Genomic DNA, 56,859 nt, shown 5'->3' with positions numbered 1-56,859 from the left:
GCCGTGGTCGAAGACGAAGACCGGGTGCAGGTTCCCGTCTCCGGCGTGGGCGACCGTACAGATCTTGACGCCGTGCTTGGCCGCGGCCCGCTCGATCGCCTCGATCATGTCGGGCAGCAGCGAGCGCGGCACGCACACGTCCTCGACCAGGCAGGCGCCCAGGCGCTCCTTGGCCTGGTAGGCCATGCGGCGCACGCCGATGAGCTCCTCGGTCTCGGCCGGAGACGACGACACGGCCACGAACGAGGCGCCGTGCTCCTCGCACAGCTCCTGCATGCGGGCGACCACCGCCGCGGAGTCCGAGGCGTCGGACTGGCCGATGAGCATCGCCATCGTCGCATCCTCCAGGCCGATGTTGCGCATGGCGTCGATGGCCTGGAGCGTGGCGCGGTCCAGCAGTTCCATCAGGGACGGCTGGCAGCCCGCCGCCATGATGGCCGACACCGCCGCCCCGGCGTCCCGCAGCGAGCCGAACTCGGCCGCGAACGTGGCCGGCGGCGCCTTGGGCGCCTGGCGCAGGCGGACCGTCGCCGCGGTGATCACCCCGAGCGTCCCCTCGGAGCCGACGAACAGGCCGGTGAGGTCGTAGCCGGTGACGCCCTTCATCGTGCGCCGGCCGGTGTTCAGCACCCGGCCGTCGGCCAGCACCACCTCGAGCCCGAGGGCCGAGTCGCGGGTCACGCCGTACTTCACGCAGCGCAGCCCGCCGGCGTTGGTGGCGAGGTTGCCGCCGATCGTGGAGATCTCGTACGAGGACGGGTCGGGCGCGTACATGAGCCCGTGCTCGCGCGCGGCCTTGTCCAGGTCCGCGGTGATCACGCCTGGTTCGACCACGGCGATCTCGTCGGCGGGGGAGAGCTCGCGGATGGCCGTCATCTTGGCCAGTGACAACACGATCGAGCCGTCCATCGCCGTGGCGGCGCCGGCCAGGCCCGTCCCGCCGCCGCGCGGGACGACGGGCACCCGGTTCTCGGTGGCCCACTTCAGGGTCGTCACCACGTCCTCGCGCGAGGTGGCCAGGACCGCTCCAAGCGGCTTGCCGGGCTCCAGGAACGTGCGGTCGCGGGCATAGGAGTCGAGGACGTCGGGGTCGGTGATGACGCGTCCGGTGGGCAGGCGGCCGATCAAGGTATCAATCACGCTCACAGGAGAACCATACGGTTTGCACTGTCTGTGGCTTCAGACCAGACTGCACCAGGTGGATGTGACGTGCCCGGTGTGTTCCCAGGCCGATCAAGTGGCCTCGGTGCCGGGGGTCGTCGCCTCTGGCACCACGTACCGAATCGGCAGGGTCCGCCTGCCCGGTGACAAGCAGGTGCCCGACCTGCCCACGGCCCCCGCGCTAGGCGTCTCGAAGAAGGTCATGAGCCGGAGCCAGCTGGCCGTCTGGCTGTCCTTCCCCAGCCGCCACTACACCCCGTGGGCCCGCAACCAGGGCTACATCATGCTGTTCGGCGCCGCCCTGGTGCACCTGGTGGTGGCCCTGGTGATCGCGATGGGCGGCAACGCGGGCTGGGGCGAGGTCCTTCTGGCGCCGTTCTGCCTGACCGGCCTGTTCTGGATCTTCGGCTCGTTCTTCGTCATCGGCTCGTACGGCGCGCGCAAACGTGACGACGCCGAAGCCCCGGCCAGGGCCCGGGCGATCGAGGTCTGGCAGGGGCTGTTCTACTGCGTCAGGGACAACGCCGTCTTCGAGCCCGGCGTCGGGGTCTCGTTCCATCCGAGCGAGACCCGCGAGTACATCTTCGGCTTCCGCCGCTAGCCGCGGCGGCTCAGGAGGCGGCCAGGCGGGCGCACACGACGAGCCCCCGCATCGCCTGCTCCAAATCCTCCAGCCCGGGGAAGGTGGGCGCGATCCGGATGAACCGGTCGTCCGGGTCCTCGCGGTAGGGGTGGGTGGCCCCGGCCGGGGTGAGGGCGATGCCGGCGGCCTTGGCCAGCTCGACCACCCGGCGCGCGTGGGGGACCTCCAGGGCGATGAAGTACCCGCCCCGGGGGCTGGTCCAGGTCGCCACGTCGGCGAGTTCCTTGGCCAGGATCCGGTCCACGACCTCGAACTTGGGCCGCACGATCGCCGCGTGGGCGCGCATGTGGGCGGCCACGCCGTCGGCGTCGCGCAGGAACTCCACGTGCCGCAGCTGGTTGACCTTGTCCGGGCCGATGGACTGCTTGGACGTCTGGTGCAGGTACCACTCGACGTTGGCCGGCGAGCCGCCGAAGAAGGAGACGCCGCTGCCCGCCCAGGTCACCTTGGAGGTGGAGCCGAAGACGAAGGCGCGGTCCGGGTTGCCGTGCTCGGCGCACAGGGCCAGGATGTCGCCGATCTCGTCGTGGGCGCCGGTCAGGTGGTGCACCGCATAGGCGTTATCCCAAAATATCCGGAAATCGGGGGCGGCCGTCCGCATCGACGCCAGGCGGCGCACGGTCTCCGCGCTGTAGCTGATCCCCGACGGGTTGCTGTACTTGGGCACGCACCACATGCCCTTCACGCCGGGGTCGGCGGCGGCCAGCCGCTCGACGACGTCCATGTCCGGCCCGCCGGCGGTCATGGGCACGGCCACCATCTTGATCCCGAACCGCTCGCAGATCGTGAAATGCCGGTCATACCCGGGAACCGGGCACAGGAAGGTGATCTCGCCGGCCTCGACCCACCGCCCCGCTCCGCCCGGCACCCCGCCCAGCAGCGCGTGCACCACCGTGTCGTGCATGATCGCCAGGCTGGAGTTGCCCCCCACGACCAGCTGCTCCGCGGGCACCTGCAGCAGGGGCCCGAACAGCTCGCGCAGCTCGGCCAGCCCCTGCAGGTCGCCGTAGTTGCGGCCGTCCATCCCGTTCCTGGCCACATACGAGCCGGGCAGCGTGAGCATCGCGTCGGAGAGCGCGAGCTGCTGTGACGACGGCTTGCCCCGGGTGAGGTCGAGCTTGAGCCCCTGGCTGACCAGGGCGTCGTAGTCGCGCTGTGCGTTCACGTGGTCTCCTCCGATCGAATCCGCTACGAAGGATAGAAGACCCGGCGCCGTCCGGCAGCACCGATCCCGCCCCTACAGCGGGCACGGGGAGTAGGGAGAAATTCGGGATTGCGGGTTTCGGTTCTGCGATCGTTGGCGTGAAATGGGGGCATCGGGGGCACCGCGTCGGAGGGAGCTGCCGTGACGACTGTCCGCGAGACCTCGATCGAGCGAGTACGGCGTCGCCGTACCGGCACCGTGATCGTCTCCTGGCTGTCGACCACCGATCACAAGGTCATCGGGTACCTCTACCTGATCACCTCGTTCGCCTTCTTCCTCGTGGCCGGGGTGATGGCCATGGTGATGCGGGCCGAACTGGCCGCGCCCGGGATGCAGGTGGTCAGCCAGCAGCAGTACAACCAGCTGTTCACCATCCACGGCACGGTCATGCTGCTGCTGTTCGCCACGCCGTTGTTCGCCGGGTTCGCCAACGTGGTGATGCCGCTGCAGATCGGGGCGCCGGACGTGGCCTTCCCGCGGCTGAACGCGGTCGCGTACTGGTTGTTCCTGTTCGGCGGCCTGATGGTGCTGGCCGGGTTCCTCGCGCCGGGCGGGGCGGCCGACTTCGGGTGGTTCGCCTACACGCCGCTGGCCACCGAGATCTACTCGCCGGGGCTCGGCGGCGATCTGTGGATCATGGGGCTGGCGTTGTCGGGGCTCGGCACCATTCTCGGCTCGGTCAACTTCATCACCACGATCATCGGCATGCGGGCGCCGGGGATGACGATGTTCCGGATGCCGTTGTTCACCTGGAACACGCTGCTGACCAGCATGCTCGTGCTGATGGCCTTCCCCGTGCTGGCCGCGGCGCTGCTGGTGCTGGAGTCGGATCGCGAGCTGGGCACGCAGGTGTTCGCCGCCGAGAACGGCGGCGCGATCCTGTGGCAGCACCTGTTCTGGTTCTTCGGCCACCCCGAGGTGTACATCATCGCGCTGCCGTTCTTCGGGATCATCACCGAGGTCATCCCCGTCTTCAGCCGCAAGCCGCTCTTCGGCTACATCGGGCTGGTCGGCGCCACGATCGCGATCGCGGGCCTGTCGATGACCGTGTGGGCGCACCACATGTTCCCGACCGGGCAGGTGCTGCTGCCGTTCTTCTCGTTCATGACCTTCCTCATCGCGGTGCCGACCGGCGTGAAGTTCTTCAACTGGATCGGCACGATGTGGCGCGGCCATCTCAGCTTCGAGACGCCGATGTTGTTCGCGGTCGGCTTCCTGGTGACGTTCCTGCTCGGCGGGCTGACCGGGATCATCCTGGCCTCGCCGCCGCTGGACTTCCATATCTCCGACACCTACTTCGTGGTCGCCCATTTCCACTACGTGGTTTTCGGCACCGTGGTGTTCGCGATGTTCTCCGGCTTCTATTTCTGGTGGCCGAAGATGACCGGGCGCATGCTCGACGACCGCCTCGGCAAGGTGCACTTCTGGACGTTGTTCGTCGGCTTCCACACCACGTTCCTGGTGCAGCACTGGCTGGGGGCGATCGGCATGCCGCGCCGGTACGCCGACTACGGCCCGGCCGACGGCTTCACGATGCTGAACGAGATCTCCTCGGCGGGCGCGTTCCTGCTCGGGGTCTCGACGCTGCCCTTCCTCTACAACGTCTGGAAGACCGCCCGGCACGCGCCCAAGGTCACGCTGGATGACCCTTGGGGGTATTGCAACTCGCTGGAATGGGCGACATCGTGTCCACCGCCACGCCACAACTTCCTGCGAATCCCCACCATCCGCTCCGAGCGCCCGGCATTCGACCTGCACTATCCGCGTGAATCAAAGGGCACGGGAGACTGACCTTTTCAGCAGGTTCGCGTGGTGCTTGTGTGGAAATGACATTTCGCCTTTCTAGGGAGATGGGCGATGACAGGGACACGAACCCCCTTCGCCCCGGAAACCGCCCCCTGCGGGAAGCAGTTCGGTGGTGAACGCCTGGTCGACGACGACGGATACGGCCTGGTGATCCGCGACCTGTTCTACTCCTGCGGCTGTCGCAGAATCCGGCACGAGTACCACGACGGCAGCATCCACCTGTCGGCCATCCGCCACGACGGCAAACGGGTGAAGAACCCCATCGAACCCGACCACGGGAAGTGACGCCCATGATCGATGTGCTCATCGTCGGAGGGGGCGGCGCAGGGCTGCGGGCGGCCATCGCGGTCGCCGAGACGGCCCCGGAGCTGAGCGTGGCCGTCGTGTCGAAGGTCTACCCGATGCGCAGTCACACCGTCTCCGCCGAGGGCGGCGCCGCAGGGGTGATCGGCGCCGGGGACACGCTGGACGAACACTGCTACGACACCATCTCGGGCGGCGACTGGCTCTGCGACCAGGACGCCGTGGAAGCCTTCGTGGCCGAGGCGCCCAAGGAGCTGATCCAGCTCGAACACTGGGGCTGCCCGTGGAGCAGGGAGCGTGACGGCCGGGTCGCGGTGCGCCCCTTCGGCGGCATGAAGCGCGAGCGCACCTGGTACGCCGCCGACAAGACCGGCTTCCACCTGCTGCACACCCTCTTCCAGACCACGCTGAAGTACGGCGAGATCCAGCGCTACGACGAGTGGTTCGTCACGCGGCTGATCGTGGACGACGGCCGGGTGCACGGCGTCGTGGCCGTCGACATCAGGACCGGCGCCATCGAGACCATCGCCGCCCGCACGGTCATCCTCGCCACGGGCGGCTGCGGCCGCGTCTTCCCCTTCACCACCAACGCGGCCATCAAGACCGGCGACGGCATGGCCCTGGCCTACCGCGCCGGGGCGGCGCTGAAGGACATGGAGTTCGTCCAGTACCACCCGACCGGCCTGCCGTTCACCGGCATCCTCATCACCGAGGCGGCCCGCGCGGAGGGCGGCTGGCTGATCAACAAGGACGGCTACCGCTACCTCCAGGACTACGACCTGGGCAAACCCACGCCCACCCCCAAGCTGCGCAGCATGGAACTGGGCCCGCGCGACCGCCTCTCGCAGGCGTTCGTGCACGAGCAGCAGCGCGGCCGCACCGTCGAGACCCCCTACGGCCCCGTCGTCTACCTGGACCTGCGGCACCTGGGCGAGAACAAGATCGACGCACGGATCCCGTTCGTCCGCGAGCTGTGCCGCAGCTACCAGAACCTCGACCCGGCCACCGACCTCATCCCGGTCCGCCCGGTCGTGCACTACATGATGGGCGGCGTCCACACCGACCTGGACGGCGCCACTCCGATCGCCGGCCTGTACGCCGCGGGGGAGACGGCCTGCGTCAGCATCAACGGCGCCAACCGGCTCGGCTCCAACTCGCTGCCCGAGATCCTCGTCTTCGGCAGGCGCGCCGGTACGGCTGCCGCCGCCTTCGCCCGCGAGCACCGGGAGGCCGAGCCGCCTGCCGTACGGTCGCAGGGGGAGGACGAGCGGCGGCTGCTGGAGCGCGCCCGCGAGGGCAACCCGGACGGCGAGCGCATCGCCGACCTGCGCGAGGAGATGCAGCACACGCTGGAGGGCGCGGCGGGCATCTACCGCACCGGCGCCGAACTGGCCAAGGCCGCCGCCACGCTGGCGGAACTGCGAGAACGGGCGGACGCGGCGCGCGTGGACGACACCAGCGCCACGTTCAACACCGACCTGATCAACCTGCTGGAACTGCACACGATGCTGGACGTGGCGCGCACGATCGTGGCCTGCGCGCTCAACCGCCGCGAGTCGCGCGGCGCCCACCAGCGCACCGACTTCGCCACCCGCGACGACGCGGAGTTCCTGGCGCACTCGCTGGTCCACCGCGCGCCCGACGGCGCGCCGTCCGTCGGGCTCATGCCCGTGACGATCACCCGCTGGCCTCCCGGCGAAAGGGTTTACGGCCGTGACTGAGGCGAAATCCCAACAAGCACGTCAGGCCACCCCACCGCGCACCATCACTCTGGAAGTGTCCCGGTATCGCCCCGGGCAGGACGAGGAACCGGTCTTCGAGCGCTTCGAGGTGCCGCTCATGGACGACTGGGCGGTGCTCGACGGGCTCAACTACATCAAGGACCGGCTCGACGGCACGCTGTCGTTCCGCTGGTCGTGCCGGATGGGCATCTGCGGCTCGTGCGGCATGAACGTCAACGGCCGCCCCAGGCTGACCTGCGGCACGTTCTTCACCGAGTTCGGGGCCGGGCCGATCAGGATCGAGCCGCTCAAGGGCTTCCCGGTCATCCGCGACCTCGTGGTGGAGATCGACGACTTCCTGGCCAAGCTCCGGCACGTGCAGCCGTGGCTGGTCAGGGAGGGGGAGGAACTGCCGCTGACCAGCGAGCACGCGCAGACGCCGGCCCAGCTCGAGGCGTACAAGCAGTACTCGATGTGCATCAACTGCATGCTCTGCTACTCGGCCTGCCCGGTCTACGTGCTCGACCCCGACTTCCTGGGCCCCGCCGCGATCGCGCTGGCCCAGCGGTACGAGCTGGACTCGCGGGACATGGGCGACCGCTTCGACCTGCTCAACCTGGACGAGGCGGTGTGGGGCTGCACGTTCGTGGGCGAGTGCACCCGCGTCTGCCCCAAGCACGTGGACCCGGCCGAGGCGATCCAGCGTTACAAGGTCACGGCCGCGATGCGGTCCGTCCTTCCGTGGAGCAGGAGCAGGAGCAGGCGATGACGACGGCCTACCGGCCCCGCCGGGACTACGGGTGGTTCTTGCGCAACCGCAACTACGCGGTGTTCGTGGCGCGCGAGCTGACCAGCGTCTTCGTGGCGTGGGCGATCGTCTTCCTGATGCTCGTCGTGGACGCCGTGCTGAACGGCGGCGACCCGGCCGCCTTCGCCGGGCGGCCGTGGGTGATCGCGCTCAACGTGCTCACGCTGGCCGCCACCGCCTTCCACGCGGTGACGTTCCTCAACCTGGCCCCCAAGGCCACGGTGATCAGGCTGGACGGCTACCGCATCCCCGCCTGGATGATCCAGGGCGGCAACCACTCCGCCTGGCTGCTGGTCTCGGCGGTCGTCGCGTACTTCGTGCTGAGGTCGCCATGAGACGCCGGACGCCGGAGCCGTACCTGTGGCTGCTGTTCAGCGGCGGGGGAGTGGTGGCCGCGCTGCTGCTGCCCGTGCTGGTGCTGTTGTTCGGGGTGCTCATGCCGCTGGGCGTGCTCGACTGGCCGTCCGCCGCCCAGCTGGCCGCGCTGCTGGACCCGGTCGTGGTACGGCTGGCCGTCGTGGCCGTTGTCGTGCTGTGCCTGTTTCACGCTGCGCACCGGATCCGATTCACCAGCGAGGAACTGCTCGGCGTGGCCAGGTTCGACCTGATCATCGCGCTGCTGTGCTACGGCGGCGCGGTTGCGGGCGGCGTTATAGCCGTCGTTCTCCTGTTCTGAAATCCCTGGAAATACATCACATTTCAACAAAGGGCTTTACGGTCACTTTCCTTGGGGCTTACCGTCCGCTTTGTGCCAAGACGACGCTACTTAGCCGCAGTCCCCGCGCTCACCCTCATCGCCACGGGACTTGCCGTCGCGCCGGCCGACGCCTCTATCGCGAGGTATGAGCCCAGCGCGGCTGACTACTACATCAACTACGCTCCGCCGCAGGTCGAAAACCCCCAGGAAGACCCGCCCGCCCCCGGCCAGCGCGCCGCGCGCACCGCGTCGCCGGCGGAGAAGTTCGACCAGAAGTTCACCAGCGGCAACCCCGTCGCGGGCCGGGTCCTCACGGCCCGCGAGAACGAGGCCATCCGGACCGGCCGTAACCCCGCCGACTGGATCTTCAAGAAGTCCAAGCAGACCAAGACGGCCAAACTGCTGACCCTGCTCGTGGAGTTCAACGAGAACGCCAACGACGACTTCTCCGGCTACAACCGTCTGCGCACACCCGACAGCGAGCCGGAGGACTGCGTCGTAGAGCCTCCGGGCACCAAGAAGAACGGACCGCTCCACAACAAGATCCCGAACCCGGCCACGCTGCCGGCCAAGGACAACAACTCCTTCTGGGTCGACGACTTCAGCCCGGCGCACTTCAACAAGATGCTCTACTCCGACAAGGGCATCACCGAGCGCGTCCGCACCGACCTCAAGGACCCTCGTGACGGCAAGGCCGGCATCGACATCTCCGGCCACACGCTGAAGAAGATGTACGAGGAGATGTCCAAGGGCGCCTACTCCGTCACCGGCTCGGCCGTCGGCTGGATCAAGGCCCCGCACTCGGAGGCATGGTACGGCGCGGCCGCCTGCGGTGGCGCTCCCCAGGACATGTCCGGCCACCCGGACAACCCGCTCGGCGCCGGCCAGCTGGCGATCGACGCGGTCAACGTCCTCGCCCAGACGCAGCCGAACTTCAACTGGGCCGAGTACGACCAGGAGGACACCTCCGACGCCGACGGCGACGGCAACTTCGCCGAGCCCGACGGCGTGATCGACCACCTGGTGCTGGTCCACGCCGGCAAGGACAAGTCCGCGGACGGCGGCGCCGAGGGCACCTACGCCATCTGGGCGCACTCCAGCGCGGTCGCCGGCGGCTACACCGTCCCCGGCACCGACAAGAAGATCTCCAACTACATCGTGCAGCCCGAGGACTCCGGCGTCGGCGTCTTCGCCCACGAGTACGGCCACGACCTGGGCCTGCCCGACCTGTACGACACCAGCGGCGCCGGCAGCTCGGCGGTCGACTTCTGGGACCTGATGTCCAGCGGCTCCCACTCCGGCCCGATCTTCCAGTCGATGCCGACGCACATGGGCCTGTGGGACAAGTGGATCCTGGGCTGGGCCAACCCCAAGACGCTCAACCCCGGTGACCGCAGCAAGATCGTCACCGTCGGCCAGTCCTCGCGCACGCCCAAGTTCACCGAGGACGGCGTCCGCGTCAACCTCGCCAGCCAGCCGCTGAAGATGCTCGACGCGCACAGCGGCACCAACGCCTGGTGGTCCGGCATGGACCAGGAGTGGGCCAACGTCAAGGTCACCCGCGACGTGCAGGTGCCCGCGGGAGGCGACGTCCGCTTCTGGATGTGGAACAACTACGAGATCGAGGCCGACTGGGACTACGGCTTCGTCGAGACCTCCACCGACGGCGGCGCCACCTGGACCCAGCAGAAGGTCTACAACGAGGCCGGCCAGGAAGTGTCCACCCCGGACGACTACCCGGACCCGAACAAGAACCTCAAGACCTTCGGCAACAAGAAGTACGGCCTCACCGGCAACACCGACGGTTGGCGGCGCGACTACGTCAACCTGACCCCGTTCGCCGGGCAGACCATCAAGCTGCGCCTGGCCTACAACACCGACGCGGCCTCCACCCCGCGCGGCTGGCACGCCGACGACTTCCAGCTCACCAACGGCGGCACCGCCGTATGGAGCGACGACGTCGAGAGCGGCGAGAACGGCTGGAAGGCCCAGGGCGGCACTTTCACCAACACCAGCGGCCAGGGCTGGACGGTCAACAACGGCTCGCGCGAGATCTCCCGCTTCTACCTCGCCGAGTGGCGTAACTTCGACGGCTTCGACAAGGGCCTGCAGTACGCCTACGACTCGACCTACCAGCGCGACGGCGCCTGGAAGGTGCAGAAGGTCAAGTACAACGCGCCCGGCCTGCTGGTCTGGCTGCGTGACTCGACCTACACCAACAACGTGATCATCCCGGGTCTGGAGAACCTGCCCAGCATCGGCGCCAAGGGCAGCCTGCTGGTCGTGGACTCGCACTACGAGCCGCTGCGCCGTACCGGCACCGCGGCCACGAAGGACCCGTCGCGGAACAAGAACATGGAGGGCCGCTCGCAGACCTCCAACGCCGCGTTCTCCTTCGGGAAGACCTACCCGTTCAAGGAGTGCCTGGAGGCTCCTAACGAGCCGTTCAGCGAGTACTGCACAGACGTCCCCGCGCAGAAGGGCGTGCCGAGCTTCACCGACGCGAAGACGTGGTACCCGGGCTTCGAGCTGCAGAACGGCTCGCTGTTCTACCGCGACTTCGACGCCTCCGCGGTCGTGCCCGCCAAGGGTGACCAGCAGTACAGCACGCGCGTGGTGAACTTCGACGGCACTCCCGCCCCCGAGCTGTACGGCACCGACATGGGCCACGGCCACAAGCTCGGCACCGGCAACCCCGGTGACGAGGCCAAGGCGCTGGGTGTGCAGTTCAAGCTGGTCAGCCCGCTGCCCGGCAATCTGGGCGCCATCGTCCAGGTGGTTGCGCCGAAGAAGTGATCGTGTGGGTCGTTCCGCGGCGGCCCTACGATGAGGGACCATGACGGACCTTAGGACCAAGGCGGAGCACACTGCGGCCATCCGGCGCGAGCGCCGGGTGGCCGTGGTGATCAACACACGCTCGCGCCGCGGCCGTCGCCACTACTTCGAGGCGCTCGACCTCATCCACGAGCTGGGTTTCGAGCCGCTGGCCGAGTTCTCGGTGCTCAAGCCCAAACGGCTGCGCGACCACCTCGACAAGGCCCTGGCCACCAAGCCCGACCTGCTGATCGTGGGCGGCGGCGACGGCACCCTGTCGTCGGCCGTCCGCCACATCGCGCACCGCGACGTCGCCCTCGGCGTGCTGCCCCTCGGCACCACCAACAACTTCGCGCGCAGCCTCGGCCTCCCCCTGGACCTGGCCGGCGCGATCAACGTCTTCGCCACCGGCAAGGTGGCCGACATCGACCTCGGCATGGCCGACGACCGCCCCTTCGCCAACCTGGCCAGCTTCGGCGTCTCGGTCGAGGTGGCCGGCACGGTCAAGCCCTGGCTCAAGCGCATCATCGGCCGCCCCGCCTACCCGCTGACCGCGCTGACGATCCTGCCCGGGCACCGGCCCTTCCGCGCCTTCATCACCGTCGACGGCAAGCGCCACGAGCTGCTCACCCACCAGCTCAACATCGCCAACGGGCGCTTCCACGGCGGCTGGCAGGTGGCCAAGGACATCAGCATCGACAACGGCCTGCTGGTGGCCTACCAGCTCGGCTCGGGCAAGAAGCTGCGCCTGCTCGGCGAGACGCTGGCGCGGGCCACGACCGGGCGCTGGCGCAGCCTGGCGGGCGGGCCGTTCGTGACCGGGCGCGAGATGCTGCTGGAGACCGACCCGCCGATGGCCGCCGACGTGGACGGCGAGGTACGGCTACGCACCCCGATCCGGCTGCGGGTGGTGCCCAACGGGGTGCGCGTGATGGTCCCGGAGACCTTCGAGGATCGCTGAGATCCGCTCCTTCGTGAGCGGCTCGGCCAGCATCTCGCGCAGGCGGGCGCGGGCGCGCGAGCGGTTCTCCTCGCTCTCCTGCCCGCCGGTCGCCCTGCGCGCGTAGAACTCGAGCAGATGCGCCTGCGCGGCCACGCGCATCGAGAAGTCCTCGGGCCGGGTCACCCGGGCCGGGCCGCCCGCCGCCACGTAGGCGCGGTAGACCTCCCCGTCGCGGGCCACGAGCGCGGCCAGCTCCCAGGCGGGCACCGCCGGGCCGCAGTTCTCCCAGTCGAGCACGGTGAGCACGCCGCCGGTGGACAGGCGCAGGTTCTCCTCGTTGAGGTCGCGGTGGCAGGTCGTGACCTCGGCCGGGTCGGGCGGGCGCACGACGTCCTCGACCGCGATCAGGTCCGCGAGGCGGGCGTCCAGCGCGTCGGCCCACTCCCGGCCGCGCGAGATCCGGGCCACCTCGTGCCAGGCCGCCCGGCCCAGCGGGGCGGCGAACCACGGGCCCACCGGGCCGCGGGCGGCGTGCCGTACCCGATGGATGCGCGCCGCCGCCTCGCCGAGCTGCGCCGCGGTGATCTCGCCGGCCGCCAGGTCCGCCCACGCGTACACCCGCAGGTCGTGCGGCCGGGCCCGGAGGATGACCCGCCCGTGGCGATCGCGGACCGGGGCCGGGAGCACGACGCCCGCCGCGGCGGCGGCGCCCTGGAAGCGCACGTCGGCGTCGGCGTCCTCCTCGGCCACCTCGATGAGCGACTCCTTGACCGCCCACGACCCGCGCTCGGTGTCCAGGCGCCAGATCAGGCCCAGCTCGCCCCGCGCCGCGTAGACCGGGGCGGCCACGACCGCGCCCAGCTCGTACTCCCGTGCCACCCGTTCGGCGGTCTCCCTCAGCATGGGTTCGATCCTGCCCCAGCGCGCTCAGGGGACGTCACGGATTTTCCACACCAGAAGCGCCCCGGCGATCCCGACCGCCGCCGTCGCCGCGTACAGCGAGGCGTAGCCGCCCAGCTGCGTGACCAGCGGCGCCGCCAGGATCGGCGCGAGCATCTGCGGCCCGGCCGCGGCCAGGTTGAGCACGCCGAGGTCCTTGCCCCGGTCGAGGTCGGCGGGGAGCACCTGGGTCAGCAGCGCCTGGTCCACCGCCAGGAACGCCCCGCTGCCCGCGCCCAGGACCACCGCCGCCACGATCACCATCGGCCAGGCCGAGCCGAACGCCAGGAGCAGCCCGGCCGAGGCGGTCAGCAGCCCCGCCACGCTCACGACCGGGCGGCGCCGGCCGAGTTTGTCCGACAGCCAGCCGGACAGCAGCGTCGGCCCGATCCCGGCCACCGTCGAGACCGCCAGCAGGATCAGCACGCCCTCGTCCGCGCCGTGCCCGGGGAAGAGCCGCTCGTAGCCGACCTGGTCGCGGAGGTAGTACAGCAGGTAGCCGGTGCCCATCGAGATCGACAGGTTCATCAGGAACCTGGTCACCCAGGCCCACGCGAAGTCCGGATGGCGGCGCGGGCTCACCCACAAGGTCCGCCAGTCGAAAGGCCCGGGAGCCGGCCCGGTCACCGGCCCCTCACCGGTGGCCAGCGCGAACGGCAGCACCGTCACCAGCAGCAACGCCGCCATCGCCAGGTAGGAGGGCAGGATCCCGGTCACCACCAGCGCCACCACCAGCCCGCCCAGCAGCGGCCCGGCCGCCTGCGCCGCGCCCGCCACCGCCAGCACCCGGCCGCGCTGCCACTCCGGCACCCGATCGGGCACGACCGCGACCGTCGCCGCGAACGCCGCGTTGAACGTCAGCTGCACCAGGCTCCAGCCGATCGCCATGCCCAGCACGCTCCGCTGCGTCCCCAGCACCACCAGCGCCGCCGCCCCGGCCACCCCGCCCGCCAGGATCCACGGCCGCCGCCGTCCGTAGCGGCCGCGCGTGCGGTCCGACCAGGCGCCGAACGCCACGTTCGACACCATCGACACCGCCGCGCCCACGGCGAACACCACCGCCAGCGACGCCTCCTTGCCGGCGGCGTCCACCTCGACCATGTGCTGGGGCAGCACGATCTGGATCAGCGTGAACCAGCCCATCATCAGCCCGAGCTGGGCCAGGGACAGCCGCGCGGTCCAGCCGCCGGGGACCGTGGCCGATAACGCAGGTGAGCTCACGGAGACGTCCCCTCCCCTCGGGGATGAGAGGGCCTCATATTAGGACGCGTCCGGCGCTCCCTCAAGATCTGCCGCCAGGCGTGAATACGCCGGCCCGAGCTGACGCGCCAGCCCCTCCGGCGGCGGGAACAACCGCAGCAGCAGATCCGGCGCCGCCGAAGGCCGCCGGACCGGCCGCCGCACGCTCGCCCCCGGCGCGTAGAAGTCGGCCAGCCGTTCGGCGAACGGCACGTCCGCCACCGCCAGCGGGTCCGCCCCCTTCTCGCCGTCGTCGGCCAGCGAGCCCAGCAACTGCTCTTGGGTACGGCCCCGCCACGCCAGCACCAGGAACGGGTCGTCGTCGAACGACTCGGCCAGCAGATACAGCACCGCCGACAGGTGCTTGCACGGCAAGCCCCAGTCGGGACACGAGCACTCCATGTCCAGATCGCGCGGGAACAGGTCCACGCCCATCGCCGCGAAGACCTCCTCGATCTCCGGCGGCATCTCCCCGGCCAGCAGCCTGGCCCGGTGCACCGCCTGATCGTCGATCGCCGCCGCCAGCTCGGCCCACAACGCCTCGCCGTACGCCTCGACGCGGACCTCCACCGTGTAGGGCCGCGGCCGCGAGCCCTGCACCTCGGCCTTGACCAGCCCCGCGCTCAGCTCGAGCGCGAGCACCTGGCCCTTGCGCGCGTACGCCCGCCCGCGCGACAGGCGGCCCTTGTCGCAGATGCGCTCCAGAATGTCGATGAAGCGGCGCGACCACCACGAGGCGCCGATCGTGCCCCGCTGCGTGCGGGCCCGGAGCCCGCCCTCGACCGCGATCGGGGCGCCGCCGTCGTACCAACCCTCCCTGCCGACCGGCATGCTCAGCTCACCGCCTCCGCGCTCAGCCGGAACGCCTCGCGCAGCTCCTGCGACGACAGATCGGTCAGCCAGTCCTCGCCGGTGCCGACGACCCGCTCGGCCAGCGCCTTCTTGCGCTCGATCATCTCATCGACCCGCTCCTCCAGCGTGCCCGCGCAGATCAGCTTGCGCACCTGGACGTTCTTCGTCTGCCCGATGCGGAAGGCCCGGTCGGTGGCCTGGTCCTCCACGGCCGGGTTCCACCAGCGGTCCACGTGGATCACGTGGCCGGCCGCGGTCAGGTTGAGGCCGGTGCCTGCCGCCTTCAGCGACAGCAGGAACACCATCGGCTCCGCGTCGCCCTGGAAGCGCTCCACCAGCCGGTCACGCGCCTTCTTCTGCAGCCCGCCGTGCAGCCACAGCACCGGGCAGTCCAGGCGCTCGGCGAGATAGGGCTGCAGCATCGTGCCGAACTCGGCGTACTGGGTGAACACCAGCGCCTTCTCGCCCTCGGCCACGATCTCCTCGGCCAGTTCCTCCAGCCGGGCCAGCTTGCCCGAGCGGCCGGGCAGCCGGGAGCCGTCCTTGAGCAGGTGCGCGGGGTGGTTGCAGACCTGCTTCAGCTTCGCCATCGCCGCCAGCACCAGCCCGCGCCGCTCGATGCCCTCGCTGTCGTCGATCCTGCCCATCATGTCGTCCACGACCGCCTGGTAGAGCGTGGCCTGCTCGGGGGTGAGCGAGCACCACTCCTTCACCTCGAGCTTGTCGGGAAGGTCGGTGATGATGGACCTGTCGGTCTTCAGCCGGCGCAGCACGAACGGCCCGGTCGCCCGTTTGAGGGCCAGCGTCGCCTGCTCGTCCTGACGCGCCTCGATCGGCTCCTGGTATCGGGTCCTGAACCGGGAACGCGAACCCAGCAGCCCCGGGTTGCAGAACTCCATGATCGACCACAGCTCCGCCAGGTGGTTCTCCACCGGGGTGCCGGTCAGCGCCAGCCGGGAGGGCGCCGGGATCGTCCGGACCGCCCGCGCCTGGAGGGTGCCGCTGTTCTTGATCGCCTGGGCCTCGTCGCAGACCACCCGCCGCCAGGTCACCTCCTTCAGCGCCTCCAGGTCGCGCTGGGCCGTGCCGTACGTCGTGATGACCAGATCGGCGCCCTCGGCCAGCGCCGCGTCACGGCCGCCGCCGTGGTGCACGTAGACCTCGAGCCCCGGGGCGAACCTGGCCGCCTCCCGCTGCCAGTTGCCCACCAGCGACATCGGGCAGACCAGCAACGTCGGCGGCACCGGGCCGCCGTCCTCGCGTTCGTGGGCCAGCAGCGCCAGCGTGGTGATCGTCTTGCCCAGGCCCATGTCGTCGGCGAGCACCCCGCCCAGGCCCAGCTCCGACAGGAAGTTCAGCCAGGCAAGGCCGCGCTCCTGGTAGGGCCGCAGGGTGGCGTCGATGCCCGTCGGCGTGGCCAGCGGCGTCAGCCGCCGCTCCGCCTGCCCCGACAGCAGATCGCCCAGCACCCCGTCGGCGTCGACCTCGAGCAGCGGCAGCTCGTCGTCCTCGCCCTGCACCACGCCGCGCAGGATCTCCGCCGCGGGCAGCTCGCCGGCACGCCGGCCCTCCACCGCCCGCAGAGCCGCCTGGAGCTGGCGCTCGTCCAGCTCCACCCACTGGCCGCGCACCCGCACCAGCGGCACCTTCATGCGGGCCAGCTCCGCCAGCTCGGCCTCGCTGATCGTCGTCTCGCCCACGGCCAGGTCGATCCGGAAGTCCACCAGCTGCGCCAGCCCGAAGCCCTGGGCCGTGGCGGCCTGCTGGCGCCGGGTGCGCGTGGTCAGCTTGAGCCCCAGCTTGGTACGGCCGGCCCAGCGGGGCAGCTGCACCCCGAATCCGGCCGCCTGGAGCAGCGGGGCCGCCTGGCGCAGGAAGGCGAAGGCGCCCGGGGTGTCCAGGCGCAGTTCGTGCGGCTGGGCGACGCGCAGGGCGGGATCGAGCTCCGGATACAGGCGGACCGCCCGGCCCAGCCCGGTGAGGAAGTGCCGCTCGGGGCGCCGGGGGAAGCCGGGCAGGTGCTCGCCCTGCCAGATCCGGCCGGCCGGGACGTAGAGGCTGGGGTCCTCGACCGCCTGAAGCGCCAGCTCCACCCGCCAGGGCCGCTCACCATGCGGGCCCGCGGCGGCCGGCTCGGCCGGGTCCTCCGGCTCGTCCACCTCGTCCCGCTCGTCCCGCTCGTCCCGCTCGCCGGGCTCGCCGGGCTCGACCAGGCGGAAGCTGACGCGGACCGCGCTGTCGGCCGCGGCCACCGCGTCGTACCAGGCGGTCAGCTCCGCGCGCAGCTCCGGGACGTCGGGGCAGGCCGCGACCGGCCCGGTGAGGGCGGCCAGCCAGCGGTCCCCGACCGTGCGCGGGCGGGCCTGCAGCGGTTCGGTGAGCACGGCCCGGACGCAGGCGTCGGCGAAGTGGTCGAGCGCCTCGCGGAGCACGGCCGCCGCCGGCCGCTCCACCGCGGCGGTACGGCAGGCGGGCGGCATCGCCCATGCCAGCTCCCGGAAGGCGGCCGCGTCCTGCCCGGTCAGCACCACCCGCCAGCGGGCCTCGGCGGTGTCCCGGGGAACGGCCCACATGGCCATGGCGTCATCGGGCGCGTCCTGGGGAGCCGCGCCGCCCAGGAGCTGGGGCAGGATGCGGCCGCGCCGTACCAGGTCACGGGCCAGGGCGGCGACGGCGGACCAGTAGCGGACGGTCGCCCCCTGGGCGGCCGAGGGGCCGGAGAGGATGTCCAGGCAGGCGGCGGCGCCGGGCAGGACCGCGGGCACCAGCCAGGGACGCACCCGCGGCCGGGCGGCCTCGCCGAGCAGGCCGGTCTCCGGCGACGGGGTCGGGGCCGCGGCCGAGCCGGGGAGGAGGAGCTCCAGCACGGCGCCCGGAGCATCGGGCAGGCTCAGATGGCCGGTCAGGCGCTCGACGGCGGCGGCGAAGGGATGGGCGCGGGGCGCCGGGCCGGATGCGGGGCTGCCGACCGCCTCGGTGTCCTCCGCCCAGAAGGCGAGCCCGCCCGCCCAGACTCCCTGCACCACCAGCACCCCGGCAGGCTACCCCCAGCGGCCGACAGGATGGGCCGCCATCGGGATGCGCCGGGAGAACCTCGCCGCGGATCCACCGCGCCGGAGGATCGCGGCGTACCCTGAGGACATGAGCGGATCCTGGTGCGAACGCCCCAAACCGCCGGTGCCGCCGTGCGAGCTGCCGTCGCCGTTCGCCGCGCCCGAGAAGCCGGACGCCTGGTGCCAGACGTCCGGGTCGTCCGACGCGGCGAAGGTCGTCGGCTTCCTCCTGCGGCTGGCCCGGCGCTGACCACTCCCGGCCGGGAGAATCCTGGCCGGGGCTTTGCCGTTGATCTCGCCGTGCGCGGTTACAAATGCGGGTGAGAGCACCACGGGGAGGCAAAGCCCATGGATGAGCACGCGGAGCAGCAGGAACAGTACGGCGAGTACGGACAGCACGCGGAGTACGTCGAGGGAGTCACCGCGGGGTACGTCGGCGCGCACGAGGCGGTCGTCGGCACCGAGGTCGACCCTCTCTCGATCAACATTCCGCAGGTCCGGGCGGGCGCGACGGAGAACGCGCTGGCCGAGGAGGACCGGCGCCGGCCGAAGGGCGTGTTCGTCCCGGCCAGGAAGACGCGCGACGACGTGCTGGACACCGACCCCGAGGAAGAGCTGGCCGCGCAGCGTGCCCGGGCCGAGCGGGAGGATCCGATGCTGGCCGCGCGGGACGCCATGGAAGAGGACCTGCGCGGGGGTTCGTGATAGTCAGCCCCTCCGCTGGGTAGTCGCGGTGGAGGCCAGGACGACGACGGCGGTTCGCGCCGCCCGGACATTTGCGGGAGAAACAATGGGAACGGCCAGGGACAAGGCGGAGGAGACGGCCGGCCAGGTGAGCGAGGCCGCCTCCGTGGCCAAGGAGAAGGCGGGCGAGGTGGCCGGCGAGGCCAAGGACAAGGCGGGCGAGGTCGCCGCCATGGCCAAGGAGAAGGCCGGTGAGGTCGCGGGCACGGCCAAGGACAAGGCCGGCGAGGTCGCCGACGCCGCCAAGGACGCGGCGGGCGTGGCCAAGGAGCGCGCCGGCGAGCTGGCCGACGTGGCCGCCACCGAGGCGAAGAAGCGGCCGCTCCTGGTCGTCGCCGCGGTCGGCACCGTCGTCGCGCTGGTCGTGCGCCGCCTGATGAAGCGCAGGCGCTGAGCGCACCGCCGTACCCGCGGACCCGACCCGATACGCTGCGGCGGGTGAAGAGGACATGGGCCGCGGCGGCCTTGCTGGCCGTGACGGCGGCGGGCTGCGGCGCGGGGTCGGCGGTCAGCGACTACGGCACGGTGATCAAGGGCGGCAAAGGGCAGAGCGTCCCGGTCGAGGTGGGCCAGGGGCAGCGGTTCTCCCTGACGGTGCCGGACAACCCGTCGGTCGGCGACCAGTGGTCGCTGGTGGAGGTGCCGGACGCGAAGGTGGCCTCGTTCATCAGCGAGGAGCACGAGAGCGAGGGCGGCGCCCCCGGCAGCAACGGCACCGGCTACTTCGTGTTCAACGCCAAACGGCAGGGCACGACGGTGGTGAAGCTGTACAACTGCTGGCGCTGCGGCACGGAGAAGACGCCGTCGGCGCCGGACAGCATCCGGGAGTCGGGGACGGCGACCTTTACCGTCACAGTCAAGTGATCACGACACTGTGTCTTGAAACGTGAGGCGCGGTCGGAGAAGCTTCAGCTCATGGATTTCATTCGGGTGCGCGCCTCCGCCGACGGCGCTGAGACGATCTCGTGGTGGACCGGCGACGTGTACGGCTGGCAGGACGACGACGGTCCCCACCACCTGTTCGGGTTCGAGGGCGTCAACGTGGCCCGCGCGATCGCGGACGAGAGCGGCTGGCAGCTGCTGACCCGCGAGGCCGCCGCCTACCTCGACCCGAAGACCCGCGAGATCCTCGGCACCTGGGACAACCCGTTCACCGGCGCCGAGGTCGAGGTCCAGCACGTCTTCAACGACCCGGTCAACCAGCGCCTGGGCGCCTACCCGGTGCCGACCACGCGGGTGGGCGGGCAGGTCGTCTACAACGTGGACATCCGCCTGGCCTACCCGTCGCCGCTCAAGGTCTCGGAGTTCCCCGACAACTCCGCCAGCGACACCTACCGGGCGATGGAGCTGTTCCAGTTCTTCGCCAGGGAGGAGGACGTCGACTCGGCGGCGGCCAACGTGCCGAGCCACTTCTCCTGGTGCCGCGTCTCGCCGTGGCTGCCGTGGATGGCGATGGCCCAGCGCCCGGGCGGGCTGGTCTACCACGTCAGGGGCGCGAAGGTGGAGCGGGTGCCGGAGCGGCTGGCCGAGCACGTCGGCGAGCACTTCCTGCGCGCCCCCTCCCAGTGGACCAGCCCGAACATGAGCAGCTGGTCGGCGTTCGCGGCTAAAGTCACCATGTGAGCACCGACCTGTTCTGCGAGATCGTCGCGGGGGAGCGGCCTGCCTTCATGGTCTTCTCCGACGACGTCGCCGCCGGATTCCTCGACACCCGGCCGGTCTTCAAGGGACATGTCCTGGTGGTGCCGCGCGTGCACGTCGAGACGCTGGCCGACCTGCCCGCGGCCGGGGTCGGCCCGTTCTTCGCGCGGGTGCAGGCCACGGCCCGCGCGGTCGAGGAGGGCCTGGCGGCCGGCGGCACGTTCGTGGCGATGAACAACCGGATCAGCCAGAGCGTCGCCCACCTGCACGTGCACGTGGTGCCCCGGCAGCGGAAGGACGGGCTGCGCGGCTTCTTCTGGCCGCGCACGAAGTACGCCGGCGACGCGGAGGCCGAATCCTTCGCCGAGCGCATCAGGAAGTCATGGAACTCGCCGTCGGACTGAGCCTGGCGGTGGTGCTGGTCGGCGTGCCGGCCGTGGTGCTGTGGCGGGTGCTGCGCGGCCGCCGTGAGCTGGGCAGCGGCCCGGCCGAGCGGGCGACGTTCGAGACGCTGCACACGGCCTCGCTGGCCGCGCCGCCGCTGCGGGCCGGGCTGACGGCGGAGGGCGTGCTGAAAGCCTCCCGGCACCTGCGGGAACTGCTCGGCTCGCCCGCGGTCGCGGTCACGGACGGCGAGCGGCTGCTGGTCTACGACGGCGCGGGCGAGCACCACGCCCCCGAAGCCCTGGCGCACGCGGCGCCGACCCTGCGCGACGGCCGTGCCCAGGTGCTGACCATCGACTGCGAGCTGCTGGAATGCCCGATCCGGCACGTGGTCGTGGTGCCGCTGACCACCGACGACCGCATCGTCGGCACGCTGGCCGCCTACGGCCCGCACGCCTCGGCCGGGCTGGTGCGCGCCGCGCAGGAGGTGGCCGGCTGGGTCGACTCCCAGCTCGAGCTGGCCGAGCTGGACCGCTCGCGCACCCGGCTGATGGAGGCCGAGGTGCGGGCGCTGCGCGCGCAGATCTCGCCGCACTTCATCTACAACTCGCTGACCACGATCGCCTCGTTCGTCCGCACCGACCCCGAGCGCGCCCGGGAGCTGCTGCTGGAGTTCGCCGACTTCACCCGCTACTCCTTCCGCCGGCACGGCGACTTCACCACGCTGGCCGAGGAACTGCGCTCCATCGACCGCTACCTCATCCTGGAGCGGGCCCGCTTCGGCGACCAGCTGCAGGTCACGCTGCGCATCGCGCCCGAGGTGCTGCCGGTGGCGGTGCCGTTCCTGTGCCTGCAGCCGCTGGTCGAGAACGCGGTACGGCACGGCCTGGAGAGCAAGTCCGGCGTCGGCCGGATCACGATCGTGGCCGAGGACGCCGGGGCCGAGTGCCGCATCAGCGTAGAGGACGACGGCCTCGGCATGGACCCCGGCAGGCTCCGGCTCATCCTGGCCGGGCAGGTGGTCAGCGAGGGCGGCGTGGGCCTGGCCAACGTGGACGAGCGCCTGCGCCAGGTCTACGGCGACGAGTACGGCCTGGTGGTGGAGACCGCCGAGGGCGCCGGAACCAAGGTGAACGTCCGGGTCCCGAAGTACCGCCCGGGGGTCTCGGCCCGCTAGGGAGCTGTGACCTCAGCGTGACTGGCTTGACGCATCCTGTCGCTTTTATCACTGTCAAAGGATCGGAAGGAGTAAGGTGGCTGGCTTGCGTGTCCTGGCGGTCGACGACGAACTCCCCGCCCTGGAAGACCTGTCGTACCTCCTGCGCGCCGACCCGCGCATCGAGGAGGTGCTGACCGCCCGCGACGGGGCCGCCGCCCTGCGCCTGCTCGACCGCGGCATCGCCGACGGCAGGCCGGTCGACGCCGTCTTCCTCGACATCCGCATGCGCGGCCTGGACGGCGTGGTGCTGGGCCGGTTGCTGGCGCAGTTCGCCAACCCGCCGCGGGTGGTGTTCGTGACCGCCTACGAGGAGCACGCCGTCGACGCCTTCGAGATCAAGGCCGAGGACTACCTGCTCAAGCCGGTCCGCCCGGAGCGCCTGGCCGAGGCGATCCGCCGGGTGGCGCTCTCCTCCGACGTGAGCGCGGACGCCGGAGACTCCGACACGATCCCGGTCGAGCTGGGCGGGGTGACCCGTTTCGTCTCCTCCGCCGACGTCGTGTACGTGGAGGCGCACGGCGACTACGCCCGCCTGCACACCCAGGCGGGCACGCACCTGGTCCGCATCCCGCTCAACACGCTGGAGGAACGCTGGTCCTCCGCCGGGTTCGTCCGGGTGCACCGCAGCCACCTGGTCGCGGTCAAGCACATCGAGGAACTGCACATCGACTCCGGCCGCTGCACGGTCAGGGTCGGCCAGACCGAGATCCCGGTCAGCCGCCGCCACACCCGCGAACTGCGCGACCTGCTGGTGCGCCGGGCCAAACGATGACCGGCGCCCGGCGGGTGGCCGTCACCAGCCCGCGCACCGCCGCCGCGCGCCGGCGCCGCTACCCGGCCACGCGCGAGATCGACGAGCAGACCGTGGTCGGCGAGGTCTACATGCGCTCGCTGCTGCGCACCCAGTTCCGCCTGGCGTTGTTCGTCTGCACCGTGCTGGCCTGCGTGGTCGGCGGCCTGCCGCTGTTGTTCCTGCTGCTGCCGGACCTGCGCGGCCTGCACCTGCTCGGGGTGCCGCTGCCCTGGGCGGTGCTCGCCGGCCTCATCTACCCCGCCTTCGTCGCGGGGGCCTGGCTCTACGTACGGCAGGCGGAACGCAACGAGCGGCACTTCGCCGACCTGGTCGAGCGTAAATGAGCTTGACCGCGGTCGTCGTCGTGGTGCTGGCCGCGGTGCTCATCGGCGCGTTCGGCATCCGGTTCTCCCGCACGACCTCCGACTTCTACGTCGCCTCGCGCACGGTCAGCCCGCTGTGGAACGCCTCGGCGATCGGCGGGGAGTACCTGTCGGCCGCCTCCTTCCTGGGCATCGCCGGGCTCATCCTCACCTTCGGCATCGACATGCTGTGGCTGCCGGTCGGCTGGACCGGCGGCTACCTGGTGCTGCTGGTCCTGGTGAGCGCGCCGCTGCGCCGCTCGGGCGCCTACACGCTGCCGGACTTCGCCGAGGCCAGGCTGGAGTCGATGACCGTGCGCCGCACGGCCAGCGTGCTCGTGGTGCTGATCGGCTGGCTGTACCTCATGCCGCAGTTCCAGAGCGCCGGGCTGGTGCTGCGCACGATCACCGGGGCGCCCATCTGGGCGGGCGGGCTGCTGGTGGCGGTGGTCGTCGCGGTCAACGTGCTCTCGGGCGGGATGCGCTCGATCACGTTCGTGCAGGCGTTCCAGTACTGGCTGAAGCTGACGGCGCTGGCCGTCCCCCTCATCTTCCTGCTGCTGGCCTGGCAACGGGACGGCTCGCCCGGCCTGAACCCGGCCGACACGGTGACCTGGCAGGCGCCGCTGGGCAGCGGCAAGGAGTACGGGCTGTACTCCACCTACTCGCTGATCCTGGCGACGTTCCTGGGCACGATGGGGCTGCCGCACGTGCTGGTGCGCTTCTACACCAATCCGGACGGGCGGGCGGCCCGCCGTACCACGCTCGTGGTGCTGACGCTGCTCGGCGCGTTCTACCTGCTGCCCGCGGCGTACGGCTGGCTGGGGCGGCTGTACGCGCCCGATCTGGCGCGCACCGACGCGGTGGTGCTCACGCTGCCCGGCATCATGGTCGGCGGCACGCTCGGCGACCTGCTGACCGCCCTGGTGACGGCGGGGGCGTTCGCGGCGTTCCTGTCCACCTCGTCGGGGCTGACCGTGTCGGTGGCCGGGGTGATCGCGCAGGACCTGCTGGGCGGCGGGGTGCGCTCGTTCCGCATCGCGACGCTGATGGCCGTGGCGGTGCCGCTGGGGCTGGCGTTGCAGGCGCGGTCGCTGCCGGTGGCCGACGTGGTGGGGCTGGCCTTCGCGGTGGCGGCCTCGTCGTTCTGCCCGCTGCTGGTGCTGGGCATCTGGTGGCGGCGGCTGACGACCACGGGCGCGCTGGCCGGTCTGTACGCCGGGGGCGGGCTGGCCTGCTGCGCGGTGCTGGCCACGATCATCGGCGGGCCGTACGACGGGCTGATCAACGCGCTGCTGGCGCAGCCGGCGGCCATCACGGTGCCGATCGCGTTCACGGTCATGGTGGCGGTGTCGTTCCTGACCCCGCACCGGGTGCCGCCGGGCGTGGCCAGGACGATGGTCCGGCTGCACACGCCCGAGAACCTCGACCTGGACCGCGGCGACTGGCGGCCTAGGGGCTGAGCTCACCTGATCCGCGGACGACCAGCTCCACGGGCACCGTCACCCGGCGGGGCCGGCCGGCCGGGTCGAGCAGGAGGCCGACGGCGCTGCGGGCGATGCGGTCGATGTCGTAGCGGACCACGCTCACGCCCGGGTTGAAGATCTCGGCCAGCGCGAAGTCGTCGAAGCCCACGAAGGCCGGGCGTTCCGGGCGTTCGCGCAGGGCCAGCAGGATGCCGATCGCGGCGCGGTTGTTCGTGGCGAAGAACGCGGTGGGCGGGTCGGGCAGGTCCAGCAGCCGCGACACCTCCTGCGAGACCCGCCACGGGTCGAAGACGCCGTGCACGACCAGGCGCTCGTCGGGCTCGGCGAGGGCCTGGCGGTATCCGGTGGCGCGGTCGTGCACGGAGCTCAGCCGTACGTCGTCGGAGATCAGCGCGATCCTGCGGTGGCCGTGCGCGCGCAGGTGGCGGGTGGCCATGCCGCCGCCCCTCAGATCGTCGAGCAGCACCACGTCGGCGTCCTGACCGGCCGGCAGCCGGTCCACGAAGACCGTGGTGAGCCCGGTGTGGCGGCCCATCCAGGCGTGGTCGCCGGAGGAGGGCACGACGATGAGCGAGTCGACGCCCCGCGCGAACATCGACTCCACCAGCATGCGCTCGCGCTCGGGCTGCTCCTCGTAGGAGCCGAAGACCACCAGCGCCTCGTGCTCGGCGGCGGCCGCCTCGACCGCCTTGGCCAGGCGCGAGTAGAACTCGTTGGAGATGTTCTCCATGACCAGGCCGATGGTGAGCATCGTGGCGCCCCTGGCCAGGCGGGCCGCGGCCTCGTTGCGGCGGAAGCCGAGCGCGCCGATGGCCGACTCCACCTTGACCCTGACCTCGGCGCTGACGTGGGGTTCCCGGTTCACCACGCGGGAGACGGTCTTCAGGCTGACTCCGGCGTACCTGGCCACGTCGGCCATGGTCGGCTTGCGCACTGTCATACTCTGCCCCCATGGATGACGAATGGATCTGCGGCCGCCTCGGCGAGGACGAGCCCTGGATGCTCGGCGCGGTCAACCCGCCGGTGTTCGAGAACTCGCTGTTCACCTTCGCCACCGCCGGCGAACTGGGTGCGGCGATCAAGGATGAGGACGAGCGCTACGTCTACTGGCGCGGCACCAACCCCACGGTGGACCTGCTCCAGCGCAAGCTCGCCGCGCTGGAGCGGGGGGAGCGGGCCAAGTGTTTCGGCTCCGGGATGGGCGCGATCTCGGCCACGATCTCGTCGCTGGTGTCGGCGGGCGATCACGTGCTGGTGCTGGGCGCGATCTATGGGCCGACCACCCAGTTCCTGCGTTACCTGGAGAAGTTCGGCGTCACGCATACGCATGCCGGCGATCTCGACGAATGTGACAGCGCTATCAGGTCGAGCACGCGCCTACTCTACTTCGAGTCACCGTCGTACATGCGCTACGAGGTCTTCGACATCGCGGCGGTGACGTCCTGGGCCGCCGGGCGCGGCCTGGTCACGGTCATGGACAACACGTGGTCCACGCCGATCTTCCAGAAGCCGCTGACGCTCGGGGTGGACCTGGTGGTGCACTCGCTGTCGAAGTACATCGGCGGCCACAGCGACCTGGTCGGCGGCGCCGTGACCGGCGCCTCCCGGCTGATCAGGCCGCTGGCGCTGACGGAGTACCAGTTGTACGGCGCGGCCATGTCGCCCCACGACGGCGCCAAGGCGATCAAGGGGCTGCGGACGCTGCCGGTGCGGATGGCGGCGCACCAGGAGCGCGGCCTGGCCGTGGCGGCCTTCCTGGAGTCGCACCCGGCCGTCGGCGTGGTCAACCATCCCGGCCTCCCCTCCCATCTCGGACATTCACTGGCAAAGCAGCAAATGTCGGGCTTTTCCAGTCTTTTTAGCTTTGAACTGGACACCGAGTCGCGGGAGGAGGTGGCCGCGTTCCTCAACGGGCTGCGGCACTTCCGTATCGGCGTCTCATGGGGCGGCTTCGAATCCCTGGTCAACGCGCCGGCCCTGACCGTGGAGGAGAGCGTCAGGGCGACCATGGGCATCCCGGTCGGCCTGGTCCGCCTCTCGGTGGGCCTGGAGGCCGCCGAGACGTTGATCAAGGATCTGGGGCTGGCGCTGGAGGGGGTCGGTCGCCTAGCGTGACTGACAGCGCTGTCACACCTCACGGAGGCGTCATGAAATCCATCCTGGCCTTGGCCGCTCTCACGCTGGCGCTCGCGGGTTGCGGCTCGTCCTCCGGCTCCGCGCCCGGCGAGGTACGGCTCCGCATGATCGAGAGCCTGACCAGCCCGGAGCGGACCAAGCTGATCAAGTCGCTGATCGCCGACTTCGAGAAGGCCAACCCGGGCGTCAAGGTCGAGCTCATCTCGCCTCCGCTGGACAGCGCCGACCAGAAGATCACCCAGATCCTGCAGACGAAGAAGGACCTGGACGTGCTGGAGGTGCGCGACCACACGGCCAAGTCCTTCTCCAACAACGGCTGGCTCGGCGAACTGCCCACCACCGAGTGGAAGGGCTGGGCCGACCTCACCGAACTGACCCAGAAGAAGGCGGTCGAGGTCGGCGGCAAGCCGTACCTCATCCCGTACGGCTTCTACCAGCGCACGCTCTTCTACCGCACCGACTGGGGCATGAGCGCGCCGCCGAAGACCTGGCAGGAGCTCTACGAGGCGGGCAAGAAGATGACCGGCGGCGAGCGCTTCGGTTACTCCTTCCGCGGCGGCAAGGGCGGCGCCGACTACGCGGTCATGATGATCAGCGCCTACAACGGCGAGGCGCTCAACCCCGGCAAGTCCTTCTTCCTGACGGACAAGCGGACTATCTTCTCGACCCCGGAGGCCGCCCAGGCCCTCGACCTCTTCGTCAAGATCTTCAAGGAGGCATCGCCGCCGGACTCGGTCTCCTGGGCCTACCCGGAGATGGTCCAGGGCTTCACCTCGGGCGTCACCGGCATGCTCATCCAGGACCCCGAGGTGATCAAGACCGTGCAGGAGAGCGCGGTCAAGGCGTGGTCCACGGCGCCGATCCCGAAGGGCCCGACCGGCTACGCCTACCAGCCCGTCGGCTATGCCGGCTGGGGCGTCACCTCCTTCACCAAGCACCGCGAGCAGGCGGTCAAGCTGGTGCAGTTCCTGTCCGAATCGGGGCAGAGCATCCGCTTCGCCAAGGGCAACTCGCTGATTCCCATCTCCAAGCAGGCGCAGAGCGACCCGCAGTTCTCCCAGGGCGCCTGGAAGGCATACCTGGAGGCGCAGCAGGACCCCAAGCAGGTGATCACCATCCGGCCGGTGGACTACCCGGGGTGGAGCCAGTTCCTCGTCGACTCCGACCGGGACGTGCAGGCGTTGCTCACCGGTAAGAAGAGCGCCGCCGACGTGCTGAAGGGCTGGGACGCCTTCTGGTCGGACCAGGCGAAGAAGGTCTCGTGACCACACGCACGTTCACCGGGCGCAGGGCGGGGTTCATCGCGCTGTGCCTGCTGCCAGGGGTGCTCTTCGTGGCCGTGTTCACCTACTGGCCGATGGTGCGCGGCAGCGTCATGGCCTTCCAGCGGTACAACCTGTTCGACCTGACCAGCACGCCGTTCGCCGGCCTGGCCAACTTCGCCGCCGTGCTGGCCGAGGACCGGTTCTGGACCTCGCTCCGCAACACCGGCACCTGGGTGGTGGTGTCGCTGTTCTTCCAGTTCGTGCTGGGGTTCGGGCTGGCGTTGCTGCTGCGCAGGCACTTTCGCGGGCGCGGGCTCTACCAGGCGTGGGTGTTCTTCCCGTGGGCCATGTCCGGCTTCCTCATCGGGCTGCTGTGGCGGTGGATGTTCAACGGCCAGTTCGGCGTGATCAACGACCTGCTGCTCAAGACCGGGATCATCGACCAGCGCATCGGCTTCCTGTCCTCGCCGGGCTGGGCGATGACCTCGGTCATCGTGGCCAACGTCTGGTACGGCACGACGTTCTTCGCCATCATGATCATGGCGGCGCTGCAGTCGGTGCCCAAGGAGCTCTACGAGGCGGCCGGCGTGGACGGCGCCTCCAGGCTGCGCCAGTTCTGGCACGTCACGCTGCCGCACATCCGGCCCACGCTGGCGCTGATCGTGCTGCTGCGGATCATCTGGATCCTCAACTTCCCCGACCTGATCTACGCGATGACCGGCGGCGGCCCGGCGGGCAGCACCGACATCGTCACCACCTTCCTCATCCAGCAGGTCATGGGCGGCGACTACGGCCGGGCGGGCGCCGTCGGGCTGCTGGTCCTGGCGCTGCTGCTGTCCTTCAGCATCTTCTACCTGAACGTGACGAGGTCCGCCGATGGCGAAAAAGCTCGTTAAAGGCGTGGTGCTGGGCGGCTGGCTGCTCATCACCGTCTTCCCGCTCTACTGGATCCTCGTCACCTCGCTCAAGCCCAAGGCAGAGATCTTCTCGATGCCGCTGCGCTACTGGCCGGCCACCCTCACCTTCGAGCACTACACCGAGTTGTTCGCGTTCGCCGACTTCGGGCGCTACCTGCTCAACAGCCTGCTGGTCTCGCTGGTGGCGGCCGCGGCGGTCACCGTGATCGGGGTGCTCGGCGGCTACACGCTGGCCCGCTTCGACTTCCCCGGCCGGGGCGCGCTGATGCTGGCGTTCCTGGTCACTCAGATGATCCCGTTGTTCATCGCGCTCGGCCCGCTCTACCTGCTGATGTCCGACCTCGAACTGCTCAACCGGCTGGCCGGGCTCATGCTCGTCTACGTCGCGATGCTGGTGCCGTTCGCCACGATCATCATGCGCGGCTTCTACGAGCGGGTGCCGGTCGCGCTGGAGGAGGCGGCCCAGGTGGACGGCGCCTCGCGGCTGTCGGCGATGGTGCGCGTGGTCATCCCGGTGATGCTGCCGGGCATCGCGGCCACCTTCATCTTCGCCTTCGTGCAGTGCTGGAACGAGTTGTTCCTGGCGATCACCTTCATCGACAGCGAGGACGCCAAGACCGTCCCGGTCGCGATGAACTCCTTCATCACCCAGTACGACATCGACTGGGGCTCGATGGCCGCCGCGACCGTCGTGTCGGTGGTGCCCACGCTCATCCTGTTCGCCGCGATCCGCCGCTACATCGTCGAAGGCTTGACCGCCGGAGCTGTCAAGGGTTGACAACCTCGCATGACCCTCCCAATCATCAGATGAATTCTGGTGATTCGGAGGACTCATGCCCGACTTATCGACTTCTAGGCGTACATTCCTCGGAGGTATTGCTTTAGGTGGTCCGGTGGCCGCCCTCGCCGGCCGTACCGGCTCGGCGGTGGCCTGGGCCGAGCCCGGGCACCTTCCCCGCGACACGCACAGTGAGATCCTGCGTGGCGCCGCCCTGGTGTGGAAGCGGCTGCCGAGCGGCTGGACCGAGGGCCCCTTCCTCGGCAACGGCTTCCTGGCGGCCCACGTCTACCACGTCGGCGGCCAGGGCAACCAGCTCCGCTTCATGATCAACCACAACCACGTCCAGGACCAGCGCGGCCAGTGGGAGGCGGCGATCGGCTACTCGCGCCTCGGCGTCGGGTACTTCACGCTGACCTTCGCCGGGACGATCACCGGCGTCGACTGGCGGCTCGACATCGAGAACGCGGAACTGTCCGGCACCGTCACCACCACGCAGGGCAGTGTCCGCTTCGCCGCGCTCATCCTCAACCACCGCGACGTCATGCTCGTCTCCACCGAGCCGAGCCCCGGCGAGGACGGCGTGGCCTGGGCGTTCGTGCCGCTGCCCTCCTCGACCACCCGCCAGCAGCGCCGCCCGCCCGACTACACCGCCAACCCCGACCCGGCGGTCGCGCCCGGCCACGTCGAGCAGCCCATGCACGCCGGCGGCGGCTACACCACCGCCTGGAAAGAGGTACGGCACGGCGGCAGACGCCTGCTGGCGGCCACGATCGCCTACGGCTATCCGGACTCCACCGGCCGCGAACGCGCGATCGAGACCGTGGACAAGGCGCTGCGCCACTCGCCGGATGTGCACGTGGCCCTGCACCGGGCGTGGTGGCAGCGCTTCTACCGGCGCAGCCTGGTCTCCGTCCCGGACAAGCGGCTGCAGAGCTTCTACTGGATCCAGCTCTACAAGCTCGCCTGCTGCACCCGCGACAACGCGCCCGTGGCGCCGGTGTTCGGCCCGTGGTTCCCCGAGCGGGGCAACAACTGGACCCAGATCTGGTGGAACACCAACGTCCAGGTCACCTATCCGGTCGCCAACGGCGCCAACCACCCCGAGCTGGACGCCATCACGCCCGCCTTCCGGCGCTACCACCACAACCTCGAGGGCAACATCTGGCCGGAGTTGCGCGACGGCCAGACCTACGCCCTGTGCCACCCGGGCGACTGGCAACTCCGGTCCGGCCCCCGCTACGTCGGCAAACCCGGGATCAACCCCAACGACCACACCGGCAACCTCATCTGGGCCCTGCACAACACGTGGGTCACCTACCGCCACCACATGGCCGACGAGGTGCTGCGCGAGGTCATCCACCCCGTGCTCGCCAAGGCGGTCACCTACTACGCCCGCTTCCTCACCGAAGGGGCCGACGGCAAGCTGCACCTGCCCGAGACCCGCTCGCCGGAACTGGCCAACGCCGCCGACTGCACCTACGACCTGTCGCTGCTGCGCTGGGGCGCGGCCACGCTGCTGCAATCCGCCGGACGCCTCAGGCTGGCGGACCCGAGGGCCCGGCAGTGGGCCGACATCGTCGCGCGACTGGTCCCGTACCACGAGAACGAGAACGGCGTGATGATCGGCGCCGGCGTGCCGTTCGCCGAGTCGCACCGGCACTTCTCCCACCTGCTGTGGCTCTACCCGCTGCAGGAGAAGCTGGAGCGGCGCACGTTCGAGCACTGGGCGAGCATGCAGAGCCGCTGGCACGGCTACAGCTACGCGGCCGCCGCCTCCATGGAGACGTTGTTCGGCAACGCCGAGCAGGCGCTGTGGCACCTGAAGTTCTTCGTGGACGGCAACATCCAGGACAACTGCCAGCTGACGCCCAACACCATGTACCGCGAGGGCACCGGGTTCGCCATCGAGAGCCCGATCTCGGCCGCCCAGTCGCTGCTGGACATGCTCACCCAGAGTCACGGGGGCGTGGTCAAGGTGTTCCCCGCGGTCTCCGCCGGGTGGGCGGAGGCGTCCGTCGAGCGGGTCAGGACGCAGGGGGCGTTCGTGTTCGACGCCTCGCGGCGGGCCGGCCGTACCGACTGGATCAGGATCCGCAGCGAGGCGGGGGAGCCGCTGGCGCTCCGGCACGGGATCGAGGGCGAGATCGAGGTGACCGACGAGCGCGGGCGGCGCCTGCCGTACCGGGGAGAGGGGACGATCACCATCCCGCTGCGCAAGGGGCAGAGCGCGGTCGTCAGCCGCAAGGGCGTGCGGCCGGACCGGCCGCGGGACGTCCCGGCTCAGGGGACGGCGCAGCCGTGGGGACTGCCATGACCTGCCTTTATAGCGTTATTTGCTGATCAATCACTCGTTTATCGCATAACGCCAGCCTTATCCCACTGAAGCATGGGGAAAACCGCTTATCGCGCCAAACAGACCTTTCATCGCATGTGGCGGCCAATTGAACGCCACGCCGTGGCGGCTCGCCGAAGGACGGGACTCTTGACCTCCACGGAGGGTAGTTTGCGCTCTTACCTTGTGCGTGATCCCCATCACACTAAGCGGGAGGCATGGTGACAACACAAGAACACGACGCATCGGTCTACGAGCGGGTGCAGGCGAGCAGTGAGTTCCAGGAGTTGAAGCGGCGCTTCCGCTCGTGGACCTTCCCGATGACGGTCGCGTTCCTCGTCTGGTACCTCCTCTATGTCGTGCTGTCCGGCTGGGCGCGGGACTTCATGGCCATCAAGGTGCTCGGCAACGTCAACGTCGGATTGATTCTCGGCCTGCTGCAGTTCGTCTCCACCTTCCTCATCGCCTGGGCCTACTCCAGGCACGCCGAGAAGAAGCTGGACCCGCTGGCCGACAAGCTGCGCCACGAAGTCGAGGAGCAGAGCAAGTGAGCTCACACACGCTAGCCATCGTCCTGTTCCTGACCTTCGTCGCGGCCACGCTGGTCATCACGTTCTGGGCCAGCCGCAACACCAAGACCGCCGCCGACTACTACGCCGGCGGACGCTCCTTCAGCGGACTCCAGAACGGCCTGGCCATCGGCGGCGACTACATGTCGGCCGCCTCCTTCCTGGGCATCGCCGGCATGATCGCGCTGTCCGGATACGACGGCTTCCTCTATTCCATCGGCTTCCTCGTGGCCTGGCTCGTCGCCCTGCTCCTGGTCGCCGAGCTCATGCGCAACTCCGGCAAGTTCACCATGGCCGACGTGCTGGCCTTCCGGATGAGCCCGCGCCCGGTCCGCACCGCCGCCGGCGTCTCCACGATCACGGTCTCGATCTTCTACCTGATCGCCCAGATGGTCGGCGCGGGCGCCCTGGTCGGCCTGCTGCTCGGCATCACCGACACCGCGGGCAAGAACTGGGTCATCGTCGGCGTCGGCGCCCTCATGATCGTCTACGTGGTCTTCGGCGGGATGAAGGGCACCACCTGGGTCCAGATCGTCAAGGCCGTGCTGCTCATGGGCGGCGCCGCGCTGATCACCGTGCTGGTGCTGGCCAAGTACAACTTCAACCTCTCGACCCTGCTCGCGGAGGCGTCGGCGGCCAGCGGCAAGGGCGACGCCTTCATCGTGCCAGGGGGCAAGTACGGCGCCGAATCGGCCGGGTTGTGGGCCACCAACGGCAAGATGGACCTCATCAGCCTCGGCCTGGCCCTGGTCCTGGGTACGGCCGGCCTGCCGCACATCCTCATCCGCTTCTACACCGTGCCCACCGCCAAGGACGCCAGGAAGTCGGTCCTGTGGGGCATCGGCATCATCGGCGTCTTCTACCTGTTCACCCTGGTTCTCGGCTTCGGCGCCGCGGCCCTGGTGAAGATCCCGCCCACCGACACCTCGGGCAATACGGCGGCGCCACAGCTGGCCGAGGCGATCGGCGTCAACTTCATGGGCGAGGTCGGCGGCACCATCCTGCTGGCCCTGATCGGCGCGGTCGCCTTCGCCACCATCCTCGCGGTCGTGGCCGGTCTCACCCTCGCCTCGTCCTCCAGCTTCGCCCACGACCTGTACGCGCACGTCTTCAAGCGCGGCAACGTGACCGAGCGTGAGGAGGTCGTCGTCGCCCGGGTCTCGGCCTTCGTGATCGGCGCGGTGGCCATCGCCCTGGGCATCCTGGCGCAGGGCCAGAACGTCGCCTTCCTGGTGGCCCTGGCCTTCGCCGTGGCCGCCTCGGGCAACCTGCCGGCCATCCTCTACAGCCTGTTCTGGAAGAGGTTCAACACCGCCGGCGCGGTGTCGGCCATCTACGGCGGCCTGATCTCCTGCGTGATCATGGTGGTCTTCTCGCCGGTCGTGTCAGGAGGCAAGGGCGCGCTGCTGAAGGGCGTCGACTTCCACATCTGGGAACTGTCCAACCCGGGCATCGTCTCGATCCCGCTCGGCTTCTTCTTCGGCTGGCTCGGCACCGTGCTCAGCAAGGAGTACAACGCGGCCAAGTGGGCCGAGATCGAGGTCCGCTCGCTGACCGGTGTAGGCGCGGAGAAGTCGTCCTCGCACTGACGCCAGGCTTCGTCATTCCCGGCGGCCTGGTCTTCCATATGGGTACATTCCCCTTATGGAAGACCAGGCCGCCGTACTGATCGCCACCTGCTCGCCCGAGATCCGCGCCCTCGCCGGCGCCGCGCGCGACCGGCTGCGCGAACTGCTCCCGGACGCCAGCGAAGAGGTCGACACCTCCGCCCGCCTGATCGCCTTCACCTATCGGCCCGGCACCTACAAGGGCCTGATCGTCGCGATCGCCTTGCACCAGGCGCACGTCAACCTGATGTTCGCCCGTGGCGCCGACCTGCTGACCCAGGACCCCACCGCACTGCTCGAAGGGACGGGAAAGAAGGCCCGCCACGTCAAACTCACCGACCCCCACCGCCTCACCGACCCCGACCTCGCCACCCTGATCCGCGCCGCCGCCGCCCTGACCAAGTGACCGCGGGGTCGCTCTCTGCGCCGGCCTTCTCCGCGTGGGCCCTTTGCGGGCGATCTTTTACGGCGGGGCCGAGGGGGCGCCTCCCGCCGCCGTGCGCTCGCACCCGTGCAAGGTCGGCCGGCAGCCGGACGGGGTGCTCGCCGTCACGGCGCATGTGTGCCCGGCCGCCGTGCCCGGGCCCGGCGCCGTAGCAGCGCGCCGATGGCCACCGACCACCGTCCCGCCGTCCCGGCGCGCGCGGCCTGGCCTGCGGCCTCACCCGGACACCCCGGACGCGACCCCGGCTTCCTTCCGCCCTTGCCCACGCCTCCCCTCATGCCCGCAGCCTCTGCCCCCTTCGCCCCGCCTCCCGGGCCCTCTTCACCCTCTCTTGCCCGCGGCCTCCATCTGGTTGCCGACGCCTCCTCCCTCCGGGCCTGTGGCCTCCGCCCTTGCCCGCGGGCCTGCGACCGTGTGGCCACACCACCTGGGCAAACCTTCCCCGGAACCGGAGCCCCGAGGGAGGTGGCCAGGCCGTACCCCTTGGGCCGGCGTGGGGTGCGGGCGAGGGTGGCGAGGAGGCCGCCGGCGCCGGCCAGGTTGGCGGCCTAGCCGGAGGCTTCGTCCAGGGTGGTGAGCTCCTCACTGCTCAGCCGCAGCGCCACCCCGGCCATGAGGGGCCGGAGCTGCTCCGGCGTGCGGGCGCTGGCGATCGGCGTGGTGACGGTGGGCTGGGCGGCCAGCCAGGCGATCGCGACCGAGGCGGGCTCGGCGGCCCGCTCGGCGGCGATCTTGGCCAGCGAGTCCAGCACGCGCAGCCCGCGCTCGCTCTTCAGGTACGCCCCGGCCCGCTCGGCCCTGGGGCTGTCCACGCTCACGCCGGGCGCGTACTTGCCGGTCAGGAAGCCGCGGGCCAGCGCGCCGTACGGAGTGCTGGACAGGCCCTCGCGCTCGACGACGGCACGCAGCGGCCCCTCGTATTCACGCTCGACGAGGTTGTACTGCGGCTGCAACGCCACATACCGGGCAAGGCCCTCGTCGTCGGAGACCCGCAGCGCCTCGGCCAGGCGGGGCGCGGTGTGGTTGGAGGCGCCGATGTAGCGGATCTTGCCTTCCCGCACCAGGGCGTCGAAGGCGGCCAGCGTGTCGGCCAGCGGGGTGCCGGGGTCGTCCACGTGCGCCCAGTACAGGTCGATGTGGTCGGTACGCAGGCGGCGCAGGGAGTTCTCGACGGCGGTCCTGATCGTCCTGGGGGACAGGCCGGTGAGCCCGTCCAGCATGCCGACCTTGGTGGCCAGCACGATCGCGTCGCGGTTGCCTCGTTCGACCATCCAGTCGCCGATGAACGTCTCGGAGGTCGACTCGCCGGTCACCCAGGCGGGGTAGACGTCGGCGGTGTCGATGAAGTTGCCGCCGCCATCGACGTAGGCGTCGAGTACCGCGTAGGCGGCCTTCCGGTCGGCGGTCCAGCCGAACACGTTGGTGCCGAGGCAGAGGGGGAACACGGACAGAGCCGTGGTGCCGATCGATCTCACCTCGCTATTATCCGCGCATCCAACAGCGGTCCGTCGTCCAGGGCGGCAGATCGCGGGAGGAGGGCCGATGCGAGCCCGGATGCGGGGCTGCCTGATCGGGGCGATCGTCGCGGGCGGGCTGTTCGTGCTGGTCGTGGCGGTGCTGATGCGGGTTTCCGGTACGGCGCCGCCGTACCGGAAACCCGCGGAGACCCCAGCGGCACCTCGCGCCGAGGTGATCGAGGAGAAGCGGCTCGACGCCCGGCGCCTCGAGCTGACCTTGCGCTCCCCGGCGCTGGAGGGCACCACCAAGGTCCGGCTGCTGCTGCCCGAGCGCTGGGACTCGCGGACCGGCTGGCCGGTGCTGTGGCTGCTGCACGGCGGCCTCGACGACCACACCTCCTGGACCGCCAGGACCGATGTCGGCGCTCTCACCAGGGGCGACGGGCTCATGGTGGTGATGCCCGACGGCGGCGGATGCGGCAGCTACTCCGACTGGTGGAACGGCGGCGCGGGCGGGCCGCCCCGTTGGGAGACCTACCATCTCAGGGAACTGCTGCCGCTCCTGGAGTCCCGCTACCGCGCGGGGAAGGAGCGGGTGATCGCCGGGTACTCCATGGGCGGGCAGGGCGCCATGCTGTATGCGGCCAAGGGCGGCTTCAAGGCCGCGGCCTCCTTCAGCGGCGCCGTGCACATCCTCGGCCCGGGCGTCCCCCAGGCGGTCATGGCCGGGACCACCATCGGCTGCCCGGGCACCGACTGGAAGCGCGTCTGGGGCGATCCCGACGCGCAGCGGGCGATCTGGCGGGCGCACAACCCCTACGACCAGGCCGGGAAGCTGAGGGGTGTGCGCCTGTACGTGGCGGCGGGCGGCGGCGACCTGGTCGAGGACCTGGCCGCCCGTGCCGCCCGCGCCTTCGCCGGGCGGCTGCGGGAGCTGGGCATCCCGGTGACCACCCATTTCTACCGGGGCGGGCACAACCACACGTTCTGGCAGCGTGAGCTGCGGCACGCCTACCCGATGCTGAAACGCGCCCTCTCCTGATGAGCCCTGGGCTCTTCCAGCGGCGGCTCTCCTAGCACCGCCTCTCCCTGCGCCGCCTGTTCTTGCGGCGGCTCTTCCTGCGCCGCCTGTTCTTGCGGCGGCTCTTCCTACGCTGCCTGTTCTTGCGGCGGCTCTTCTAGTGGTGGCCGCCGGCGATGTCCAGCGTGCGCGGGGTCAGCTTCCAGGTCACCAGCGCCGCGAGCAGCATGAGCGCCGCCCCTGCCGCGCCGGTCACCGCGAGCGAGTCGCTGAAGGCGATCTTCGCCTGCTCGGCCAGGTCCGGCAGGCCCAGCTTGGCGGCCACGTCGAGCGCGCCGCCGATCGACTCGCGCGCGACCTCGGCATCGGCCCCGTGGTACGGCAGCGCCGTACGGTAGATGGCGGCGGCGACGCTGCCCAGGACGGCGACGCCGAGCACGCCGCCCACCTCGTAGCTGGTCTCCTCGATGGCCGCGGCGCTGCCCGCCTTCTCGATCGGCGCCCCGGACATGATGACCGCCGAGGCGATGGCCAGCGAGCCCATGCCGGCGCCGATGAGCAGCAGCGCGAGCGCGACCCAGCCGTAGACCAGCGGCGCGGCGAACAACACCAGGAACCCGAGCCCGGCCACGACCAGGCCGCCGACGAGCACGGTACGGGCGCCGATCCTGGCCGCCAGCGCGGGCGCGAGCGGCGACAGGACCAGCGCGCCCAGCGCGGTCGGCAGGAGGCGCAGGCCGGTCTCGAGCGGCGTGTAGCCCATGACGAGCTGCATCCACTGGGCGATGAGCAACATCATCGCGGCCATGGCGATCGAGGTGGTGAGCGCGGCCAGCACGCCGGAGGTGAACGGGCCACTGCGGAACAGCCGGACCTCGAGCAGCGGGTCGGGCCGGCGCAGGCTGCGCACGATGAACCAGGTCAGCGCGGCCGCCCCGACGGCCATCGTCACCAGCGCGGTCGGGTCGGTCAGGCCGTCCTTGGCGAAGTGCTTGATGGCGTAGACGACGCCGACCATGCCGACGATGGACAACACGGTGCCGAGGGCGTCCCAGCGGCCGGGGTTCGGGTTGCGCGACTCGGGCAGCAGCCAGAGCCCGGCGAGCACGGCGACCACCATGACGGGCACGTTGACCAGGAACGCGGCGTGCCAGGAGAAGTGCTCGACCAGGAAGCCGCCGAGGATGGGGCCGAGCGCCCCGCCGACGGCGGCCATGGCCGACCAGATGCCGAGCGCGGTGGCACGTTCCCGCGGATTGGCGAACAGGGTCCGGATCATCGACAGCGTCGACGGCATGATCATGGCGCCGCCCACGCCGAGCAGGGCGCGGACCGCGATCACGTCGCCCGGGCTGTCGGCCCAGAGCACCAGGACCGAGGCGAGGCCGAACAGGCTGAAGCCGGTGAGGAGCAGCTTCTTGCGTCCCCACCGGTCGCCCAGGGCGCTGACGGTGACCAGCAGCCCGGCCAGGACCAGCGAGTAGGCGTCGATCATCCAGAGCAGCTGTATGGCATCGGGGCGCAGCTCGCCGGAGATCGCCGGGAGGGCCACGTTGAGGATGGTCATGTCCATGACGACCAGCAGAAGGCTGGCCGACAGTACAGCGAGGCCGGCCCATCTGCGCTTGTGGATGGGCGGTGCGGTCTCGGTCTTCATGAAGTCCCCCGGTAGAACGTGTCAAGAAAGAGCGTGGGTATGTCCCGGCGAGCGACGTCCCCGCGCCGCAGGCTGTCTCTTATGGCTACGAGCAGGCCGTACACCGTGTTGCTCACCCAGCGCACGGGCAGCTCAGCGCGGAGCACCCCGGCGCGCTGCGCGGCGGCGAACAGGGCGATCTCCACCTTCTCCAGCTCCTCGGCGCGGCGCACGAGGTCCTCGTAGCCGGACAGGGCGTTCTCGGTGAGGGCGAATCCGTGCTCGTCGATGGAGTCGAGCGTTTTGATCAGCAGCCGGTCGAGCAGGTCCTTGATCCCGTCGGCGTCGAGGCCGGCCTTCATGCCCTCGGAGAGGCCGACGCTCTCGTGGACGTGGGCCCAGGAGTCCATGGCCCGCACACCCATCTCGTGCAGCAGGTCGTCGCGGGTGCTGAAGTGCCGGTGAAGGGTGGCGCGGCTGATGCCGGCGGCCTGGGCGATCTCCGCCATCGAGGCCGCCGGCACCATGTTGAGGTGGCGGATGGCCGCGTTGACGATCTCGTCGTGGCTCATCGCCATCGTACGCCTCCGTCTAATTTGCGACAGTTATGTTGCAAATTATACACAACCGTCGGAGTGCGCGCGTACGGTGATCTCTCCTCGACGGCATGGCAGCGTGGCAGGGGTGGCGCTATCGTTCACCTGTGGTGATCGGTGACGCGCGCACGCGCATCCTGGACGCGGCGGAGGAGCTGTTCGCGGGCGGCGGCTACGAGGCGACGCCCACCGCGGTCATCGCCAAACTGGCGCGGGTGCCCAAGGGGCTGGTCTTCCACTACTTCCCGCGCAAGATCGACGTCCTGGTCGCGCTGGTCGACGAACGCACCCTCGTCGAGGAGACCCGGGAAGTCGACGCCGTCCCCGGCGACCCCGCGGGAACCCTGTCGAAACTGGCCCGCAGGCTGCCGCTACGCGCCTCACCGGCGATGCGGCGCATCCTGTTCCGCGAAGCCGACACCCACCGCTCGGTCAAGGAGCGGCTCGGGCGGCTCAATGGCGAGCTGATCCGCCGGGCGAGGTTCGCGCTGGAGCTGGCCCTGCCCGGCCAGCGCGGCGAGACGGCGCGGCTGGAGGTGGCGGCGGCCACATTCGCCGCCGTCCTGCTCTACCAGGAGAACCTCTGCCAGCTCACCGGCCACCAGATCGACCCCGACGCCGTCGCCGAACTCATCGCCCACTCACTCATCTAGCAGCTCCTCCAGCGCGGCGCCCAGGTGCCGCACGAGCGACCAGACGTCGTCCATCCGCTCCGGGCAGGCCACGACGCCGAAGTCGATCATGCCGTCGTAGGAGAAGCAGGTGATGTTGACCCCGCCGGTCAGGTCGGTCAGCACCGAGAGCGGGTAGTACGACAGCACCCGCGCCCCGCAGAGGTAGAGCGGGAACTGCGGGCCGGGCACGTTGCTGACGATCAGGTTGATCGGCGGGAACGCCGTCCCGGCCAGCCGGAAGGCCGCGGGCAGCGCCAGCCGCGCCACCGGAGCGGGCAGCAGCGCGCTCACGTCGTGCAGCCAGCTTGACGACGAGGCCACGAAACGCCGCTTGGCGGCCCGCATCGCCGCGCCGGTCGCCCGCAAGCGCTCGTGCGGATCGGCCACATCGGTCGCCATCGGCGCCACCATGGCCGCAATCCGATTCCCGACGACACCGCCCGCGCTGGTTCCGCCGCCCGTGCCGTCCGTCCTGTCCGTGCCACCGCCTGTGCTGGCTCCGCCGCCCGTGCCGTCCGTCCTGAGCGTGCCACCGCCCGCGCTGGTTCCGTCGCCCGTGCTGTCCGTGTTACCGCCAGTGCTGCCGGTGCCACGTGCGCTGCTTGATCCGCCTGAGTCGCCTGTGCTGTTCGTGCCGCGTACGGCGACCGGCACCGCCGCGATCAGCGGCTCCTCCGGCAGTGCGTCCCGTTCCACCAGCCAGGCCCGCAGCGCGCCCGCGCACACGGCCATGACCACGTCGTTCACGCTCAGCCCGTGGGCCTTGGCGACCTGCTTGACGTCCTTGAGCGGAACCGACCCGAACGACACCCGGCGCTCCGCGCTGATCGGCCCGTTGAACGGGGTGCGCGGCGCGTGGAGGCTCGGCACCTCGGGCCGGGTGCGCCGGTCCCCGGCGACGAACCGGGCGGCCTTCGCGAGCTGCCGCGACCCGGGCAGGGTGCCGGCCAGCGGGACCGCGTCCAGCTCCGTGGTCATCCGGGCCAGCGAGCCCAGGGCCCGCAAGGGCTGCGTGGCCGTGCGTACGGCGGCGCCGTACAGCTTGCCCATCAGGCCCGGCGCCCGCTCGACCGGCGGCGGAGCGACCTCGATCACCCGCGGCTCGGGCGTCAGGTCGAGCAGCGCCGCCAGCGTCTCCGCCCCCGAGACACCGTCGATCGCCGCGTGGTGCACCTTCGTGTACACCGCGACCCGCCCGCCGCTCAGCCCGCTGAGCAGGTGCATCTCCCACAGCGGCCGCTCGCGGTTCAGCGGCCGGGCGTGGATGCGGGCCACCGCCTCGGCCAGTTGATACTCCCCGCCCGGCGCGGCCACCTCGGCCTCGAACAGATGATGGGCCAGGTCGAAGTCCGGATCGGCCTCCCAGTAAGGATGATCCAGCCCGAACGGCACCTCGCTCAGCCGCAGCCCCAGCACGGGCGACAGGTGCATCCGCTGCAGCAGCACGGCGGCCAGCGCCGCCCGGTCGAGAACCCCGCCCAGCGGGTCCAGCACGGCCAGCCCCGCCACGTGGGCGCAGGTCGTCGCCGACTCGGCGTTGAGGAACTGCGCGTCGAGTGCGGTCAGCTGGCGCATCGGCATTCTCCCGGGTGCTCGATTATCGGTCAGCATCACATCGCCGGGTTTCCGGGACGTTTCCGCGCGAGTCTTACAGATGAATTCGAGTGCTCCGGTAAACAGCGCAGCTCAGCGGCTCGGTGACATTTTCCTAACCATGGACAACACGAATGGGATGGCGCACCACCGCGTCAAAATGATATCCGAACGGGTGCTGCGGTGTTTTCGGCGGCTGGGTGGCGCCCGTCTCGTCGGTGGCCCTGGCCAGGATGACCTGCTCACCCGGTTGCCTGGGGACCCACCCGACGTGCCAGGGCAACCAGGCGCTGACCAGGTGCCGCCCGTGATGCTCCGCCGTACGCCAGCGGCGCCCGCCGTCGAAGCTCACCTCGACCTTGACGATCCGCCCCCGCCCCGACCACGACCGGCCGCGCAGCAACTGCGGCCGCCCAAGGGGGATCGCCGCGTTCCAGCCCAGCTCGAGAGCGCTCTTGACGGGATTCACCGTAATATCCGGGTAAAACTCGGTGTTCCAGGGCGTGAACAATTCGCGCGTGGCCACCTCGATATCGCCCAGCCATTTGATCGACGCGATTCCCGCCCACCCCGGCACCACCAGGCGCACCGGGAAACCGTGATCGGGTGGAAGGGGCCGCCCGTTCATCTCGTAGGCGACGAGAACGTCGTCCATGGCCTTACCGACGGGCAGCGGCCGGCGCACCTGCCCATAGTGCTCGAAGGGTGCATCCAGCCCCCGTGGCAGCACATCCACGGCCGCGGCGCCGACCCCGGCCTGTTCCAGCAGATACCGGAGCGGCACCCCACGCCACCGCGCCACCCCGATCGCCCCCAGCCCCCACTGCGTGCCCGGGGCCGGTGCGTCCTGCTGGCTGCCGTAGAAGCGCCGCCCGTTGCCCGCGCACTCGATCGCCGCGTCGAGCGTGCGGGCCGGCATGGCGCGTAGCTGGTCATAGGTGTACGCCGTGGGACATCGCACGCCATCGCCGTGGATGGCCAACTGCCAGGTGGCGGCGTCGATGGAGGGGGTGAAGGTGTGATTACGGACGAAGAACCGGTCGGTCGGGGTGTGGTAACCCTGGCCGGCCATGGCATCCCAGCGCATCTCCGCACTCGCGCCGTGGCTCCTGAACAGCTCTGGGGGGAGTGGCTTGACGATGGTCGCGGTTGCGTACATAACTCCCCTATTCCCTACCAACTAACCAGGTAATCTCAGTCTACGCCCCGACCAGCCTCATTACCGAGCACCTCGCCCCATACCTGCCTCGGGCCGCAGCCCGGGAAACGTCCACCCAGCTCAAGGCCCAGGGCGGGAGGGCGGAGCCGGGTCCGGGCGCGGCGCGGGGTCCCCTGGGCTGGAGGCGTGGGCCGGGCTGGGCGTGGTCCAGGCTCTCCCGGCCCGGGAGGGCGGAACGTGGTGTGGGGCTTGAGGCCGGGCTGTGGTGTGGGGCTTGAGGCCGGGCTGCGGTGGGAGGCTTGAGGGCGGGACATGGTGTGGGGCTTGAGGCCGGGACATGGTGTGGAGCTTGAGGGCGGGCTGTTCCGCAGGGCACTCCCGGGCTGGGGGTTGGGTCTGGGCGTGGCGCGAGATCCTCCCGGTTGAAAGCGTGGCCGAGGGCCGGGCGGTGCACGCGTTCCTGGGCCGAGGGCCGGGTGGTGCGCGCGCTCCTGGGCTGGGGGCCGGGATGTGGTGTGGGGCCTGGGTTTGGGGCCGGGATGTGGTGTGGGGCTTTCCGAGCGGGTGCGGGTTGGGCCAAGGCATGGAACCGGCGCCCTGGCCATGCGGGCTAAGGGTTCGGGTGCGACACCAGCGATTCCGGTGGGGGAGCGGGTTGGGTTCGGTTGCGGCGTCAGGGCTTTCGGCGGGTGGCGGCGTTGGGTCCCGGGCGTGGCGTGGTGCCGGTGGTTCCGGTCGACGGCCTTCTTCGGCTCGCATGCGAAGGAGCACACCTGGCCGTGCTTCTGCATGGTCGTGCTTCTGTATGGCTGTACTGATGCGTGGCCGCCATTCCTGTGACCGGGGCACAACGTGCGCCTCTGCCTGGGCGCAACCGCGTGAGTGCACGTCCGCGTGGTGGAGGCCGTGCGGGCGGCTGTGGTCTGGTTAGGGGAGGTCCGCGGCCGTGGTGAACGGCTGGCCCGCGTTGAGGGCGTCGATCAGGCGTAACACGCCGTCCCGGCCGCCGTGAGCGGTTAGCCATCGGCTCACCTGGCAGGCGGCCTTCGCGTACGTGTTCGGGTCGGCAGAGGCGGCGCGTAGCCAGTCGGGCAAGGACTTCGGCAGGGGGGCGGACGGTTCGGCCAGGCAGCGGTCGCCGGTGGGTTTCAGGTAGCGCGGATCGTTGGACACCACCACCGCAAGCCCCTCGTCGAACCATTGCGGGACCTCGCCGGACAGCCGTGCATGCAGCTCCACGTGTGACAGCTCGTGGGCGGCGATCACCGGATCGAGGCCCTCGGGGGACAGCATGACGGCTTGGTTCAGGACGGCGATGCCCTTCTCCCGGCCGCCGCCGATGCTTGTGTAGCAGGTCGGGGTGGTGCAGATCAGGATGCGGGGCGAGCTTCGGCGGCGGCCGTAGAAGGACTCGACCAGCCGGGTGGCGGCGGACACGGTTGACAACGCGTGGGCTGGGTCTGCTCCTTTCTCTAGATAGATGCCGGGGGCGGCTGCGTGCAGGCCATAGCAGCCGGGGCAGGCCGTGGCGGCCACCGACGGGTAGGCCCAGGCCACTCCGCCGGTGGTCAGCCCGAGCACCGCCACGACGACGAGGACGATCCATTTCCAGCGCGACACGGGCACCAAGTGTGCCGGGGCGGGGGAGGGATTACATCAGACCGGGGTATGACGTGCGCAGGTAGGCGGCCACCTGCTTCTTGGCCCCGTACTCGGCCCAGCCGAGGGGCGTCGAGTCGTGCTCGGCGTCCTTGACCGACGGGTCGGCGCCCAGCGCGAGCAGGGTGGCGACCGTGTCGACGTCGTCGTTCCAGGCGGCCTCGTGCAACGGTGTGCAGCGGTCCCGGTGGTCGACGTCGAAGCCCAGGCCCGCCAGCAGGCGGATCACGTCCGGGCGGCGGTGCTCGGCCGCGCGGTTGATCAGGGCCGGCGTCTCGGCCAGGGCCCGGGCCAGCATCTCGGGGCCGAACGCGGCGACGGCCTCGGCGTCCGCGCTCATGCAGGCGGCCGTGAAAGCGGCCATCGGGTCCAGCTCCGCCCGCGCCCCTGCCGCCGCCAGCAGCGTGGCCACCTCGCGGTGGCCGTTCACCAGCGCCAGCTCGTACGGCGTGCGGCCCCCGAACCCGGGATGGGCGCCCGGCCGGTCCACCGGCACCCCGTACGACAGCAGCAGCCGAACCCGGCGCGGGCCCCCACGCAGCGCGGCCGTCGCCAGTTCCTCGGTGAGCAGGTCGGCAGGTGCGGGGAACGCGGGGCCCAGCCTCGCCCGCCACGGGCCGCCGTCGCCGCGGCCCAGGCCGTACTCCAGCAGCAGCTCCAGGTGCGTGGTGTCGTCGGACCACGAGCCTCCAAGACCACGGTTGTACAGGGTCTGAGGGTCGTTGGCGTCGGCTCCGGCGGCCAGCAGGATCCTGGCCAGCTCCAAACCGTCGGGGTGCGGCGGCTGGTCGCCCTCGCCGCCGCCGAACGCGCCGGTCAGGGCGGTGAAGGGGGACGGCAGGCCGTCCCAGAGGAACCCGGCGTCCGGGTCGGCGCCGTGGTCGAGCAGAACCCGGGCGGCTTCGCCGTACCGGCCGAGTCGCGCGGGCCGGTTGGCTTCCCCCTGCCGGCCCGGAGGCTGGGTGTGGGTGGTTTCGCCGTGCCGGCCAGGAAGGTCGGAGTGGGTGGTTTCGCCGTGCTGTCCCGGAGGCTGGGTGTGGGTGGTTTCGCCGTGCTGGCCGGGAGGCTGGGTGTGGGTGGTCTCGCCCTGCCTGCCAGGAGGGCCGGAGTGGGCGGGGTTGCCGTCAGACTCGGGCAGTTGGGCGTGGGCGGCTTCGCCATGACGGCCCGGGAGGTAGGCGGGAGTGGCTTCGCCGTCAGGGTCGGGGCGCTCAGGACGACCGGTTCGGTCAGGAAGCCGGGGAGGTTGGCCGCCAAGGTCGGTGGCTGGGCCGGACGGCCCGGGGACCCGGGGGGCGGCGGATCGCTCAGGAGGCTGGGGGAGGTCGGCGCCGTACTGGTCGAGGTGGTCGAACCGGGCGTAGGCCAGATACAGCAACGGCTCCCACCCGAACGGCCCGCCCTGCGCGCGGGCCAGGGACGGGTCGGCGGCCAGGGCGGCGCGGAGGGCGGCGGCCGAGCCCGTGGCGGCCATCGTGTACACGTCGGCCGTGGCCAGTGAGGGGTCGGCGGCGAGCAGGGCGGCGGCCTCACGCAGGCGGCCGGGGTAGTCGTCGCCGTAGGTCAGGCAGGCCAGCCGCAGGAGTTCGGCGGCGGGGTCGGCCGACACCGGCGCCTCGTGCGGCGAGCGGGTGTAGCGGCCGACGGTCTCCAGGTGCTTCATGAGCCGGCCCCAGCTGGCGAAGCCGTAGCGGCGGGCGGTGACGAGCTGGGCGTCGGAGAGCGCCGGCGCCGAGGGGCGGCGGGGGTGGAACTCGGCGAGCGTGGCCAGTGCCTCCGGCACCCCGGCCCTGATGTAGCGCAGCAGCGTCTTGGCCTGCTTGCGCAGCGACTCGGCGTTCGGGTGGTCGGGCAGTGGGGAAACGGGCACGACGGCCTCCCTTCCGTATACGCCTGACGTCCGCATGATCAGGCCGGAAAAGAGGTCGGGCCTCGAACAAGTCCGCGTTTCAGGTGGGCTTCGCCCTTCCCGCGGACCGGTCGCACCCTGACGTGCCTCTCCAGATTAGCCTGGACAGCGCGGAATGCGTGTTCTGTAATGACGGATCATGGTCACTCTTTACGAGCACGCCGGCGGTGACGACGCCTTACACCGGGTCGAGGCCGTCTTCTACGACAAGGTTCTGGCCGATCCGGTGCTGAAGACGTTGTTCACCCAGCGGAACGCGCACCATGTGGACCATCTGACGTGGTTCACCGCAGAGTCCTTCGGCGGCCCCGGCCGTTTCACCGAGAATCTCGGCTTCGACCACATCATCCGGGTCCACCGGGGCCTGCAGATCACCGACGAGCAGCGTGAGCGCTTCGTCGCCCTTTACCTGGAGGCGTTCGAGGAGGCGGGGCTCCTGGAGGACGAGCGGTTCCGTGCCGCCGTGCGCTCGCACGCCGACTTCGGCGCCCGGGTCGCCCAGCAGAACTCCCACGCCGAGACCGACGAAGACCTCCATCCGATCAGGGACGTGCCGCTCTGGACCTGGGAATAGGCTCGGGTCATGCGTCACTCCGACTGGGGTGCGGCCTCCCCCCGCTGGGCGGGCGTCCGCAGTGAGACGGTCATCGTGCGCGGCCACACCGTCCACTACCTGCGAGCCGGTCGCGGAAGCCCGGCGCACCTGCTGCTCCACCCCCTGGGCGGCAGCGCGACGCTCTGGATGGACCTCATCCCGCACCTGGCGGCCCTCGGCCAGGTCATCGTCCCCGATCTGCCGGGCACGGTGTTCGGCCACACGGACCTGCCGCACCCGCGCGCGGCCCGGCTGGCGCCCAACATCCGCTTCGTCGGCGCCTTCGCCCAGGAGCTGGGCCTGGAGAAGGTCACCGCCCACGGCTGGTCGGCGGGCGGGATGCTGGCGACGATGGTCGCCGCGGCCTCGCCCGAGCTGGTGGGCCGGCTCGTGCTCGCCACGCCCGCGCTGCCCGCCGTGGTGCCGGAGGAGGAGGCCCGCTGGTGGCGCACGACCGGCCGGCTGGTGTTGTCGGCCGGCCCGCCGGTGGCCCGCGCGCTCGCCCGGGTGGCCGGCCGCGCCGTACTGGAGCAGAAGGTGCGGACCTACGCCGACCCCGCGACGCTGACCGGCGGCGCGCGGCTACTCGGCGGCGACCTGACGCGGCTCTCGCCCGAGATGACCGCGCTACTGGTCGACGAGCTGCGCGCCGCGCGGCCCGCCCGGCTGGCCGACGCGGCGACGGCCTTCGCCTCGGTGATGCGGGCCGTCTTCGTGGACCCCGAGCCCGCCCGCGCGGCCATCGCCGCCGTCGCCGCCCCCGCCCTGGTCCTGTGGGGCGGGGCCGACCGGGTCGAGGTCGACGGCGTCCGCGCGGATCTCGCCGTCCGCCGTCCCGACTGGGTCCAGCACGTCATCCCGACGGCCGGTCACGCCTTCCCTCTGGAGACGCCCGCCGAGTACGCCGCCGCCGTGGCCGGGTGGAGCGATTCCGTGTGACGGCGCAGGGCGTCGCGCCGATACTCCGGTGACAGGCATGGAGGCCGGGTGCGCATTCACTTCACGCGGGGCGATCTGGCCCGCACTCATCTGGCCGAAGGCCCGGACGTCATGTGGGAGATGGTCAACAGCCTCCAGGCGCTTCAGACCGGGTACGGCAAGGCCGTCTTCCGCGCCTGGCGCCGGCAGGCGGGCCACGACCTGGGCCGGAGCGACCTCGGGCACCGGGTGCGCACGAGGCTGTTCCCGGTCGCCCCGGACGCGGCCTACTTCCCCGACCTGCTCACCCCGCCCGAGGGCGCGCTCGGCCTGGAGGAGGGGCTGGAGGCGATCCTGTCGATGCCGGGCCGCCGATTACGCGAGGAGTTCGGCGCCCTCGGCAAGGCGCCGGGCGCGGGGGCGTGGCTGGGGGATCTGGCGGCGGGGCGTGCGGGGGCGATGAAGGAGCTGGCCGGGACGCTGCGCGAGTACCACCGGGTCTCGCTGGCGCCCTTCTGGGAGGCGGTGCGCGCCTGCGTGGAGAGTGACCTGGCGCATCGCAGGCGGGCGTTGCGGGAGGGCGGCGCCGGCGGGCTGCTGGAGAGCTTCCGGCCGATGATGCTCTGGAACGACCCGGTGCTCACCCTGCCCGCGCACCCGTCCGGCAGGGACGTGCACCTGGAGGGGCGGGGGCTGGTGCTGATCCCCTCCTATTTCTGCCACTTCCACCCGATGACCATCTTCTCCGCCGCCTTGCCGCAGGTCATCGTCTACCCGGTGGAGCACCCGCCGGCCGCCCCGCCCGGCGCCCCGGCGCTGGAGCGCCTGCTCGGCGAGACCAGGGCGGCGGTGCTGCGGGTCCTGCGGGAGGGATGCACGACGACCGAGCTGGCCCAGTGCCTCGGCGTGGCCCCGGCGACGATCAGCCACCACACCGGCATCCTGCGCGACGCGGGCCTGATCGTCAGCCGCCGCACCGGCAACACGATGCTGCACACGCTCAGCCCCCTCGGATCGGCCCTGCTGAAGCGGCAACGCCAGCCCCTCTAACCGCACCCGGCCGCCCGCTCGGCCAGAATTGAGGCATGCGCTACCGCATCCTGGGCACCACCGAGGTGGCCGGCGAACCGGTGCACGGCAACGGCCTGCGCGCACTGCTCGCGGCCCTGCTGCTGGAGTCCGGCCGTCCCGTTTCCGCCGAGCGACTGCGCGAGATCGTGTACGGCGGGGGCGGCGGCGCCCCCAACGCGCTGCAGTCGCAGGTCTCCCGGCTGCGCAAGCTCGCGCCGGTGGAGCGGGTCGACACCGGCTACCGCCTGGCCGTGGACCCCGAGGAGGTCGACGCCCACCGCTTCGCCCGCCTGGTCGCCGAGGGGCGGCGGGCCGGCCGTACCCCTGAGGCGGTGCGGCTGCTGGGCGAGGCGCTGGCGTTGTGGCGCGGCGAAGAGGCGCTGGCCGACCTGCCCGGCCTCGAGGCGCAGCGTGAGCGCCTGGCCAGGCTGCGCGCCGACGCGGTGGAGAACCGGATCGAGGCCGAGCTGGAGCTCAAAGCGGACCCGGCGCGCCCGATCGAGGAACTGCGCGCCCTGGCGGCCGGGGACCCGCTGCGCGAGCGGCCGCGCGCGCTGCTGATCCGCGCGCTGGCAGCGACCGGGCGGCACGTCGAGGCGCTGGAGTGTTACGAGGAGTACCGCGGGCTGCTGGCCGAGGCGCTGGGCACCAGCCCGTCGCCCGAGTTGCGCCGGCTGCACGTGGCGGTGCTGCGCGGCGAGCACGCGCGGCGGCCGATGACCGCGATGCCGGGGCCGCCGCGGCCGGTGAGCAGCTTCGTCGGCCGGGAGGAGGAACTGACGGACCTGCGCCGGCTGCTGAAAGAGCACCGGCTGGTGACGCTGATCGGGCCGGGCGGCTCGGGCAAGACCCGGCTGGCGGCCGAGGCGGTGGCAGGGGAAGGGGAGGCGGTCTGCTTCGTCGAGCTGGCCCCGGCGGACGGGGCGCGGCAGGCGGTGCGCCGCGCCCTCGGCGGCAGTGATCGCCTGGGCGGCGACCCGCTGCAGGCGCTGCCGGCCACGCCGCTGCTGCTGGTCCTGGACAACTGCGAGCACCTGATCGAGGAGTGCGCCGCCCTCGCCGCGCGGATCCTGGCCGCCGCGCCGGCCACCCGTGTGCTGGCCACCAGCCGTGAGCCGCTGGGCGTGGATGGCGAGGTCACGCTCCCGGTCCGCCCGCTGGCGCTGCCCGTCGAGGGCGCCGGGCTGCCCGAGGCGCTGACCAGTCCCGCCGTCAGCCTGCTCGTGGACCGTGCCCGCGCCGCGGACCCGCACTTCGTCCCGACCGAGGCCGTGGTGCGCGTGTGCCGTTCCCTGGACGGGTTGCCGCTGGCCATCGAGCTGGCCGCCGCCAGGCTGCGCGCCCTGACGGCCGACGACCTCGCCGAGCGGCTGGAAACCCGCCTCCACGGCCGCTTCGACCTGCTGGCCTCCGGCCACCGCGGCACCGAGGAGCGCCACCGGACACTGCGCGCCGTGGTCGCCTGGAGCTGGGAGCTGCTGGCGCAGGACGAGCAGCGCCTGGCCGCCCGGCTGTCGGCTTTCCCGTCGGGCGCCACGCTGAAGGCCGCCGAGCAGATCTGCGGCGCCACGCCCGCGCTGATGGCCGCCCTGGTGGACAAGTCGCTCGTGCACGCCGGCCACGGCCGCTACCGGATGCTGGAGACCGTCCGCGCCTTCTGCGCCGAGCGGCTCGAGCCCGAGGAGGAAGACACGGTACGGCAGGCCCACGCCACGTACTTCGCCGCCCTGGCCGCGGCCGCCGAGCCTGCCCTGCGCAGCCACCGGCAGGTGCACGCGCTGGCCGAGCTCGCGGCCGAGCACGACAACCTGCACGCGGCGCTGCGCTGGGCGATCGGCAGGGAGCACACGGAGCTGGCCGTGCGGATGGCCGCCTCGTTGTGGCTGTACTGGTGGATGCGCGGGATGGCCGACGACTCCTCCCAGCTCGCCGCCGCGGCCGTGGCACTGCCCGGCGCCGAGGAACGCGCCGAGCACTTCCTGATGGCCGTGCTGCACCTGGCCTCCACCGGCAACCCGCGCTCTGGGCTGGGCCCGTTGATGATCCGGGCCGAGAAGCTGGCCGAAGGGCTCGGGCCGGTGCCGGACTACCCGATGATCCAGATGGTGCGCCCTTTCACCGCGATCGCGGAGGGCGACTTCGCCGCGCTGCTGCCCGCGCTGCGGACCGGCGCCACGAGCGCCGAGCCGTGGTCGCGCGGCTTCGCCCATCTGGTCGCGGCCCTGGTACGGCTCGGCACGGGCGGCCAGGTCGCCCAGGCCGACCGGGACCTGCGTGCCGCGCTGACCGCCTTCCGGCTGGCCGGAGACCGCTGGGGCGCCGCGCAGTGCCTGCTGCAACTGGCGGAGATCGCCGGCTGGCGTGGTGACAACGCCGCCGAGCTGAAGCTCACGGAGGAGGCGATGGCGCTGTCGGCGGCCTTCGGCGTGCCGGAGGACACCGGGCCGGTCCTGGCCCAGCGCGGAGTGGCGCGGGCGCGGGCCGGTGACATCGCGGGCGCCAAGACGGACCTGCGGCGGGCGGTCGAGCTGGCGCGGGTCAGGAACTCCGTCGAGATGGAGTCCATGGCGACCTACGCGCTGGCCGAGGTGGCCAGGATCGAGAGCGACGACGCGCTGGCCGTCGAGCTGTACGAGCGGGCGCTGGCCGGGTGCGGGAGCCTGCTGTGGGTGGGTGAGGAGGACCTGCGCGGCCGCATCCTCATCGGGCTCGGGCTCGTCACCGGCGACGAGGGTTTGCTGCGCGAGTCGTTCGGCCTCATGGAGTGCAGCCTGGACGTGCCGGTCGCCGCGGGGGCGGTCGAGGCGATGGCGGAGCTGGCCCTGCGCGCGGGCGCCGCCGATCGGGCCGCCGAGCTGCTGGGGGCCGCGGGCGCGCTGCGGGGGATCCCGCGGCACGAGGCCGCCGAGGTGGACGCCGCGGTGCGGCGCCTGCTGGGTGACGCCGCCTTCGAGCGGGCCAGGGCGCGGGGGGCGGGGCTGGACCGCGAGGGGATCGCCGCGCTCATGTCAGCGCCGCGTGCGGGCGCCGTCAGCGCCGTCCCGCAGCGTTGAGGTATGAGATCGCTTCCGACCGCCCGCTCTTGTCCCTTCTCGCCGCCGGACGGCGCCGCCGACGAGCCGATCGGCAAGGTGCGCGTCCAGACCGACGACGAGGCATGGTACGTCGCCAAGTACGACCTGGCCCGCCAGATGCTCGCCGAGACCCGGTTCAGCTCCGAGGTCAACGGGGGCTTCGCGGGGACGCCGCTGCACAAGTCAGACGCGCCTCCGGGGATGTTCATCCAGATGGACGCGCCCCGGCACACGAGGATCCGGCGCCTGCTCACCGGCCGCTTCACCCTGCAGCGCATGAACCGGCTGCGTCCCAGGATCGAGCAGATCGTCGCCGACCAGCTCGATCACCTGGAGAAGCAGCCGAGACCGGTGGACCTGGTCGAGCACTTCGCGCTCCCGGTGCCCTCGCTGGTCATCTGCGAGCTGCTCGGCGTGCCGTACTCCGACCGCAAGCACTTCCAGGAATACAGCGCCAAGTTCCTCCACGCCGACACCACCCGGGCCGAGCTGGAGCAGGCGGATGCGGAGATCGGTGCGTACCTCTTCGGGCTCATCGCCGCCAAGCGCGCCCAGCCGGGCGATGGGCTGCTGGACGACCTGCTCGACACCGACCTGTCCGACGAGGAGCTGGCCGGCGCGGCCGTGCTGCTGCTGATCGCCGGGCACGAGACCACCGCGAACATGCTGGGCCTGGGCACCCTGCTGCTGCTGGAGCGCCCCGACCAGCTCGCGCTGGTGCGCGACGACCCCGAGGTCGTGAAGACCGCGGTGGACGAGATGCTGCGGTATCTGTCCGTGGTGGACACCGGCCTGTTCCGCCGTGCCTCCGAGGACATCACGCTGGGTGACGTGACCATCCCCGAGGGGGACTTCGCCGTGGTCACCATCGCCGCCGCCAACCGCGACCCGGTGCTGTGCGAGGATCCCGACACCTTCGACGTCACCCGGCCCCGCACCCACCACCTGGCCTTCGGCTTCGGCCCGCACCAGTGCCTGGGGCAGAACCTGGCCAGGCTGGAGATGGAGATCGCCTACCCGGCGCTGCTGAACCGCCTGCCCGGATTGCGGCTGGCCGTACCGATGGAGGAGGTGCCGACGCGCGACGACATGTTCATCTACGGCGTGTACAGGATGGAGGTCACATGGTGATCGTCGTGGACCGTGAGCGATGCGTCTCCTCCGGCCAGTGCGCGACGTGGGCGCCGGCGGTGTTCGGCCATGACGAGGAGGACGGCCGCGTCGTCCTCCTGGAGCAGGCCGACGGCCCGGCGGTGCGCAACGCGGTCAAGGGCTGCCCCTCGCGGGCCATCACGTTGCGCTAGCCATGCCGTCGAGCAGGTAGCCCAGCCCGCGGGCGAACGTGGCGTCCCAGTCGTGCCCGAGCCCGTGCCTGGCCAGCGCCGGGTACGGGCGCAGGTGCTCGGTGAGGTCGGCCGTCCGCTCGCGGGCCTGCATGGTCACCGAGCCGATCACGAACGTGGACAGGCTGTAGGCCGCGGCGCCCACGTCGGGCAGCCCCGCCTCCTCCAGCGTCCGGTAGAGGAAGTCGGTACGGCTGAGCGCGTTCGGCCCCATCATGGGCCGGTCGAGCAGGGTGATCGACCACGGGTGCCGCAGCATCGCCGCCCGCCAAGCGGTGACCAGGTGCTCGGCTCTGGCCCGCCAGCCGCCGTCCCCGGGCGGCCCGGCCTCGCCGAAGACGGCGTCCAGTGCCAGGTCGAGCACGTCGTCCTTGGTCTTGACGTGCCAGTACAGGGTGGTGGAGCCGGTGCCCAGCCGCTCGGCCAGGCGGCGCATGGTCAGCCGCTCGATGCCCTCCTCGTCCAGCAGGGCCAGGGCCTCGGCCACGATCCGCTCGCGGGTCAGCACCCGGCGGGGCGGCTTGTGGGGTCGCAGCCACACGCTCTCGTCGCTCACCCGGCCGATAATACGCTGTACGGCAACCGGATCGATGGTCTAGTAATAGAATAGTGAGCCATATCGAGGTCAACGAGCTGTCCTACGTGCTGCCCGACGGCCGGCCGCTCCTCACCGCGGTCTCCTTCAAGGTCGGCGCGGGCGCCAAGGCCGCCCTGGTCGGCCCGAACGGCGCCGGCAAGACCACGCTGCTGCGCCTCGTCGCCGGCGAGCTGACCCCGTCCGCGGGCCGCGTGCGCTCCGCGGGCGGGATCGGGGTGATGCGCCAGTTCCTGGGCCGGGGCAGCGTGGCCGGCCTGCTGCTCGCGGTCGCCCCGGCACGGGTCAGGGAGGCGGCGGGACGCTTGCGCAGGGCCGAAGCCGCCCTGGCCGACGACGAGCCCAGCCAGCTGGCCTACGCCCAGGCGCTGAGCGACTACGCCGACGCCGGAGGCTATGAGATGGAGGTCGTCTGGGACGTGTGCACCACGGCCGCGTTCGGCCTGCCGTACCTGGAGACGCGTGAGCGCGACGTGAGCACGCTGTCCGGCGGCGAGCAGAAGCGCCTGATGCTCCACGCGCTGCTGCGCGGCCCCGACGGCGTGCTGCTGCTGGACGAACCCGACAACTACCTCGACCTGCCCGGCAAGAACTGGCTGGAGGCCGAGCTGCGCGCCTCGTCCAAGACCGTCCTGCTGGTCTCCCACGATCGCGGCCTGCTCGCCGAGGTGGCCACCCGCATCATCACCGTGGAGGCACGCGGCGTCTGGATCCACGGCGGGGGCTATGCCGGATACGCCGAGGCCCGCCGGGAGCGTACCGCCCGGCTCGGCGAGCGCCGCCGCCAGTGGGAGGACGAGCGGGCCCGCCTGCGCGCCGCCGTTCACACGCTGCGCCAGCGCGCCACGCGCAACGACGCGCTGTCCGGCGCCTTTCAGGCGGCGGAGTCCAGGCTGGCCCGCTTCGAGGAGGCCGGTCCGCCCGAGCGCCCGCCCAAGGAGCAGAACCTCCGCATGCGCCTGCGCGGCGGGCGCACCGGCAAACGCGCTCTCACCGTGCGCGAGCTCGGCCTGCCCGGCCTGCTGCGGCCCTTCAGCACCGAGATCTGGTACGGCGAGCGCGTCGCGATCCTCGGCGAGAACGGCACCGGCAAATCCCACCTGCTGCGCCTGCTGGCCGGTGAGCCGATCGAGCACACCGGCGGCTTCGCCCTGGGGGCCCGGGTGCGCCCGGGCTGGTTCGCCCAGACCCATCTGCGTCCCGACCTGCACGGTCACCCGATCGCCGAGCTGATCATGTCCAGGCACGGGCTGGAGCGCAACGAGGCGATGGCGGCCCTGGCCCGTTACGAGCTGGCCCCCGCCGGGGCCCAGAGGTTCGTGACCCTGTCCGGCGGCCAGCAGGCCAGGCTGCAGATCCTGCTGCTGGAGTTGTCGGGGGCGACCCTGCTCCTGCTGGACGAGCCCACCGACAACCTCGACCTGCCCAGCGCCGAGGCCCTGCAGAGCGGCCTGGCCGCCTACACGGGCACGGTGCTGGCCGTCACCCACGACCGCTGGTTCGCCGCCGGCTTCGACCGCCACCTGGTCGTCACCCGGGACGGCTCGGTGATTGGATAGCTTTTGCTATCGAAGTAAGGAGCGGGGATGGCGGAGCGGCCCAGCGCGATCGGGCAGGCGCTGCTGGCGATCAGCGACCAGTGGACGCTGCTCATCCTGCAGCGCGCCTTCCTCCGGCACGTCCGGCGCTTCGCCGACTGGCGTGACGAGCTCGGGATGTCGGAGTCGGTGCTGGCCAACCGGCTCAAGGAGATGGTGGCCGGCGGGCTGCTGCGGCCCTCGCCGTACCGGGAGCAGGGGCGGACCAGGACCGAGTACCTGCTGAGCGAGCAGGCGATCGAGCTGTGGCCGCTGCTGGTGGAGATCTGGTCGTGGGAACGGCGCTGGGTGCCGCGCCGGCACGGGCTGCCCGAACTCGTCCACGACGCCTGCGGCAAGCGCACGGACGTGCACCTGGGCTGCGCGAGCTGCGCCGCCGCGCCGGTGACCGCCCGCGACACCGGGACCGTGCGCGGCGCGGCCACCTTCGCCCAGGTCACCGTGCCGCGCCTGCACCGCAGGACCGTCCGGCCCGAGACCGGCGACCCGCTGTCCTACCTGCCGGAGACCTTCGAGGTCCTGGGGGACCGGTGGAGCACGGTCATCCTGGCCGCCGCCTTCCTGGGGCTGCGCCGCTTCGCCGACTTCCAGGCCGAGCTGGGCGTGGCCCCGTCGGTGCTGGCCGACCGGCTGCGCCGCTTCACCGAACTGGACGTGCTGGCGGTCGAGGAGCCGGGGGCCCGCCCCCGCTACCGGCTGACGGACAAGGGCCTGGACTTCTTCGGCATCTTCGCCTTCCTCGTGGACTGGGCGCAGCGCTGGTACGCCGGCCCGCCCGGCACCGGCCTGCGCATCACGCACCGCGCCTGCGGCACGGCCTTCCGCCCCTGCCTGCGCTGCCGCTCCTGCGGCGAGGTCATCGGCCGCACCGGCATCCGCTTCGTCCCGCACGACGGCGAGATCTCGCGGTGATCTCCCTCCGGCATGATGCGCACCCATGAAGAAGACGATCACGGCCGTCGCGGCCGCCGGCGTGGTGCTCGCGGGCGCGCTGCCCGCGCAGGCGGCGCCCAAGGACCCGGTCGGGGTCCTCAAGTCCCTGGTGAAGCCCGGTGCGGGCGTGCGCTTCACCGAGACCGCGACGGTGACCGACGAC

53 protein-coding genes (2 of these 53 running past the window's edge) are annotated in these 56,859 nt (G+C 71.2%); 38 read left to right on the top strand and 15 right to left on the bottom strand.

What is annotated here, in order from left to right; genetic code table 11:
• Positions 1-1,146, bottom strand: partial view of an FAD-binding oxidoreductase gene (locus FVE25_RS07605; protein WP_246266776.1) — the 5' portion only. 216 nt of this gene lie to the left of the window's left edge; 1,146 of the gene's 1,362 nt are visible here — the first part of the coding sequence; it begins with the start codon at positions 1,144-1,146; its stop codon lies off the left edge, out of view.
• Positions 1,147-1,198: 52 nt separating this feature from the next.
• On the opposite strand from FVE25_RS07605, the gene FVE25_RS07600 reads away from it, so the two are divergent.
• Complete coding sequence (locus tag FVE25_RS07600) at positions 1,199-1,762, top strand: hypothetical protein (RefSeq protein ID WP_157245728.1); 564 nt, start codon at positions 1,199-1,201, stop codon at positions 1,760-1,762.
• A gap of 10 nt (positions 1,763-1,772) precedes the next feature.
• Here FVE25_RS07600 and FVE25_RS07595 read toward each other — a convergent pair whose 3' ends face one another.
• Positions 1,773-2,969 carry an aspartate aminotransferase type Ic gene (locus FVE25_RS07595; protein ID WP_157245727.1) on the bottom strand — a complete coding sequence of 399 codons (1,197 nt, stop codon included), beginning with the start codon at positions 2,967-2,969 and terminating at the stop codon, positions 1,773-1,775.
• 180 nt (positions 2,970-3,149) lie between these two features.
• Here FVE25_RS07595 and ctaD point away from each other — a divergent pair, with 180 nt between their 5' ends.
• The 8 genes from ctaD to FVE25_RS07555 all read left to right on the top strand — a co-directional run bounded on the left by ctaD (position 3,150) and on the right by FVE25_RS07555 (position 12,118).
• Positions 3,150-4,799, top strand: coding sequence for an aa3-type cytochrome oxidase subunit I (ctaD, locus tag FVE25_RS07590; RefSeq protein ID WP_157245726.1), 1,650 nt, complete (start codon positions 3,150-3,152; stop codon positions 4,797-4,799).
• 66 nt (positions 4,800-4,865) lie between these two features.
• Complete coding sequence (locus tag FVE25_RS07585) at positions 4,866-5,099, top strand: hypothetical protein (protein ID WP_157245725.1); 234 nt, start codon at positions 4,866-4,868, stop codon at positions 5,097-5,099.
• A gap of 5 nt (positions 5,100-5,104) precedes the next feature.
• Positions 5,105-6,838, top strand: a complete 1,734-nt coding sequence (frdA, locus tag FVE25_RS07580; protein ID WP_219825376.1) for a fumarate reductase (quinol) flavoprotein subunit — start codon at positions 5,105-5,107, stop codon at positions 6,836-6,838.
• Positions 6,831-7,607 carry a succinate dehydrogenase iron-sulfur subunit gene (sdhB, locus tag FVE25_RS07575; RefSeq protein WP_281367826.1) on the top strand — a complete coding sequence of 259 codons (777 nt, stop codon included), beginning with the start codon at positions 6,831-6,833 and terminating at the stop codon, positions 7,605-7,607. The genes frdA and sdhB overlap by 8 nt, the downstream gene beginning before the upstream one ends.
• Complete coding sequence (locus FVE25_RS07570; RefSeq protein ID WP_157245723.1) at positions 7,604-7,981, top strand: succinate dehydrogenase/fumarate reductase transmembrane subunit; 378 nt, start codon at positions 7,604-7,606, stop codon at positions 7,979-7,981. The genes sdhB and FVE25_RS07570 overlap by 4 nt, the downstream gene beginning before the upstream one ends.
• Positions 7,978-8,322: a fumarate reductase subunit FrdD gene (gene frdD, locus FVE25_RS07565; RefSeq protein WP_157245722.1), complete on the top strand. Its 345-nt coding sequence runs from the start codon at positions 7,978-7,980 to the stop codon at positions 8,320-8,322. The genes FVE25_RS07570 and frdD overlap by 4 nt, the downstream gene beginning before the upstream one ends.
• Before the next feature lie 72 nt (positions 8,323-8,394).
• A complete protein-coding gene (locus FVE25_RS07560; protein WP_246266774.1) occupies positions 8,395-11,139 on the top strand; it encodes an immune inhibitor A domain-containing protein in 2,745 nt (914 codons plus the stop codon).
• Between the two features lie 40 nt (positions 11,140-11,179).
• Positions 11,180-12,118: a diacylglycerol/lipid kinase family protein gene (locus tag FVE25_RS07555; RefSeq protein ID WP_157245720.1), complete on the top strand. Its 939-nt coding sequence runs from the start codon at positions 11,180-11,182 to the stop codon at positions 12,116-12,118.
• Here the strand turns inward: FVE25_RS07555 and FVE25_RS07550 are convergent.
• From FVE25_RS07550 to FVE25_RS07535, 4 genes are read right to left on the bottom strand one after another with little or no spacing between them, the layout of a single operon-like run.
• Positions 12,041-13,003 (bottom strand): phosphotransferase, encoded by a 963-nt coding sequence (locus FVE25_RS07550; protein WP_157245719.1) that lies wholly within the window; start codon positions 13,001-13,003, stop codon positions 12,041-12,043. The two genes, FVE25_RS07555 and FVE25_RS07550, sit on opposite strands and share 78 nt — an antisense overlap.
• 24 nt (positions 13,004-13,027) lie before the next feature.
• Positions 13,028-14,260 (bottom strand): MFS transporter, encoded by a 1,233-nt coding sequence (locus tag FVE25_RS07545; RefSeq protein WP_157245718.1) that lies wholly within the window; start codon positions 14,258-14,260, stop codon positions 13,028-13,030.
• A 39-nt stretch (positions 14,261-14,299) separates the two neighbouring features.
• Positions 14,300-15,109, bottom strand: coding sequence for an SWIM zinc finger family protein (locus FVE25_RS07540; RefSeq protein WP_157245717.1), 810 nt, complete (start codon positions 15,107-15,109; stop codon positions 14,300-14,302).
• A 2-nt stretch (positions 15,110-15,111) separates the two neighbouring features.
• Positions 15,112-18,162: a DEAD/DEAH box helicase gene (locus FVE25_RS07535; protein WP_157245716.1), complete on the bottom strand. Its 3,051-nt coding sequence runs from the start codon at positions 18,160-18,162 to the stop codon at positions 15,112-15,114.
• Positions 18,163-18,271: 109 nt separating this feature from the next.
• Here FVE25_RS07535 and FVE25_RS07530 point away from each other — a divergent pair, with 109 nt between their 5' ends.
• The 10 genes from FVE25_RS07530 (at position 18,272) to FVE25_RS07485 (ending at position 24,789) form a co-directional block, all read left to right on the top strand.
• Complete coding sequence (locus tag FVE25_RS07530; protein WP_157245715.1) at positions 18,272-18,433, top strand: hypothetical protein; 162 nt, start codon at positions 18,272-18,274, stop codon at positions 18,431-18,433.
• 98 nt (positions 18,434-18,531) lie between these two features.
• On the top strand, positions 18,532-18,888 hold the full coding sequence (locus FVE25_RS07525; protein WP_157245714.1) for a hypothetical protein: 357 nt from the start codon (positions 18,532-18,534) through the stop codon (positions 18,886-18,888).
• An 85-nt stretch (positions 18,889-18,973) separates the two neighbouring features.
• The gene (locus FVE25_RS07520; RefSeq protein ID WP_157245713.1) at positions 18,974-19,321 is read left to right on the top strand and encodes a hypothetical protein; all 348 of its coding nucleotides are present in this window, start codon (positions 18,974-18,976) and stop codon (positions 19,319-19,321) included.
• A gap of 44 nt (positions 19,322-19,365) precedes the next feature.
• Positions 19,366-19,791, top strand: coding sequence for a protease inhibitor I42 family protein (locus tag FVE25_RS07515; RefSeq protein WP_246266772.1), 426 nt, complete (start codon positions 19,366-19,368; stop codon positions 19,789-19,791).
• A 51-nt stretch (positions 19,792-19,842) separates the two neighbouring features.
• Positions 19,843-20,550 (top strand): DUF1838 family protein, encoded by a 708-nt coding sequence (locus FVE25_RS07510; RefSeq protein WP_157245712.1) that lies wholly within the window; start codon positions 19,843-19,845, stop codon positions 20,548-20,550.
• On the top strand, positions 20,547-20,972 hold the full coding sequence (locus FVE25_RS07505; protein ID WP_157245711.1) for an HIT family protein: 426 nt from the start codon (positions 20,547-20,549) through the stop codon (positions 20,970-20,972). Before FVE25_RS07510 ends, FVE25_RS07505 begins: the two co-directional genes overlap by 4 nt.
• The gene (locus tag FVE25_RS07500; protein WP_157245710.1) at positions 20,951-22,129 is read left to right on the top strand and encodes a histidine kinase; all 1,179 of its coding nucleotides are present in this window, start codon (positions 20,951-20,953) and stop codon (positions 22,127-22,129) included. The genes FVE25_RS07505 and FVE25_RS07500 overlap by 22 nt, the downstream gene beginning before the upstream one ends.
• A 76-nt stretch (positions 22,130-22,205) precedes the next feature.
• Positions 22,206-22,943 carry a LytR/AlgR family response regulator transcription factor gene (locus tag FVE25_RS07495; protein ID WP_157245709.1) on the top strand — a complete coding sequence of 246 codons (738 nt, stop codon included), beginning with the start codon at positions 22,206-22,208 and terminating at the stop codon, positions 22,941-22,943.
• Positions 22,940-23,308, top strand: a complete 369-nt coding sequence (locus tag FVE25_RS07490) for a hypothetical protein (protein ID WP_157245708.1) — start codon at positions 22,940-22,942, stop codon at positions 23,306-23,308. The genes FVE25_RS07495 and FVE25_RS07490 overlap by 4 nt, the downstream gene beginning before the upstream one ends.
• Positions 23,305-24,789: a sodium/solute symporter gene (locus tag FVE25_RS07485; protein WP_157245707.1), complete on the top strand. Its 1,485-nt coding sequence runs from the start codon at positions 23,305-23,307 to the stop codon at positions 24,787-24,789. Before FVE25_RS07490 ends, FVE25_RS07485 begins: the two co-directional genes overlap by 4 nt.
• On the opposite strand, the gene FVE25_RS07480 is transcribed toward FVE25_RS07485, so the two are convergent.
• Positions 24,779-25,753 carry a LacI family DNA-binding transcriptional regulator gene (locus FVE25_RS07480; RefSeq protein ID WP_157245706.1) on the bottom strand — a complete coding sequence of 325 codons (975 nt, stop codon included), beginning with the start codon at positions 25,751-25,753 and terminating at the stop codon, positions 24,779-24,781. The two genes, FVE25_RS07485 and FVE25_RS07480, sit on opposite strands and share 11 nt — an antisense overlap.
• Before the next feature lie 11 nt (positions 25,754-25,764).
• Here FVE25_RS07480 and FVE25_RS07475 point away from each other — a divergent pair, with 11 nt between their 5' ends.
• From FVE25_RS07475 to FVE25_RS07440, 8 genes are all read left to right on the top strand, one after another.
• Positions 25,765-26,928, top strand: coding sequence for a trans-sulfuration enzyme family protein (locus FVE25_RS07475; protein ID WP_157245705.1), 1,164 nt, complete (start codon positions 25,765-25,767; stop codon positions 26,926-26,928).
• Between the two features lie 32 nt (positions 26,929-26,960).
• Entirely contained in the window at positions 26,961-28,214 is a 1,254-nt protein-coding gene (locus FVE25_RS07470; protein WP_157245704.1) for an ABC transporter substrate-binding protein, read from the top strand.
• Positions 28,211-29,110, top strand: coding sequence for a carbohydrate ABC transporter permease (locus FVE25_RS07465; RefSeq protein WP_219825374.1), 900 nt, complete (start codon positions 28,211-28,213; stop codon positions 29,108-29,110). Before FVE25_RS07470 ends, FVE25_RS07465 begins: the two co-directional genes overlap by 4 nt.
• A complete protein-coding gene (locus FVE25_RS07460) occupies positions 29,091-29,909 on the top strand; it encodes a carbohydrate ABC transporter permease (protein ID WP_157245703.1) in 819 nt (272 codons plus the stop codon). Before FVE25_RS07465 ends, FVE25_RS07460 begins: the two co-directional genes overlap by 20 nt.
• 115 nt (positions 29,910-30,024) lie before the next feature.
• Positions 30,025-32,226 (top strand): glycosyl hydrolase family 95 catalytic domain-containing protein, encoded by a 2,202-nt coding sequence (locus tag FVE25_RS07455; protein WP_219825373.1) that lies wholly within the window; start codon positions 30,025-30,027, stop codon positions 32,224-32,226.
• 236 nt (positions 32,227-32,462) lie between these two features.
• Complete coding sequence (locus FVE25_RS07450; RefSeq protein ID WP_157245702.1) at positions 32,463-32,795, top strand: DUF485 domain-containing protein; 333 nt, start codon at positions 32,463-32,465, stop codon at positions 32,793-32,795.
• Complete coding sequence (locus tag FVE25_RS07445) at positions 32,792-34,402, top strand: solute symporter family protein (RefSeq protein ID WP_157245701.1); 1,611 nt, start codon at positions 32,792-32,794, stop codon at positions 34,400-34,402. The genes FVE25_RS07450 and FVE25_RS07445 overlap by 4 nt, the downstream gene beginning before the upstream one ends.
• 55 nt (positions 34,403-34,457) lie before the next feature.
• Positions 34,458-34,826, top strand: coding sequence for a DUF1801 domain-containing protein (locus FVE25_RS07440; RefSeq protein WP_157245700.1), 369 nt, complete (start codon positions 34,458-34,460; stop codon positions 34,824-34,826).
• Positions 34,827-35,413: 587 nt separating this feature from the next.
• Here FVE25_RS07440 and FVE25_RS07435 read toward each other — a convergent pair.
• Complete coding sequence (locus FVE25_RS07435) at positions 35,414-36,340, bottom strand: aldo/keto reductase (protein ID WP_157245699.1); 927 nt, start codon at positions 36,338-36,340, stop codon at positions 35,414-35,416.
• 67 nt (positions 36,341-36,407) lie between these two features.
• On the opposite strand from FVE25_RS07435, the gene FVE25_RS07430 reads away from it, so the two are divergent.
• The gene (locus FVE25_RS07430; RefSeq protein ID WP_157245698.1) at positions 36,408-37,364 is read left to right on the top strand and encodes an alpha/beta hydrolase; all 957 of its coding nucleotides are present in this window, start codon (positions 36,408-36,410) and stop codon (positions 37,362-37,364) included.
• A gap of 136 nt (positions 37,365-37,500) precedes the next feature.
• On the opposite strand, the gene FVE25_RS07425 is transcribed toward FVE25_RS07430, so the two are convergent.
• A complete protein-coding gene (locus FVE25_RS07425) occupies positions 37,501-39,000 on the bottom strand; it encodes an MFS transporter (protein ID WP_157245697.1) in 1,500 nt (499 codons plus the stop codon).
• The gene (locus FVE25_RS07420; RefSeq protein ID WP_157245696.1) at positions 38,997-39,557 is read right to left on the bottom strand and encodes a TetR/AcrR family transcriptional regulator; all 561 of its coding nucleotides are present in this window, start codon (positions 39,555-39,557) and stop codon (positions 38,997-38,999) included. The genes FVE25_RS07425 and FVE25_RS07420 overlap by 4 nt, the downstream gene beginning before the upstream one ends.
• A gap of 125 nt (positions 39,558-39,682) precedes the next feature.
• Between FVE25_RS07420 and FVE25_RS07415 the strand changes: the two genes are divergently transcribed.
• Positions 39,683-40,228, top strand: a complete 546-nt coding sequence (locus FVE25_RS07415) for a TetR/AcrR family transcriptional regulator (RefSeq protein ID WP_246266770.1) — start codon at positions 39,683-39,685, stop codon at positions 40,226-40,228.
• On the opposite strand, the gene FVE25_RS55000 is transcribed toward FVE25_RS07415, so the two are convergent.
• From FVE25_RS55000 to FVE25_RS07395, 4 genes are all read right to left on the bottom strand, one after another.
• Positions 40,217-41,824 carry a WS/DGAT/MGAT family O-acyltransferase gene (locus FVE25_RS55000; protein ID WP_246266768.1) on the bottom strand — a complete coding sequence of 536 codons (1,608 nt, stop codon included), beginning with the start codon at positions 41,822-41,824 and terminating at the stop codon, positions 40,217-40,219. The genes FVE25_RS07415 and FVE25_RS55000 overlap by 12 nt on opposite strands.
• Positions 41,825-41,957: 133 nt before the next feature.
• Positions 41,958-43,001, bottom strand: a complete 1,044-nt coding sequence (locus FVE25_RS07405) for a sulfite oxidase (RefSeq protein WP_157245694.1) — start codon at positions 42,999-43,001, stop codon at positions 41,958-41,960.
• Positions 43,002-43,928: 927 nt separating this feature from the next.
• A complete protein-coding gene (locus tag FVE25_RS07400; protein ID WP_181019495.1) occupies positions 43,929-44,621 on the bottom strand; it encodes a hypothetical protein in 693 nt (230 codons plus the stop codon).
• Between the two features lie 31 nt (positions 44,622-44,652).
• Entirely contained in the window at positions 44,653-46,530 is a 1,878-nt protein-coding gene (locus FVE25_RS07395) for an ankyrin repeat domain-containing protein (RefSeq protein ID WP_157245693.1), read from the bottom strand.
• A gap of 178 nt (positions 46,531-46,708) precedes the next feature.
• Here FVE25_RS07395 and FVE25_RS07390 point away from each other — a divergent pair, with 178 nt between their 5' ends.
• Genes FVE25_RS07390 through FVE25_RS07365 form a run of 6 tightly spaced genes read left to right on the top strand, consistent with a single transcriptional unit; the run spans position 46,709 to position 53,531 of the window.
• The gene (locus FVE25_RS07390) at positions 46,709-47,143 is read left to right on the top strand and encodes a group II truncated hemoglobin (RefSeq protein WP_157245692.1); all 435 of its coding nucleotides are present in this window, start codon (positions 46,709-46,711) and stop codon (positions 47,141-47,143) included.
• 9 nt (positions 47,144-47,152) lie between these two features.
• Positions 47,153-48,103, top strand: a complete 951-nt coding sequence (locus FVE25_RS07385) for an alpha/beta fold hydrolase (RefSeq protein ID WP_157245691.1) — start codon at positions 47,153-47,155, stop codon at positions 48,101-48,103.
• 48 nt (positions 48,104-48,151) lie between these two features.
• Positions 48,152-49,132 (top strand): ArsR/SmtB family transcription factor, encoded by a 981-nt coding sequence (locus FVE25_RS07380; RefSeq protein ID WP_157245690.1) that lies wholly within the window; start codon positions 48,152-48,154, stop codon positions 49,130-49,132.
• A 35-nt stretch (positions 49,133-49,167) separates the two neighbouring features.
• Positions 49,168-52,206 carry an ATP-binding protein gene (locus FVE25_RS07375; RefSeq protein ID WP_157245689.1) on the top strand — a complete coding sequence of 1,013 codons (3,039 nt, stop codon included), beginning with the start codon at positions 49,168-49,170 and terminating at the stop codon, positions 52,204-52,206.
• Between the two features lie 3 nt (positions 52,207-52,209).
• A complete protein-coding gene (locus FVE25_RS07370) occupies positions 52,210-53,358 on the top strand; it encodes a cytochrome P450 (RefSeq protein WP_157245688.1) in 1,149 nt (382 codons plus the stop codon).
• Positions 53,352-53,531, top strand: a complete 180-nt coding sequence (locus FVE25_RS07365; RefSeq protein ID WP_157245687.1) for a ferredoxin — start codon at positions 53,352-53,354, stop codon at positions 53,529-53,531. The genes FVE25_RS07370 and FVE25_RS07365 overlap by 7 nt, the downstream gene beginning before the upstream one ends.
• Here FVE25_RS07365 and FVE25_RS07360 read toward each other — a convergent pair.
• Positions 53,518-54,126, bottom strand: coding sequence for a TetR/AcrR family transcriptional regulator C-terminal domain-containing protein (locus FVE25_RS07360; protein WP_219825372.1), 609 nt, complete (start codon positions 54,124-54,126; stop codon positions 53,518-53,520). The genes FVE25_RS07365 and FVE25_RS07360 overlap by 14 nt on opposite strands.
• A gap of 53 nt (positions 54,127-54,179) precedes the next feature.
• On the opposite strand from FVE25_RS07360, the gene FVE25_RS07355 reads away from it, so the two are divergent.
• The 3 genes in view from FVE25_RS07355 to FVE25_RS07345 are tightly spaced (at most 27 nt apart) and all read left to right on the top strand, a layout consistent with a single transcriptional unit that may run on beyond the window.
• Positions 54,180-55,724: an ABC-F family ATP-binding cassette domain-containing protein gene (locus FVE25_RS07355; RefSeq protein ID WP_157245686.1), complete on the top strand. Its 1,545-nt coding sequence runs from the start codon at positions 54,180-54,182 to the stop codon at positions 55,722-55,724.
• Positions 55,725-55,751: 27 nt separating this feature from the next.
• Positions 55,752-56,675, top strand: coding sequence for a winged helix-turn-helix transcriptional regulator (locus FVE25_RS07350; protein ID WP_157245685.1), 924 nt, complete (start codon positions 55,752-55,754; stop codon positions 56,673-56,675).
• Positions 56,676-56,700: 25 nt separating this feature from the next.
• Positions 56,701-56,859 carry the start of a hypothetical protein gene (locus FVE25_RS07345; RefSeq protein ID WP_157245684.1) on the top strand. It continues 606 nt past the right edge of the window, so only the first 159 of its 765 coding nucleotides appear in the window; the start codon lies at positions 56,701-56,703; its stop codon lies beyond the right edge, outside the window.

This window comes from Nonomuraea typhae, from assembly GCF_009760925.1.
GTDB lineage: Bacteria > Actinomycetota > Actinomycetes > Streptosporangiales > Streptosporangiaceae > Nonomuraea > Nonomuraea typhae.
The sequence above is the reverse complement of the archived record's forward strand: the minus strand, read 5'-3'. Positions and strand labels throughout refer to the sequence as shown.

What these genes read in the sequence shown, in the direction of transcription:
- FVE25_RS07585 (WP_157245725.1), top strand. Translation starts at nt 4,866, where the DNA reads ATGACAGGGACACGAACCCCCTTCGCCCCGGAAACCGCCCCCTGCGGG.
- frdA (WP_219825376.1), top strand. Translation starts at nt 5,105, where the DNA reads ATGATCGATGTGCTCATCGTCGGAGGGGGCGGCGCAGGGCTGCGGGCG.
- FVE25_RS07570 (WP_157245723.1), top strand. Translation starts at nt 7,604, where the DNA reads ATGACGACGGCCTACCGGCCCCGCCGGGACTACGGGTGGTTCTTGCGC.
- frdD (WP_157245722.1), top strand. Translation starts at nt 7,978, where the DNA reads ATGAGACGCCGGACGCCGGAGCCGTACCTGTGGCTGCTGTTCAGCGGC.
- FVE25_RS07555 (WP_157245720.1), top strand. Translation starts at nt 11,180, where the DNA reads ATGACGGACCTTAGGACCAAGGCGGAGCACACTGCGGCCATCCGGCGC.
- FVE25_RS07550 (WP_157245719.1), bottom strand. Translation starts at nt 13,003, where the DNA reads ATGCTGAGGGAGACCGCCGAACGGGTGGCACGGGAGTACGAGCTGGGC.
- FVE25_RS07540 (WP_157245717.1), bottom strand. Translation starts at nt 15,109, where the DNA reads ATGCCGGTCGGCAGGGAGGGTTGGTACGACGGCGGCGCCCCGATCGCG.
- FVE25_RS07530 (WP_157245715.1), top strand. Translation starts at nt 18,272, where the DNA reads ATGAGCGGATCCTGGTGCGAACGCCCCAAACCGCCGGTGCCGCCGTGC.
- FVE25_RS07525 (WP_157245714.1), top strand. Translation starts at nt 18,532, where the DNA reads ATGGATGAGCACGCGGAGCAGCAGGAACAGTACGGCGAGTACGGACAG.
- FVE25_RS07520 (WP_157245713.1), top strand. Translation starts at nt 18,974, where the DNA reads ATGGGAACGGCCAGGGACAAGGCGGAGGAGACGGCCGGCCAGGTGAGC.
- FVE25_RS07510 (WP_157245712.1), top strand. Translation starts at nt 19,843, where the DNA reads ATGGATTTCATTCGGGTGCGCGCCTCCGCCGACGGCGCTGAGACGATC.
- FVE25_RS07500 (WP_157245710.1), top strand. Translation starts at nt 20,951, where the DNA reads ATGGAACTCGCCGTCGGACTGAGCCTGGCGGTGGTGCTGGTCGGCGTG.
- FVE25_RS07490 (WP_157245708.1), top strand. Translation starts at nt 22,940, where the DNA reads ATGACCGGCGCCCGGCGGGTGGCCGTCACCAGCCCGCGCACCGCCGCC.
- FVE25_RS07485 (WP_157245707.1), top strand. Translation starts at nt 23,305, where the DNA reads ATGAGCTTGACCGCGGTCGTCGTCGTGGTGCTGGCCGCGGTGCTCATC.
- FVE25_RS07480 (WP_157245706.1), bottom strand. Translation starts at nt 25,753, where the DNA reads ATGACAGTGCGCAAGCCGACCATGGCCGACGTGGCCAGGTACGCCGGA.
- FVE25_RS07475 (WP_157245705.1), top strand. Translation starts at nt 25,765, where the DNA reads ATGGATGACGAATGGATCTGCGGCCGCCTCGGCGAGGACGAGCCCTGG.
- FVE25_RS07470 (WP_157245704.1), top strand. Translation starts at nt 26,961, where the DNA reads ATGAAATCCATCCTGGCCTTGGCCGCTCTCACGCTGGCGCTCGCGGGT.
- FVE25_RS07460 (WP_157245703.1), top strand. Translation starts at nt 29,091, where the DNA reads ATGGCGAAAAAGCTCGTTAAAGGCGTGGTGCTGGGCGGCTGGCTGCTC.
- FVE25_RS07450 (WP_157245702.1), top strand. Translation starts at nt 32,463, where the DNA reads ATGGTGACAACACAAGAACACGACGCATCGGTCTACGAGCGGGTGCAG.
- FVE25_RS07440 (WP_157245700.1), top strand. Translation starts at nt 34,458, where the DNA reads ATGGAAGACCAGGCCGCCGTACTGATCGCCACCTGCTCGCCCGAGATC.
- FVE25_RS07430 (WP_157245698.1), top strand. Translation starts at nt 36,408, where the DNA reads ATGCGAGCCCGGATGCGGGGCTGCCTGATCGGGGCGATCGTCGCGGGC.
- FVE25_RS07425 (WP_157245697.1), bottom strand. Translation starts at nt 39,000, where the DNA reads ATGAAGACCGAGACCGCACCGCCCATCCACAAGCGCAGATGGGCCGGC.
- FVE25_RS07420 (WP_157245696.1), bottom strand. Translation starts at nt 39,557, where the DNA reads ATGGCGATGAGCCACGACGAGATCGTCAACGCGGCCATCCGCCACCTC.
- FVE25_RS55000 (WP_246266768.1), bottom strand. Translation starts at nt 41,824, where the DNA reads ATGCGCCAGCTGACCGCACTCGACGCGCAGTTCCTCAACGCCGAGTCG.
- FVE25_RS07405 (WP_157245694.1), bottom strand. Translation starts at nt 43,001, where the DNA reads ATGTACGCAACCGCGACCATCGTCAAGCCACTCCCCCCAGAGCTGTTC.
- FVE25_RS07390 (WP_157245692.1), top strand. Translation starts at nt 46,709, where the DNA reads ATGGTCACTCTTTACGAGCACGCCGGCGGTGACGACGCCTTACACCGG.
- FVE25_RS07385 (WP_157245691.1), top strand. Translation starts at nt 47,153, where the DNA reads ATGCGTCACTCCGACTGGGGTGCGGCCTCCCCCCGCTGGGCGGGCGTC.
- FVE25_RS07375 (WP_157245689.1), top strand. Translation starts at nt 49,168, where the DNA reads ATGCGCTACCGCATCCTGGGCACCACCGAGGTGGCCGGCGAACCGGTG.
- FVE25_RS07370 (WP_157245688.1), top strand. Translation starts at nt 52,210, where the DNA reads ATGAGATCGCTTCCGACCGCCCGCTCTTGTCCCTTCTCGCCGCCGGAC.
- FVE25_RS07365 (WP_157245687.1), top strand. Translation starts at nt 53,352, where the DNA reads ATGGTGATCGTCGTGGACCGTGAGCGATGCGTCTCCTCCGGCCAGTGC.
- FVE25_RS07350 (WP_157245685.1), top strand. Translation starts at nt 55,752, where the DNA reads ATGGCGGAGCGGCCCAGCGCGATCGGGCAGGCGCTGCTGGCGATCAGC.